Source organism: Natrarchaeobius versutus (genome assembly GCF_041205745.1).
GTDB classification, from domain to species: Archaea; Halobacteriota; Halobacteria; order Halobacteriales; family Natrialbaceae; genus Natrarchaeobius; species Natrarchaeobius versutus.
The window spans coordinates 671448-728024 of record NZ_JBGFCC010000001.1; the positions used below are offsets into that span (position 1 = coordinate 671448).

Here is a 56577-nt window from a genome sequence, read left to right on the forward strand (position 1 = left end):
AGCACGAGCCTGCAGGTGAGACCGCGGCCGAACCGGAGGTGGAGACATGATCGCTCCAGCGACGCTCACCACCGCGCTCTCGTACGTCCTCTATCACGGCTACGAGGGAACCGAAGGACTCACCGGCTTCCCGAACATCGGAACCTACCTCATCTTCGGTGTCATCCTGGTGCCGGTCTACGTCATGATCGTTGCGTGGTTCGTCGGTGAACCGCGTGACTCCAAAACCGGCCTGATGGGCGTCGGCTACCTCGTTGGGATCACCGCGCAGATGTGGATCGGCATGTTCATCCTGACGATGATCATCGGCGTCGTCTTCTACGGCGGCCTCCCCGAACCGTTCGGCTCGGTCGGACCGCCGTAATTCGACTTCCGACCGTCTTCTTCCGTTCGTCTGCGTTCGACTCGAGTCGCAACACCCCCTCGGACCCCGGTGTTCCCATCGGCTTCCTCGCAGGCAGTCTCCTGACACCGACCCGAACCATGCGAGTGCAGGCAGTACCACGACCGTGGTCGGTGGTGTCACTGGTCGTAGACGCATGTTTCCGTCGTCCGCGCTCGCGACCGTCCTGTACCACGGGTACGAGGTTTCCGAAGGAGTCACCGGCTTTCCCAACACCGGCTCCTGGCTCATCTTCGGCGTCGTTCTCGTGCCGATCTACGTCATGGTCATCGCGTGGTTCGTCGGAACGCCTCGCGACACGAAAACCGGGTTACTCGGCGTCACGTACCTCGTCGGGCTGACGACGACGATGTGGGTCTCGATGCTCCTCATGACGCTCGTCATCGGCCTGCTATTCTTCGGCCGACTGCCCGAACCCATCGGTTCGCCCGGGCTGTAGCCGCGCGCGAATCGTGCACGCTCCTCGAGTCGCACCGATCGTCCGTCCTCGAACGCATCGAAACCGCCCGACGTGGGTGGCTAGCGGCCCGAACCATCACACGTATCCCGTTCGACACCGTTCGTTCCGATAGGATTACCGACGTACTATGAGCATTACAGAACACGAACTCAAGATCGAACTCGAGGGGATCGAGGACCCGGATATCGGCGAGGACATCGTCTCGCTCGGGCTCGTCAACGACGTCACCATCGAGGACGAGACCGCACGGATCTCGCTCGCGTTCAACGCTCCGTACGCACCCTCCGAGATGGAGATCGGCAACCAGATCCGGGAGGTCGTCGGCGATGCGGGTCTCGAGGCGGACCTGCGAGCACACGTCGGCGCCGAACACGGGTTCGACGACGAGGTGCTCCCGCGGGTGCGCAACGTGATCGCCGTCGCCTCCGGCAAGGGTGGCGTCGGCAAGACGACCGTCGCGGCCAACCTCGCGGCTGGACTCGAAAAGCGTGGCGCGATGGTCGGCATTCTCGATGCGGACATTCACGGGCCGAACATCCCGCGAATTCTTCCGGTCGAGAGCGACCCCGGCGTCACGCCGAACGAAGAGATCGTCCCGCCGCGGTCCGACGGCGTCCGCGTCATCAGTATGGGTATCATGATGGAAGAAGAAGACGACCCAGCGATCCTCCGCGGGCCGATGGTCAACAAGTTCATGATGAAGTTCTTAGAGGGCGTCGAGTGGGGTCGACTCGACTACCTCATCGTCGACCTACCGCCGGGCACCGGCGACGCGACGTTGAACCTCCTGCAATCGATGCCTGTCACGGGTGCGGTCGTCGTTACGACGCCCCAGGAGATGGCGCTCGACGACACCCGAAAGGGGATCCAGATGTTCAACAAACACAACACGCCGGTGTTGGGAATCGTCGAGAACATGAGCACGTTCATCGCGCCGGACACCGGCAAGGAGTACAGCCTGTTCGGCACCGACGGCGCCCAGCAGATCGTCGACAAGTACGACGTGTCGCTTCTCGGCCAGATTCCGATCCACCCGGACTTCGGCGCCGATGGTAGCGAGGGCGCGATCGTCAAGAACGACGAGAGCGCGGCTCAGGAGCCCGTCGAAGACCTCGTCGCCGAGATCTCGAACCGCATCGGCGAGGTCAATCGCCGGACCGTCGACGAGAACACCGCCGACACGCCCGACGACGCGCTCCCGACCGAACTCGAGGACTGATCGCCCTCGTTTCCTCGAGCGGCCTCGGTACCTGTTCATCTCCCTCGAGCAACTCTCTCTCGAGTACCCCTCGTTATTCGCCCGTCGTCCTCGAGCAATCCCCGATACCGACCCGGCTCCCTCGAGCAGTACGCTTTATCCGTTCGTCGTCGAACCATCGACCATGTCCGCGTCACTCGATCGGTACGCCGGTGCGCTCGCCGACCTCGAACCGGACGACGGCGAGGTCGAAACCGCCGAACTGGTCGTCACCGACGACGTGCTCGTCAAAGCCTTCGCGCTCGGGCCCGGTGCGGAACTCGAACCCCACGAGCACGGCGAGAGCACGAACGTGTTCCACGTCCTCGAGGGGACGGTGACGGTGCTCCAGGGCGAGGAAAGCGAGGCAATCGAGGCACCCGGCGTCGTGCTCCACGATCGCGGCCTCGAGCACGGTGCGCGAAACGAGACTGACGACACGGTCATTTTTACGGCGAGTTTGTGTCCGCTGCCGTCGTGACCGGACGAACCGTATAACGAATAACGATTTCAGTAACTTCTAGAACGTAAAGAACTAAGAAACAACGATGAGTATTGCCTATGACGATCGAAATGAAACACACGCGGATCGCCGACGACCCGGACGATCCGGCTGATCTCCTTCCCAACGAGAGCGTCCTCTCTCTGGACGGCTATCTCGAGATGCAGGCCGCGGTCGGTGATCGAACCCGGTTCGAAATCGTCTATCGACTCGCACACGCCGGCGATATGACGCCCACCGAGCTAAACGAGGCAATAGAGATCGACGACAGCACGCTCCATTACCACTTCAACAAACTTCGAGACGTCGGCCTCGTCGAGAAACGCGTTCGGACGGAACGAGACAGCGATGGCCTCTATGCATACTACAGCGCGACGGTTCTCGGCGAGGTCATTCTCGAGCACGGCGTCGAGGAACTCCTTCACCGCGAGTGGGACTTCAGTGAGGCATACGACAGCAGTACGTGACTCGAGGATTACGAATCCGATGTCGTCACGTTGTGAACGAAGCAAACGCGTCGTCTACTCCCTGATCAGCGATCTCGAAGCCGAGTACGGCGAGTTCGAAGTCCTCGAGAAAACGTGGCACCAGCCACCGGCACGCTGTCAGCGACTCGTCGACCAATTCGAGGACGCGGCGCTTGGCGGTGCGGGCGTCTGGCTGACCAACGATGCCGGCGACGTGCTCCTGGTCCAAAACGTGGGCGATGAGGGGTGGTCCGATCCGGGCGGGTCGGTCGAGGTCGGCGAGCCGTACGAGGACGCCGCGATCCGCGAAGTCCGGGAGGAGACCGGCATCGAGTGCGAACTGACAGGGCTTCGTGAGGTGCACGTCGTCGAACACCGAAATACCGAGACCGACGAGCCGGTCGCGTTCGAAGCGATCGCCATCTTCCACGGCGAGTACGTCGAGGGGGAGCCACGTCCTCGGGAGGGCGAAATCGCCGACGTCGACTGGTTCTCGCGGCCGCCGGAGACGGTTCTGTACGAGGAAGTGCGGACGCGGCCGTATCCTGGACGCGACTAAGGCGCTACTCGCCCTGCTCGTCCTCGAGCAACGACGCGATATACTTCGAGACGTGATCGTCCATCCGTCGCTTGTACCCAGCCTGTCGAGCGAGCCGGTCGAGTTCGCGGGCGACCAGACTGCCGTACTGGACGGCCTTCTTGTCCCGGGTCGCGACGTCCTCGGGGAGATACCGCGACGCCACCCGCCGGAACCCACGCTTTCGCGTCTCCTCGTCGGCCAGCAGATCGTCGGGAAGCCGAAGCGCGGCCTCTACGACGGCGTCGTGTAACAGTGGTGCAACCGGCTCGAGTCCGGCCGCCTCGATCGTGAGGACGTCCCGCGGAAGCTGATCGGACAGGCTTCGGATCTGTTCCCGGACAGCGCCGCGAGTGGTTTCTGCCTCGACGCGGTGGTCCAGGCGGACGACCTTCTCGTAGCCGCCGAACAGTTCGTCGGCACCCTGGCCGACCGCCAGCGCGTCGAAGCCGTCGGCGGCGACGCGCTCGGCGACGAGAGACAGCGGGAGGGCGATCTGGACGTCCATCGCGTTCGTCCGCCCGGTTGCCCGCGCGATTTCGGGGACGGCTCGCTCGAGGTCGGCCGGCTCGAGTTCGACGACCCGCAGTTCGCGGTCCATGGCGGCCGCGGCCGTCCGCGCCGCCTCGACGTCGTGACTGTCCGAAAAGCCGACCACGTAACACGGCGCGTCGAGCAACGTCGCGACGAGCGCCGAGTCCACCCCACCGGAGAACGCAACCGCGACGTCGATATCCGACGATCGAACGTCGTCCGTCGACGCCAGAATCGACGTTTCGAGTTCCTCGAGAGCGACGTCCCGGTCCGACTCCCGCTCAGGATCCGGCACCGTCCACCGCGGCTCGAGGGCGCCGGTCTCGAGATCGATCCTGGACGCGTCCTCGATCTCGCGTTCAGTCCCGGATGCCAGGCCCGTCTCCGGATCGACTTCGGACACGACGCCGGTCTCGCGCTCGAGGATCGAAGCGAGCGTCGAAACCTCGACGGCCGTCCCCGCCGGTACCGGAATCGGCGACTCGAGTCGGGTGGGCTCGAACGCCCAGTCGATACCGGATTCGGCGTCCGTTTGGTGGGACGGCAACTCCGGACGTTCTCGAGTGGCGTCGACGAACAGCGGAACCCGTCCGAGTACGTCCCTGACGAGCGTTCCGTCGATCTCCCCGGCGAAACCGCGGGTTCCCGGGAACGGGTTACCCGTCTCCAGCGCGTCTCGGATCGTTTCCGGACCCGCGCCGCGCAGTCTCATCGAAACAACCCCAGGATGCCGTTTCTGAACCGGCGTTTCGCACCGCCTGCGGCCTGGCGAACGCTGATGTGCCACGGAGTCCGTTTTCCCTCGACGGACGTCCGCCCGTCGCGGATCGCCTCGAGGATCGCGTCGACCGATCGCTCGTCCGCGTCGACCCTGGTCACCGCCTGGCCGACCATCTCGCTGATGTGGGCGTCGCTTCCGGCGGTCATCGGTAGATCCCGCGAGCGAGCGAAGCGCTCGGCCTGGCGGTTCGCTCGCCCCGTCAGGAGCCGAGAGTTGTACACCTCGATCGCATCGCCCTCGGCAAGTTCCTCGCGGGAAATACGACCCATCACGCCGTGGCGGGACTCCTGGAACGGATGCGGAATTACCGCCAGCCCGCCCTGGGCGTGGATCGCCGCAAGCGTCGACTCGAAGGACAGTCCCGGCGGCACCTCCTCTTCGAGGCCGAGCCCCAGGACGTGTCCGGCCTTGCTCGAGATTTCCATCCCGGGAATGCCGACGAGCCCGTACTCCGGAGCGCGCTCGGCGGCCTCGAGGCTGGCCTCGATCTCGTCGTGATCGGTGATCGCGATCGCATCGAGCCCGACACCCTCCGCCTGCTCTAAGATGAGATCGACCGGATCACGACCGTCGTAGGAAAGCTCCGAGTGGACGTGGAGTTCGACCGACAGCACACTCTGTTTTCGAACGGCTCGATCAAAAGCGCCTCGATACACTCGATGCGTTTTTGCGGTTCTGGCGAGCCGCTTCGACAACGTACTGTCGGCTTCGTTTTGCGGATCGTCTGAATCGATGTCGCTCGAGTCGACGATACACGAACGTGTACATGGAAACCCATTTACCGGCCACGGACCACCATTGACGTGAATGAGTTTAGCCGATTCGGATCGCGAACTCGTCGTTTCGGAACTCGAGCGAGAGCCGACTCCGGCCGAGGCGGCGCTGTTCGAGAACCTCTGGAGCGAGCACTGTGCGTATCGCTCCTCGAGACCCCTGCTGTCGGCGTTCGAGAGCGAGGGCGAGCAGGTCGTCATCGGGCCGGGCGACGACGCGGCGGTCGTGGCGTTGCCGGGAGGCGACGAGGGCGAGGGGGAGACCTACATCACGATGGGGATCGAGAGCCACAACCACCCCTCGTACGTCGATCCGTTCGACGGGGCGGCGACGGGCGTCGGTGGGATCGTTCGGGATACGCTCTCGATGGGTGCGTACCCGATCGCACTCGCCGACTCGCTTTACTTCGGCGCGTTCGACCGCGAGCACTCGCGGTACCTCCTCGATGGCGTCGTCGAGGGGATCAGCCACTACGGGAACTGCATCGGTGTGCCGACGGTGGCGGGGAGCGTCGACTTCCACCCCGACTACGAGGGCAACCCGCTCGTCAACGTCGCCTGTATCGGCCTCACGGACGAGGAACGGCTCGTCACCGCCGAAGCCCAGAAGCCCGGAAACAAGCTAGTGTTGGTCGGAAACGCCACGGGCCGCGACGGGCTTGGCGGTGCGAGTTTCGCCAGCGAGGACTTGGCGGAGGACGCCGAAACGGAGGACCGACCCGCGGTCCAGGTCGGCGATCCCTACGCCGAGAAGCTGTTGATCGAGGCCAACGAGGTGTTGATCGATGAGGGGCTGATCGAATCCGCACGCGACCTCGGCGCGGCCGGCCTCGGCGGCGCCTCGAGTGAACTGGTCGCGAAAGGGGGACTCGGCGCACACATCGAACTCGAGCGGGTCCACCAGCGCGAACCCAACATGTCGGCACTCGAGATCCTGCTCGCGGAGTCCCAAGAGCGGATGTGTTACGAGGTCGAACCCGAAAACGTCGAGCGGGTCGAAGAGATCGCAGAGCGCTTCGACCTCGGGTGTTCGGTCATCGGCGACGTCACGGACGGCAACTACGTCTGTACCTTCGAAGATAGCGAGGCACAAAGCGCCTCGGACGGTGAGCGAAGCGAGCCGGGAGAGCGCGAGACCGTCGTCGACGTCGACGCGTCCTTCCTCGGCGAGGGGGCACCGATGAACGACCTCGCACACGAGGAGCCCTCGGAGCCCGAGACCGACCTCCCCGAGGTCGATCTCGAGGAGGCATTCGACGCCGTCGTCTCGAGTCCGAACACGGCCTCGAAGCGGTGGGTCTACCGCCAGTACGATCACGAGGTCGGCGTTCGGACGAGCGTCGGTCCCGGCGATGACGCGGCGATCGTCGCGATCCGGGACGCCGAAACTGGGCTGGCACTCTCTTCGGGAGCCGCACCCAACTGGACCGACGCCACACCGTACGACGGAGCTCGCGCGGTCGCCCTCGAGAACGCGACGAACGTGGCGGCCAAGGGCGCGACCCCGCTCGCCGCGGTCGACTGTCTCAACGGTGGTAACCCCGAAAAGCCCGATGTCTACGGCGGATTCAGGGGAATCGTCGACGGGCTCGCCGACATGTGCGAGACGCTGTCGACGCCGGTCGTCGGCGGGAACGTCTCGTTGTACAACGACTCCGCGACGGGGCCGATCCCGCCGACGCCGACGCTCGCGCTCGTGGGAACCAAAGACGGCTACGACGCGCCGCCGCTGTCGGTCGAGCCCGCCGGCGAACTGTTGGTGATCGGCGACGTCGGTCTCGACGCCGGCGGGCCGAGACTCGGCGGCTCGGAGTACCTCGCGCAGTTCGGCGGGAGCGACGGATTCCCGTCTTTGCCCGACGATCCCGCGGCCGTCGTCGAGACGCTCGCGGCGGTCGCCAACGACGATGCGACGCTCGCGGTCCACGACGTCAGCCACGGCGGACTCGCGGTCGCGCTGGCGGAGATGGTGAGCGAGGACGCCGGACTCGAGGTATCGCTCCCCGCAAGCGACGAACCCGCGGCCGCACTCTTCTCCGAACAGCCGGGTCGCGCGCTGATACAGACCGACGACCCCGAGGCCGTCCGCGAGGCGTTCGACGGCGTCGCGCCGGTCGTCACCCTCGGCGAAGCGACCGACCGCGGAACGCTCGAGTTGTCGGTCGACGATCGGACGGTCGAGCGGTCTGTGGATACGATTCGATCGCTTCGGGACACGCTCGAGGCGGAACTCGAGTAGTCTCGAGGAGCCTCTCGCCGGACGTCGGCGACGGCGGTGGTCGTTGCACCCGTCTCTCCTCTCGACGTCGATTCCGCCGGAGTTATCCGCGTTTTGGGATCGAAACGGCGGACGACGGTCCGGTATCTTGATGTGCGTACGGTACGCAGACCCTACCGATAGGGTGGAGGGGACTCGTTCGATGGTAACCGATCGACCGTCCGTACTGATCGCCGAAGACGAGCCGGATCTCGCGAATCTCTACACTTCCCGGCTCGAGGAGCGATACGACGTCCGGACGGCCTACGACGGAAATGAAGCGCTCGAGTCCATCGACGAGGGGATAGACGTCGTCCTCCTCGACCGACGGATGCCCGGCCTCTCGGGTGATCTAGTCCTCGAGACGATTCGAGAGCGCGGCCTGGACTGTCGGGTCGCGATGGTGACGGCGATCGAACCCGACTTCGATATCGTCGAGATGGGGTTCGACGACTATCTCGTCAAGCCGGTTTCGAAGGCGGAATTGATCGCGGTGATCGATCAACTGTTGCTCAGATCGACGTACGACGAACAGCTTCAGGAGTTTTTCGCGCTCGCGTCGAAAAAAGTGTTGTTAGATAGGCAGAAAACCGAGGCGGAACGGCGAACCAGCGAGGAGTACGCCCGACTCGAGGACCGGCTGGCGGTGTTGCGCGTCCGTCTCGACGAGACGGTTTCGAACCTGCTGAAGAGCGAAGACAGCCAACAGCTGTGTCGGAACCTGATCCGGGAATCGATCGCCGACGAGTGAGAGGGATCGTTGGAACGATTTACCGGTACACCACAGATGGATCGCGGTTGTACGGGCGATGATCTATAATGGCCTAATGGGATCGAACCGTCGTCTCGATCGTCGACTACTCCGAACGCACGCTCCATCACCGCGGATCTCGACTACTCCGAACGCACGCTCCGTCACTGGGAAGGCAAACCCGTCTACGACCGCGGCTCGAGGGTCATTACGCCGTCGACGACGATTCGCGTTCCGCTTTGCTCTTCGGTGTCGATCGAGAGGCGCCAGTCGTGGGCTTCGGCGATCGCTCGAACGAGCGTCAGGCCGAGCCCGTCGATGGCCGCTCGATACTCGGTCGTGGGATCGAGCAGTCGGTCGGTCGCCGTCGGCGGAACCTCGGTGGCGTCGTCCTCGATGAAGAATCCGCGAGTAGCGTTGGGGTTGTCGATTCCGATCAGCCCGATACGAACCGTTACGGACTCGCCGGAGGTCCGGGCGGCGATGTCGTCGAACGCCGTCTCGAGGAGGTAGATGAGACGGTCGGGATCGGCCCGAAGCGTCGCCGCTCGCTCGACGAACACCGCACTCGCCTCGAGGCGTGACGCCGTGGCGGCCTCCTCGATTACGCGGTCGAGACGGATCCGGGTTCGGGTGCGGACCGTCGACGCGTTACGTGCGAACTCCCGAACGTCGTCGATGAGTCGCTCCGCACGGTCGAGGGTCGCTTCGACCGTGTCGTCCGCGAGCGGGAACTCCCACTCGTCGGAGTTCGATTCGGGTTCGCCGTCGGCGCCAGCCGTCTCCCGGCGCTCGTCTCTCGGATTCGAGTCACGTTCCTCGGAGCCCGGCTCCGACTCGAGTGGAAACTCCCACTCGTCGGAATCCGAATCGGGTTCGCCAGCGCCCGCGCGTCCAGTCTCGAGTCCGTCGTCGCTCGCGTTCGTCGTGGCGAACCCTTCGTCCGCTGGCACTCGCTTGGATTCGACGTCGGTCGCCTCCGACGCCAGTTCGTCGGCGACGGCCTTTAGCTGGCGTTTCAGGTCGTTCGAGAGGACGTTCGCGACGCCCTCGAGACGTTCGGTCTGGCGCTCGAGTTCGGCGGTGCGTTCCCGAAGGACGCGCTCGCGGGCGGCCCGATCGAGTGCCGCGCGGGTGTTTTCGGCGAGCGTCGACACCAGTTCGACGTCCGTCTCGTCGAACTGATGGGAGTCGAGCGAGCCGGTCATGATCACACCGTGAGTGCCGATCGGCGCGATGATCTCCGATCGAACCGGCGTCTCCGGATTGTAGAGTCCCTCGACGCTCTCGAGGTCGTCGAATCGTTCGACGGTGCCGGATTCGAACACCTCCCAGACGAGCCCCTCGTTGGGGTGAAATCGCGGGAGACCGCCGAACTCGTCGTGAGCGCCGGCGGTTCCGGCGACGGGTTCGAGATACCCCTGTTCTTGCTCGAGGAGCCAGATGCCGCTGATCGGGAGATCGAGCAGGTCACTCCCGGCGTGGACGGCGATGGCACAGATCTCCTCGGGTTCGTCGGATTCGAGCAACCAGCGAGTGATCTCGTGGAGCGAGGCGGCGACGCGTTCGTACTCGTACTGGTCGGTGACGTCCCGAACGACGACTGCAACGGTTGCGGTGTCGTCTTCGATCGGGACGAATCGAAACTCGCCCATTCGATCCGTTCCGTCGGCGTCGGTAAACGGCATCTCGACCTGTCGCCTGTCGGCGGTGCCGATGTCGACGTCGGTGATCGCGTGCCCGATCTCGATGGCGTCCTCGTCGGCGATCGAGGCGAGTTCGGGGACGATCTCGACGTGCTCGCCGACCAGCTCGTCGCGACCGGCACCGAGGAACTCTTCCATCGCCGCGTTGACCGTGACGATTCGGCGATTGCGATCGAGCGTCACGATCCCGTCGTGGACCGCCTCGACGACGGCCGCGTGTTGGGCGATCGTCGTCTCTTGGCGCTTTCGCTCGGTGACGTCGCGCATGTACACCGAGAGCCCGTCTTCGGAGGGAGAGGCCTGCGCTTCGAACCAGGTTTCGAGTTGGGCGTGGTAGATCTCGAAGGAAACGGGGACCTGTTCGTCCATCGCGCGGTGGAAGCCGTCCGGAAACTGGGTTTCGACGGTCTGGGGGAACTCGTCCCACATCACCCGGCCGATGAGGTCGTTGCGCGAACGCTTGAGCAACGTCTCGGCGCGGTCGTTTACGTACGTGAATCGAAAGTCCGTATCGAGCGCGAAGAACGCGTCCGTGACCCGATCGACGATCGGAACGGATCGAGGCGTCACTGTTGCTGGCCCACCCCCAGTGGCGCGTTCTGCATCTCGTCGCCTCCGACGGAGGCCGCCTTCGTGTTGAGCATCGACGGACAGTCAGGAATTACTTGGCGAAGCCCGTATTTCAGTGTCGTGGCCGAAAATTCGGCCGCGATCGGTGCCGTTCGAGTGCTCGTTCCATACTGAGCGTGTTATAATAAAACCGTCGTTCCGGCCCCCTCCTCGCTCGCGCGCTCGAAGACGTACTCGGCGGTCGCCGCGTCGAGAACCGCAGTCCCGACCGACTCGAGGACGAGGATCTCCTCGTCCGAGCGCCGGCCAACCTCGCCAGCGAGGACGGCACCGAACGCCACCACATCGAGGTCGGGATACTCGCGCAGATCGCCCGTTTCTACGGCCTCGTCGGGAACGTCTCCGAAGACGCGACCCGCTCGCTCGATCGTCGTCGCGTCGAGTTCCTGCATCTCCGCAGTGTACGCGCCGACGGCGATCACGAGTGTCCCCGCGGCGAGTGTGTCGCCGGGGAACACCGGCTCCGTGCTGGTCGTCGCCGTGACGATCACCGATGCGCCGTCGACAGCCTCGCGGGGACTCGAGACCGGCTCGACGGGGGCCTCGATCTCGGCCGACAGGTCAGCCGCACACTCGGTCCGTGAATCACTCGGGGAGTAGATCCGAACGGACTCGAGTTCGGAGCCGACCGCGGCGTCGATCGCACGCGTTTGCCAGCGTGCCTGGGTGCCGGCGCCGATCACCGCCAGATCGATCGGCCCGTCGGCGGCGAGTTCACGGGCGGCCAGTCCGCCGATACAGCCCGTTCGGGCGCTCGTGATCCGGTTTCCGGCCAGATAGGCGGCCGGTTGTCCGGTCTCCGCGTCGGCGAGTGATATTTGGGCCGTGACGGTCGGCAACCCGCGTTCGGCGTTTCCCTCGCAGACGGTCACGAGCTTCGTCGCGGCGTAGCTCGCTCCGTGGACGTACGCGGGCATACAGAGGCCGGTTCCGGTCGGTTCCGTCGGTTCCTCCGGGTTCAGCCCGGTTCCGATCGGGTAGTGGGGGCGCTCGGGCCGGTCGACGGCTCCGGCGTATTGCTTCTCGAAGGCGTCGGCGACGACCGGAAGCACGGCCTCGAGGTCGAGTGCCGACGCGACGTCCGAATCCGACAGTACGCGAACCATACGCGAGTATTTCTGCCCGTCGACTTGAGTGTGATTGCAGGCTCGGTATGACTGCGGGCTCGGTGTGGTTGTGGGGTCCGGCGTAATTGTGAGAGCCGCCTCGACTCGAGGGCAGGTGGGAGATATAAGGGTGTTCGTGGTACGACGACCATGGAGATCGTCATCGTCGGCGGCGGTATCGTCGGTACCGCGATCGCCTCCCGGCTGGGTCCGACCGACCACGACGTAACGCTCGTCGAGCGCTCGAGCGTCGGCGGCGAGACGACCGCGGCCTCCGCGGGGATCGTCATGCGGAGTGCGGTCTCACCGGACCCGACGACCCTCTCGCTTCGCGAGCGATCGCGGTCGATCTACGACGAACTGTTCGACACCGGGGCGGTCGACTCGACTCGCACGGGGACGCTGTACGTCGCCGAGACCGAGGCGTTCGCCGATCGGCTGGCGGACGCCGCGAGGGTGCTCCCGGAACACGGCATCGAAGCGAGAGTCGTCGACGGGGAAGACCTCGAGCAACTTGGCATCGACCCCGGCGCACTCACACATCTGAAAGGCGATAGCAGGACGCTCGAGCAACCGGGAGACGACACCGGGACACCCGAGCAACCGGGAGACGACCCCGAGGCGACCGATCGGAACGCCGTCGATGCCGTTGGGGCCATCCGCGCGCTCTACACCCCCGACGATCAGCTCTGCGAGCCGGTCGATCTGTCGACCTGGTTCGCCGACCGCGCTCGCGAGTGCGGCGTCGGGATCAGAACGGGGGAGACGGTGACAGCTGTCGAGACGCGATCGAGTTCGGTCTCGAGCGTCGAAACCGATCACGATCGGCTCGAGGCCGACGCCGTGGTGAACGCCGCCGGACCGTGGGCGCCGGCACTCAACGCGATGGTCGGCGTCTCGCTCCCGCTCAGACACACGCTGGGACCGATGGTCGAACTCGAGGGAGACGGGTCGGTCGACCATCCGGTAACGATCCTCGAGTCGAAACGATACGTTCGACCGGTATCCGCCTCGATGGGAAGCAGATCGTCAGAGCCGGAATCGGAGATGGAACGATCCTCGGGGCGGTCGGACGCGGAACGATCCTCGAGCACAGAACGTTCCTCAGGACCGGACACGGGGCGCGTGTGGGTCGGGAAGTACGAGACGGCCTACGGCGACGGCCACCGCTACGATCCGGACGACGTCGCCGTCCCGGCGTCGTTTCGCGACTCCGCGCCGGCGATGGCGACGCTCGCCGGCCTCGAAGATCCCTCGATCGTCGACGAGTGGGTCGGCCTCCGGACCGTCACGCCGGACGGCCTCCCGCTCGTCGGCGAAACCGACGTCTCGGGGTTCGTGGTCGCCTGCGGGATGACCGGTCAGGGGATCACGGTCGCGCCTGCGGTCGCGGACGTCGTGAAAGCGGTGCTCGAGGAACCCGACGACGGAGACGACTTCGATCGCACGCTCCTCGAGGCGCTCTCTCCGGATCGATTCTGAGGGCGGCGCGAGATCGCACCTCGAGGCGGGGAGTTGACTCGATCTTTCCGGACCAATCCTTATCGGCACACCCCTCGTTAGCCATCGTATGCGAGTCGTCGTCATCGGCGGCGGCATCGTCGGCCTCGCGAGCGCCTACGAACTGGCCGACCGAGGCGCGGATGTCGTCGTCTGCGAGCGGGGCACGGTCGGCTCCGGGAGCACCGAGCGATCGGTTGGCGGCATCCGCGCGCAGTTTTCCTCGCCGGTAAACGTCGACCTCTCGCTCGAGAGTATCGACGTCTGGGAGACGTTCGACGAACGGTTCGGCGTCGACGTCCAGTACCGACGGACCGGCTACCTGTTTCTCGCCCGCTCGGCGGAGACCGCCGCGGCGTTCGACGATCGAGTCGCGATGCAAACCGACCGCGGCGTTCCGAGCGAGGTGCTCTCGCCCGAGGCCGCCCACGAGCGTAGTCCGGCGGTCGATCCCGAGACGGTCGTTGCGGCGACGTACTCGCCGACCGACGGCTTCGCCGACCCCCACCTCGCACTCCAGGGATACGCCCGGGCGGCGACGGACGCGGGCGTCGACGTGCGGACGAAGACGCCGGTCACTGACGTCCTCACCGAACGGGACTGGCGCTCGAGCGAGCAGGGTGGCGAACGCTCGGGCGCCGGCAGTGGCGAACGCTCGAGCGAATCCAGCACGCGAGTGGCCGGCGTCGAAACCCCCGACGGGCGACTCGAGGCCGAGTTCGTCGTGAACGCGGCGGGGCCGTGGGCGGGGCGGATCGCGGCGATGGCCGACGTCGACCTGCCGATCACGCCAAAGCGCCGGCAAGTCGCCGTCGCTCGGCCCGAGACGCCGATCTCGGAGGACGATCCGCTGATAGTCGACCTCGAGGGAGGGACGTACGTCCGCCCGGAGCGCGACGGCGACGCGCTGGTCGGGGGCCACGTCGGATCGTCGGACCCCGAGTGCGATTCCGACGGCTACCGGACCTCGATGGACTTCGAGTGGGCCGCGGACGCCCTCGAGGCGGTCGCCTCCTGGACGACCGCCTTCGGCCCGGAGTCGGCGATCAAACGCGGCTGGGCGGGGCTGTACGCCGTCACCCCAGACGACACCGCGATCGTCGAGGAGAGCGTTCCCGGGTTCGTCACCGCCGCCGGCTTCTCGGGTCACGGCTTTCAACACGCGCCCGCAACCGGAAAGCTGGTCGCCGAACTCGTCGTCGACGGCGAGCTATCGCTCGTCGACGCCGACGCCCTCTCGAGCGATCGGTTCGCGGACGAGCGCGAGAGAGGGGAACGGAACGTCGTGTAGCCTGTGGCGCCAGACGGGATCGATTCCACATGTCGTCCACCTCGGCGAATCGTCACGCCGATGTCGGTTGTCCGGAAGTCACGGCGTCGGTGCCGTTGGCCTGGATCAGAAGTGGTCTCCCAGATAGACGGTCGTCTCGGGAAACAATGTATCGAGCGCGTCGAGAATATCGGGAGTCGCGACCTCGAGTCGGCCCGTTCGCTCGAGGTCGGTCGCCGACCGGGCGCCGACGACGAGTTGGGAGAGCGCGGCGACGTCGATCGTCGCGTCCGGATCGATAGTCCCATTGAGATCGATCCGCTGTTCGGATCCCTCAGGTTCGGCGGCGTCGATCCGCTCGCAGATCGTTTCACCGTCCGACGCCTCGAGCCGAAACGCCCCGTCGTTCCAGTCGACGAGCGGATCGTCGACCGCGACCGAGAGCGATCGTCGCTCCCCGGAAGCGGCCAGGGTCGAAAGCGCCCGTTCGACGTCGACGATTCGAACCATCGGGCCGTCCGCGACCGTCGTTTCGATCCGATCGGGCTCCATCGCGGATTCTCGCAAGGGGAACCGTTCGGAAACCCGGAGTTCGATCCGTTCGATCTGGGAGTCGTGATCGGAACAAAACGCCAGTAACGCCAGCCGAGCCTCGCGGTCGACGGCGACGAGTTCCGAAATGGACATCGTCTTCTCGCCCCAGTCACCGTCGATCCGATAGATCAAGTAGCCCGCCACCGTCCCGTCGCGTTCGTACGCGTAGACGAAGGGGTCGGTTCCGTGGTTCTCGAAGACTCTGTGGCGCCACCACCGCTCGCTCCGATCGATCGCGAGCGTCGGCGGCGAAGCGGCGTACGCGTCCTCGAGGGCGTCGAACTCGTCGGCCGAGACGCGAACGAACGACCCCGCCGATCCGGCGTTCCGGGCGAACGAGAGGATCTCCGGGTCGAACTCGTGGGTGACGATTCGGTTCGCGGTGTCCCAGCCGTATCGTCGGTAGAACCGATACCGGAACGGCCAGAGCGCCGCGAGGGAAGTCCCCCGGTCGCGGTACTCCTCGAGCGAGCGCTCGAGGAGTTGTCCGACGTAGCCGTTGCGGCGATACTCCGGCGGCGTGGCGACCGCGGCCAGTCCGGCCATCGGGTGGCGGTCACCGCGGACGAAGGCCTCGAGCCAGTAGTGTTTGCAGACGGCCCGCGGTCGGTCGTCGTCCGCGTCCGGTTCGAAGAGCCCCCTGCGAGCGCCGGTGGTCGCCCGCGGCGTGTCGTGTTCCTCGGGATCGTAGGCGGGAACGCCGTCTTCGGGACCGAACGCGTAGCTCGTGTACTCGTAAAAGACCTCCGACCGGTCGGGAAGGGGTCGATACGTCGTCATACGAACGGGAGCGAGGTCGAACGGGAAAACGGTTCGTGAGGGGCGGTGACACGCCCCTGGGTCAGGCGTGTTCCTCGACGAACGCCTCGATGCGGGTCAGCGCCTCCCGAAGCTCGTCGAGCCCGGTCGCGTACGAGACCCGAAGGTGGCCCTCGCCGCCGTCGCCGAAAACGTCCCCTGGGACGACGGCGACGCCCTGTTCGCGGAGAACGCCCTCAGCGAACTCCTCGGACGTAAAGCCCGCCGGCACTTCGGGGAAACAGTAGAACGCACCCTTCGCCTCGAAGACGTCCATCCCGATCTCGCGAAACCGCGAGAGGACGAACCGTCGCCTGCGGTCGTACTGGTCGACCATCTCGCGAACCTCGTCGTCACAGGACTCGAGCGCCTCGAGCGCGGCGTACTGTGCCGTCGTCGGCGCCGAGAGCATCGTGTACTGGTGGATTCGGTTCATCGCGCCGACGACGTCCGCGGGGGCGAGTGCGTACCCCAGCCGGAGGCCGGTCATCGCGTGGGCCTTCGAGAAGCCGTTGAAGACGACGGTTCGTTCGCGCATTCCCGGTAGCGTCGCGATCGACGTGTGCCCGCCACCGGAAGACGACGTCTTTCCTGTTCCGGAGTTCGACTCGTCGACGTCGTACGTGAGCTCGGCGTAGATCTCGTCCGAGAGGACCGTCAGGTCGTGCTCGCGGGCGAACTCGGCGACCGGCTCGAGATCCTCCTCGCGCATGATCGCCCCCGTCGGATTGTTGGGATAACAGATGACGAGCAGATCCGCGTCCGCGGCGCCGGCCTCCTCGAGTCCCTCGACGGTGAGTCGGAACTCGTCTTCCTCTCGCGTCGGAACCCGGAGGACTTCGCCGCCGGCGAAGATCACGCCGGGCTCGTAGGAGATGTACGACGGCTGGGCGATCGCGACCGTATCGCCGGGATCGACGAGCGCGCGGAACGCGACGTCGACGGCCTCGCTCGCACCCGCCGTGACGATGATCTCCTCGTCGGGATCGTAGCCGAGGCCGAACCGGTCGTCAACGTAGTCGGCGATCGCCTCCCGAAGGTCGCGACGACCGCGATTTGCCGTGTACGAGGTCTTTCCCTGCTCGAGGGAGGCGATCGCGGCGTCTCGAGCGGCCCACGGCGTCGAGAAATCCGGCTCGCCGACCCCCAACGAGATAACTTCGTCGCGCTCCTCGGCGATTTCGAAAAAGCGCCTGATCCCCGACGGTGGGACCGCTTTCACGCGGTCAGAGAGTTCGATTGGCATGGTTGGGAATCAGGGGGAATACGAGAGGCGGTCGTCCTCCTCGCCGTCGCCGAGTTCGATTCCGTTTTCCTTGTAGGAAGTCATCACGTAGTGAGTAACCGTCTGGGTGATCTCGGGGACGGGCGCGACCTTCTCGCTGATGAATTGGGAAACCTCCCGGATCGAGTCGCCTTCGACCTCCATGTCGAAGTCGTAGTCGCCGCTGACAAGGCGCAACGCCGTGACCTGCGGGAACTGGACGAGACGCTCGGCAATATCGCCGTACCCCGTCTCGCGGTCGAGGCGGACGTTCAACTCGACCTCGGCTCGAACGCGTTCGTCCTCCAGTTTGTCCCAGTCGACGACTACCTGGTAGCCACGAACCACGCCCGCCGCCTCGAGTTCCTCGATGACTGCCTCGACCTCGCCTTCCTCGAGGTCGGTCATTCGCGCGATGTCGGCCGTCGAGTACCGCGCGTTCTCACGAAGAGACTCGAGCACGTCGCGTTCGCTCATACCACTGCGAAGCGCGAGCGTGAGTAAAAACGTTGTTCTTCGTTCGTTCGCGAAGGCTCGAGTGTGAAAGCGGTGTCGCGGGTACGACTATCGCACGAACGACGAGAGTCGAACTACCGGTAGTTCTTGAACAACAACGCCCGCACGTCGTCTTTCGTCTGGGCGTCCTCGCTCGAGCCGTCCGGAAGCGCCACGGTGTAGCGGTAATCCGCCGAGGAAGACTCCTCCCACTTGTCGTCGTGGGTCTCGAGTAAACTCATCATCTCGTTTAGCATATCGTCGTCGTCCGCTTCGCCGCTCTCGCTCGAGACGTCGCCGGCCCCGTCCTCGTCTCCGTCGCTCGCATCCGCGTCCTGGTCGTCGTCCGCATCGCCCTCGCGTTCCGATTCCTCGTCGATCTCTCCTTCTTCCGGGGAAACCTCGTCGACCGACACTTCGTCGTCGGTCGTCGAGTCCTCGCCGTCGGACTCGGACGACTCGTCGTAGGAAACTTCCTCGAGTTCGTGGGGGTCGGGCCCGCCTTCGATGGCGGCGTCGACCGACGCCGTGACGTCGTCGGTCGCCGACGAGTCGAACTCGACGTCGATCTCGAGATCCTCGTCGGCGTTGTCGATCAGAAACTGCACGGCGTCTCGTTCGCGCACGAACCCGTACTTGCCGACGACCGACTCCGAAATCTCCTCGCGGAGGTGTTGGATGTAGGCGTACTGTTCGTCGGTAACCTCGAGCGTCTTCATATTTCCTCGATAACGTGGGAGGTACAAATATGTAGGCCGTCCCGAGGGTCGCTCGAGCGAACGGATGCTCACGGAGGTCCACCGTCACAGGCGACGATATAGTAGCCACTGAAAGTCAATGCACACCCGATCGCCAGATGGATCGGCGGTCGGTGTGTACATCGTTTCAGTTGTTACTATAGAGGTGTGGGTCCGGAAACATTTTTTCGAGGGACGTACAATCGTATCCACATGGTCCAACGAGATTCGGAGTCAGAACTGGCCGCCGGCGACTCGGCGCCCGCGTTCGAACTGCCCGGTGCAGACGGCGAAACGTACGTACTCGAGCAGTTCGCCGAGGACGAGGCGCTCTTGGTCGTGTTCACCTGTAACCACTGTCCGTACGCCCAAGCGAAATTCGACCTGCTGAACGAACTGGCCGAAGCGCACGACGACGTCTCAGTCGTCGGAATCAACCCGAACGACGCCGAAGAGTATCCCGAAGATTCCTTCGAGAAGATGGAAGCGTACGTCGAGGAGGGGGCGATCCGTTACGACGCCTACCTCCGGGACGAATCCCAGTCGGTCGCCCGCGAGTACGGGGCGGCGTGTACGCCGGACCCGTTTCTTTTTGCCCGACGCGACGGCGAGTTCCGACTCGTTTACCAAGGTCGACTCGACGACGCGCCGAACCCCGACGACGACCCATCCCGGTACTACGTCCGCGAAGCCATCGAGGCCGTCAAAGACGGCGAAGACGTCGACCTCGAGTGGCGCCCGTCACGTGGCTGTTCGATCAAGTGGTCTGATAATTGAAACGACCCGACTCGGGCCGCGGCGAAAGACCACCGTTCGCGACGTGACGTCCGCTCGAGGGTATGTGGGTGGGAAAATCGAACGCGTCGTTTCGAGCGACGACTCCGGTTCGGATCGGACTCGTTACTCGACCTGAATGTCTCCGACCATGGTCGTCTCGTGTGGGTCACACACGTACTGGGCCATATCGGAGCTGGCTTCGAACTCGAGGATCTGGTCGTCACCGGGGTCGTCGGTTTCGCTGGTCTCGAGCCCGTCGACGACCTCACCGCCGTCGTCCCAGATTTCGATGTTGTGGAGCGAGCCGTCGCCTTCAGTCCAGCCGATGGTGTAGTCGCCGCCCTCCTCCAGAACGAGCGTCGGGTTCTGTTCGCCGTCGATCTCCGAGGGCTCGAGGCCCTCCCAGCCGGCGGTCTGACCGTCGAATCGGATGTCCGTTCCGGCGTCGATCGCAACTTCACCGTCCCCGTTTCCGTTCCCGCTGTCGTCGCCGTTTCCGTTACCGTTTCCGTCGCTACTACATCCTGCGACGACCGCGGTGGCGGCCGTCGCACCCGCTACCTTCAGGAACGTTCGTCGGGAGCCGTGGTGCATACTCATAGTTCACCGTGATCTTACGGGTGGATATCATTGAAGCGCGCGTCTATTCCCATCGGCTGGGACACATGTTGAACATGTTCGCCCATATTTAATTGGGGCGGGAAACAGTATATATCACTCGAGACATCACGGGAAGTATGGAGATACGGGACCGATTCGGAGTCGAGCGCCCGATCGTCGGCATGATTCACCTGCCGGCACTTCCCGGCGCGCCGGGGTATGCCGGCGACCGAACCCACGTCCACGATCGCATGCTCGAGGACGCGAAACGCCTGGAGGCGGGCGGGATCGACGGAATCGTACTGGAGAACTTCGGCGATACGCCGTTTTACCCGGAGAGCGTTCCGAACCACGTCGTCGCGGAGATGTCCGCGCTGGCGTCAACGCTTTCGGCCGCCGTCGACGTCCCGGTCGGGATCAACGTCCTCAGAAACGATGCCGATGCCGCCCTCTCGATCGCCGCCGCGACCGGTGGCGCGTTCGTCCGCGTCAACGTTCACATCGGCTCGGCCGCGACCGATCAGGGAGTACTCGAGGGATCGGCCCACGAGACGCTCCGACTCCGTGATCGGATCGACGCCGACGTTGCGATCCTCGCGGACGTCCACGTCAAACACGCGACGCCGCTCGGCGACGCCGGTATCGAGCGCTCGGCCCTGGAGGCGGTCGAACGCGGGAACGCCGACGGCGTGATCGTCTCGGGATCGGGAACCGGCGCCGAAGCCACTCTCGAGGAGGTCGAGCGCGTAAGCGACGCACTTTCGGGACGAGCGCCGGTGTTCGTCGGGAGCGGTGTGACGAGCGACAGCGTCGTCGACTGTCTCGAGGCGGGTGCATCCGGTGTCATCGTTGGAACCGCGCTCAAACGCGACGGCGTGACGACGAATCCGGTCTCGAGCGAGCGCGTCGAGAAGGTCGTCACGGCGGCTCGCCGTTTTGGCTCGGTCGACGACAGCGACTCGACTGACAGATGACGACAGCGACCCACGACGTCCGCTCGAGTCGATCGACGGATCCGTCGTCACTCCCAGTTGTGGAGGGCGTCACGGAAGATCTCGACGGCGTCTTCTTTCGTCACCGGGCGCGGATTGCATCGCAACAGCCGTTGTTGGGTATCGACGGTCTGGGTCGCGAGCCAGTCGACGTCGTCGTCTTCGATTCCCGCGAGATCCGACAAGCCACTCGGGATGACGTTTAGGTCCTGCTGGAGCCGAACGTACTCCGCTCTCGCTCGATCCGCGGCCTCACGGGTTCCCAGGTCGTCCGTCTCTGCGCCGAGCATCTCGGCGACCCTGACGAAGCGCTCCGGATCGCTCGCGACGTTGTAACCGAGCGTCGTCGCGGGCGTGAGTACGGCGATCGTCTCGCCGTGGTAGGTGTGATACCGGTTGCCGACCGGATAGGCCATCGCGTGACAGAGACTCGCACCAGCGGTGAGGCCGGCGATCGCACCGAACAGCGCGCCCTTCAGCATGGCCGAGCGGGCCTCGACGTCGTCCCCGTTGTGGACCGCGGTACGGACATTTCCGGAGAGTAGCTCGATCGCGTTCTCCGAGAACATCTCCGTCAGTTCGGTTCGTCCCGCATAGACCGGCCGTTCGGCCGGGTCCGACGCACGAAGGAGGCCGTCGAAGGGGTGCGTGGTGTAGCCCTCGATCGCGTGTCCCAGCGCGTCCATCGCCGTCTTGCCGGTTTGCTCCGCCGGAAGCGTCGTCGTGAACGTCGGATCGAGGACCGCCGCGTCCGCCCGGATGTGATTGCTCGAGACGCCCTCCTTGATTTCTTTCTCCTCGACGGAGAAGATCGCGACGGGCGAGATTTCGGCCCCGGTCCCCGCCGTCGTCGGCATCAACACCAGGGGCGGGCCGGACTCCGTGAGCGACTCGCCCTCGCCGGTCGGTTCGGCGATGTAATCGAGTACCTCACCGCCGTTGGCGATCACCGCGCGGGTCCCCTTCGCGACGTCGATACAGCTCCCGCCGCCGAAACCGACGTAGAAGTCGTATCCGTCCTCGCCCTCGTTCTCGCGGACGAACGAGATGCAGTCGTCGACGTTCTCGATCGACGGCTCGCGCTCCGTACCGTCCCAGACGGTGACGTCGTATCCCGCGTCCTCGAGGTGGTCCGTGACGCGGTCGACGTGGCCGATATCGACCAGGTTCTCGTCGGTGACCACGAGACCGTGGGCGGAGTCGTCCGCGTCGACCCCGAGATCCGCCAACTGAACGCCGAGTTCTTCGACGCTGTCCCGACCGAACCTGATCTGGGGCATCTGGAGGTGCCAGACGGTCTCCGGCCCAAGTTCGTGTTCCGGCGCCGAGACGGATCGGTCGTAGCTCATCGCCCCCACCCCTCCCTGATCTCCTCGAACTGGTCTTTGTCGTGGCCGTAGACGACCGCCGCATCGTGGCGGCGCTCGATCTCCTTGATGTGCTGGAGGGTGTCGAACCACTCCGTCTTCCCCCAGAGGAGGCCGGCCCCCAGCGGCGCCTCCGCCTCGTAGTTCGGCGCCTGATACACCTGATCCCCGGTGAAGACGAGCGTTCCATCGTCGTCGAGGTGAATTACGGTCCCCGTCAACCCCGGCGTGTGCCCCGGGAAGCGGACGAACTCGACGTCCTCGAAGTGCTCCTCGCGGTCACGGTGGATCACCTGCCAGTTCAGATCGTGATCGAAGTCCTCGAGAATGTACGCCGAACTCCCTTTGTCCGTCTTCGCGCTGTAGTAGGCGAACTTGATCTCGCGTTCGTGAACGTAGATCGGGACATCGGTTCCATCGAAGAACTCGAGTCCACCCGCGTGATCCAGGTGCAGGTGCGTCTGGAAGACGGCGTCGATGTCGTCGAGGTCGTACCCTGCCTCCTCGAGGTCGTCGTCGAGCCGATGTTCGTGTGCGTCGTGTGGGTAAAACGCTTGCAAGAGGCCCTCGGGCCAGTGGCCCTCGAGCGCGTCGTGATGTGAGCCGGTGTCCCAGAGAATCGTCGCCTCCGGGTGGTCGATGACGAGGTTCCAGACCGGAATCTCGTCGTACGTGAGATCCGGATTCGGCTCGTCGTGCGTCCCGAGGGTCTCGCCCTCGATCATGTAGTTCTGGTCGCACTCGAGGCCGCCGCGGTGGATGACGTCGACTGTCGCGTCTACCATTGGTGAGCACCTTCGAGCCCTACATCGATCGTGTACAAAAAATTGTGTGGTATTTTCGGTGGCGACGGGAAGCGCAACCCTCAATCCGATCGCAGTCTTGGGGTGTCGGTGCAATCGAGGATGGCGTCCTAGCTCGACGCAGACGGGAAGGTCCACGGACCGAATCCGACCTCAAACGCCGAACATCAACGGACCGATGAGAACGCCCATCAGGTGGACGCGTCGGGCCCGCAACCGAACCGGAACCAATCCGACTGCGGTCGCGACGACGAACACCGCGATGCCGGGAACGCCGGTAAAGAGATACGAGAGCACGAGCAACAGACCCAAAACCGCACCTGAGATCTTCCAGTACGCGGTCCGGCCCACCAACTCGAGGTAGGCGTCGCCGACGACGATCACGAGGACGAATCCCACCGCACCGGCGACGACGACCGCGAGGATCAAGACGGGAAGCTCGAGCGGCGCGTTCGCGTGCTCGAAGGCGACCATCACGCCCGTCCGCGGCTGGCCGATGGCGACCAGCGCGAACAGCGCGAATATCGTGTTTGCCGTGTCGACGCCGCTGGTTGCGACGATGTAACCCCGGTCGCCCGAGCCGCCGGGGACGAGCACTAACACCGCGACGGCGGCGATCGCGGCCGAGATACCGGGGATGTAACCAACGACCGCACCAGCGAGCGTGCCCGCGACGGCGGTCGCGGCGACCAGCCACCGAGGGAGCGCAATCCGATCGTCGTCCTGGCGCGGAATCCCACCGCCGAAGATCGCATCGATCAACACCGGCGCGCCGAACAACCCGGCAAACAAGGGTGCGAGCATGCCGCCCGCCTCGAGCGGCGCGTCCGGCGAGAGATCGAGGGTCAACGCGCCGAGCGCCGCCGCGAGCGCGAACGAGAGTGTGCCGCCGGCGCGGCCGCGCCAGCTCCGTTCGGACGCGATCAACGCGACGACGACCGCCGCGAGGACGAGCGGAAGGTTCGCTCGAATCGTCGGATAAACGGCTGTCACCGCGTACGTGACGGGGATCGCGAGCGGAACCGCGGCCAGGACAGCGAGGATGCTCCCAACCGCGGAGAGGCGAATCGCCTCTGGGCCCCGTCCCTCGAGGACCATCCGGTGGCCGGGCAGTGCGGTAACGGCCATCTCGGCGTCGGGGACGCCGAGTGCCATCGCCGGAACGGCGTTGAGAAAGGTGTGGACGACTCCCGCCGCGAGCATCGCACAGCCGACGGAAAGCGGCGGTCCGGGGACGGCGACCGCAAAGCCGGCGAGCAAGAGTGCGAAGTTGTTGGCGTGAAGTCCGGGAACCAGCCCGCTCACACTGCCGAGGGCCGCTCCGGCGAGAATCCAGGCGAGCAACTGCATCGAGAGCGACGGATCGACGACGAGTTCGATCGGAACGGCGACCATCACACGGTCTGGCCGCCGCTTCGCTTGTAAACTCGAGGGCGACGCCCCGTCAGTCGCGACGTGGCTCGAACGGCCGCCGAATCGGCTCGGGGAAGCCGTCGGGCTCGAGCAGGTCGCCGACGCTCGAGACGACCGCATCCGCGGCGTCGGCTTCGTTGCGCCCACCGGGATCGTCGACCACGTAGATCGGTCGGAAGCCAGCCGATCGAGCGCCAACGATATCTTCCTCGTAGCTGTCGCCGACGTAGACCTGATCGTCGCCGGGAAGCGCCGCCATTGCGCGCTCGAAGATCCGTCGATTCGGCTTTCCGACACCGACGTCGCCGGAGACGATCACCGACTCGACGAGGTCCGCAAGCTCGTGACGCTCGAGTTTCGCGCGCTGTTGGTCGCCCGCGCCGTTGGTCAACACGCCGGTCGGATTCGTCGCCGCGACGCGTTCGACGACGCGGATCGCGTCGTCCGAAACGACGCTCGCCTCGAGTTCCGTCTCGCAGTGTTCGCGGGCGAGTGCGGCCGCCGTCGCGTCGAGATCAGTGATCTCGAGGACTGCCTCGAACGCCCTGCGGTAGGGCTCGGATTCACATCGATCGATCGCGTCGAACAACACCTCGAGGTAGGCCTCGTAGGCCGCGTCGGTCGGCTCGCCGTACGGCGAGACGGTCCTCACGAACTGCTCGTCGAACGGAACGTCGTAGGAACAAAGCGTCCCGTCCAGATCGAAGTGAACTGCGGTTGTCATAACTGGCCGTTCACACGGGTGAAAGAAGTAGCTACTGACGAGGTAACTCGAAAGAAATCGGGATCGATCGAAATCGTCGCGTCGCGACTTATCCGAAGAGCTCGCCGAGGCCCTCGCCACCGGCGTCGTCGTCTTCGTCGTCTTCGTCGTCGTCCGTCGTATCAGGGACGTCGCTGGTCTCTTCGGCCTCGTCGTCACCCTCGTCGCCACCGGCTGCGGCGGCGCCACCTGCGGCGGCTCCGGCTGCTGGCACGGCGGCGGCCTCGGCGACCGCGTCGTCGATGTCGACGTCCTCGAGTGCGGCGACGAGCGCCTTCACGCGGGACTCCTCGACGTCGACGCCAGCGGCGTCGAGCACGTCGGTCAGGTTGTCTTCGTTGATCTCTGCGTCCGTCTCGTTCAGGATGAGTGCGGCGTAAACGTATTCCATTGTAATCTCCTCTGGTTGTTATCCGAACATCGCACCGAGTCCTTCCGCGCCGTCGCCGTCGTCTTCGTCGTCATCGTCGGCGTCGTCGGCGTCGGCGTCAGCCTCGGCATCTTCCTGGTCGTCTGCCGATTCGTCTTCGTCCTCGCCCTCGTCGGCCGCCGGCTCCGCGGCCGGCGCCTCGACACCTTGGAGTTCCTCCGGCAGGGCCTCCTCGTCGTCGATCTGGGCGGCCAGCGCACGCAGCTGTGCGTCGGCCTTGGAGACGAGGTCGGGCATGAGCGCTTCGTCCTCGATGGCGGCCTGCAGGCCGAGGCTCTTGGCCTCGCCCGTCGCCTTCGCGATGAGCGTCGGCGCCGTCGTCGCGGTCGGGAAGCTCGCGTTGACCGAGAGGTTCCGTGCGCGAGCGGCGGCCGTCTGCACGTCGCTCTGGTAGGCCTCGACGTCGATGTCTAAGTCCTCGGGATCGAACAGGACGCCGTCGGCGACGACGGCACGAAGGTCGAGACCGACTTCCTTCGGTTCGATACCGAGTTCGTTGAGGACGTTCGAGAGGTCAGCAGAGACTTCCTCGCCGGCCGCTAAGACCGTCGAGTCCTCCATGACCTGAATCGAACCGTCCTCGATGCGCGCGTTCGCGCCGATACCCTGTAGTTCGCCGACGAACGGCCCCGGATCGACGCCCGTGTCCCCTTCGGGGATCACGATGTCGTTCGGGGCGACCTCTCCCTCGTTGATCGGTGCCGGCGTCTTCGACGCCTCGAGCTCCTTGTAGAGGGTAAAGGGGTTGTCGTTCGTCGCGACCAGACCGACCTGTCCCTCGACGTGAGAGACGAGGTCGTCGAGCTCGGCGTCTTCCAGGGCATGGACCTGCAGCGTGTTCCGGCTGACGCGGACCACGGCGGTGCCGTGGAGACCGCGGCGCATATCCTGGAGCTGTTTGCTCGGAATGCCGGTGATACCGACGATACCGATGCTCTCGTACTCGTCGATGAGCGACTCGAGCTCGTCGACTTCCTCTTTTTTCCACTGCGGAAGGTTCTCGGTCTTGCGTTCGGCTTCTGCGCTCACGTTAGACCACCTCCACGGACGGCCCCATCGTCGTCTTCACGAAGACGCCATCGATGTTCTGGGGCCCCTTCTCGAGGTCGGCGTGCAGGCGCCGAAGGATGACGTCGATGTTGTCGGCGATCTCCTCTGCGTCCATATCCTCGGCGCCGACGAGCGTGTGGAACGTTCGTCGGTCGCCAGAACGGATCTGCACGGTATTTTTGAGCCGGTTGACGGTCTCGACGACGTCGTCGTCGGGTGCGAGCGGGTCCGGCATCTTCCCCCGGGGACCCAGGATGGTACCCAGGTGCCGGGCGATGTCTTGCATCATCGCCTCTTCGGCGATGAAGAAGTCCGTCTCGTCGGCCATATCCTTGGCTTCGTCGTCGTCAAGGTCGGCCACGTCGTCCACCGAGAGGACCTCGTCCGCGGCCTCCTCGGCGCGGACGGCGGTCTCTCCTTCGGCGATGACGACGATACGCGTCTCCTGTCCGGTTCCGGACGGGAGCACGATGGACTCGTCAACACGGTTCGACGGTTCGTTCAAGTCAAGGTCGCGCAAGTTGATCGCGAGGTCGACCGTCTCGGTAAAGTTCCGGTCCGGCGAATCCTCGAGTGCGCGAGCCACTGCGGTTTCGATATCCTCTGCCATCGTTCACCTCCGTAGTACGCAGGAGTGCTCCTACGGGTCAGTGAAACAGGCAACGCCTGTCTCCTTTGAGAGAAGTGGCATGCCGAACTTAAATCCGTCGAACTATCCGCCGCTCGTGGGGTTTCGACCACCCCCCTCGAGTTATTGCCGGCCCGTGCCAGCCGGAATTTTTCACTCGACGTTTCCGACCGAAAGTAATATCTTCGGTGACAGTGTATCGTTCGTGTATGTGGCCAACAGATTTATATCTTATCAGCGGAGTAACGGGTCTCGAGTCGACCGAGTACTTCGCCCACGGGTGGGTAATCGAGGTGTACCGGGTGCTCTTTCCTTACGAGCGTGTGGCCGTCCAGTTCGCCGCGATGGTCCTCGTCTCGATGGTGCTCCTTGGAATCCTGCAGGGGAGGGGATCCGATGCGATCGCAACGTCCCGGCGGAGCCCGATCATCTCGACGTGTATCGGACTGCCCTCGCTACTCGTCATCGCGGTGCTCGTCAGCGCGGGCTACTTCATCGTCGGCTCGAGTCTCGGGACGTTCTTCGGCGTCATCTTCGTCACCATCGGCGCCGCGGTCGTCCCGGCGTCGGCCGCGATCGGATTCGTCGCCGTCGGCCAGTCGATCGTCTCGCGACTCGGCCAGGACCGGCTCTGGCTCGGCGTCCTGGTTGGAAGTCTCGTCTTCGGCCTCACCGGCTTCTCGATTCCGGCGACGGTCGCCGTCGCCACGCTCGCCACGATGCTCGGGATGGGGACCATCGTTCGCATTCTGTTCGGCCCCGGCGGCGCGACCAACCCGGAGGAACGAACCGTCCCGCCCGCGAACAAGATCTGACGACACTCGTCCGATCTGCTGTAACGATCTCCGCATCGCCCGCTCCATCTTCCGATTGTGACGGAAACGACGTCCATCACCCCCTCGCGTTGACCCGTTGACCGGCCGTTCTCTCGTTCGTCGAACGCTTCTCTCTCACGCCGTGTCTCTTCCCCGAACGTGTTTCTCGATCGACGGTGACTCGCCCGTATGGCCCGCCTCGAGAACCGACTCGCGCTCGAGTCGCTATCTACGCTCCACTGGATCGCGATCGGTCTCGCGGTCCTCACCGCGGTCGTTCATCTCGTCCTCGGCCTCGAGTTCCTTCCACACTGGATGGGAGTGGCCTTTCTGCTCGCGACGGTCGGTTTCCTCCTCGGCATCGCGCTGGTGCTCGTCGACTACCGCCGCCGACTGGTGTACCTCCTCGGGATTCCTTTCACCGTCGGGCAGATCGTCCTCTGGTACGCCCTCAACCGTCCCGACGGTCTCGGCGCGATTCCCGCCGTCGAAGCCGTCGACAAACTCGCACAGCTCCTGTTGATCGTCGCCTTGATCGTCCTCTTTCGCCGTGAGTGACGGTTCGTTCGCCGGATTTCGGCCCGCCGCTCGGCGGCGTTGGGGGGTGGCGACCATTGGACTCTTGTGTGCCGTTTTTCTCACCACGGTCGCCCTCGAGCGCCTCTGGCCGGGGGGTCCGAGACTCGAGTTTCTCGTCTTCGTCGGGATCGCACTCGCACTCGAGTCGGCGCTCGTCCTGGTGACAGTCGACCGGGTCACGGGCTCCGGCGAAGCGACGTTTACACTCGCGACGGGGGTGACGCTCGCGCGCGCCGCCGCTGTCGCCGTTCTCGCCGGCTTCGTCGTCACACGCCCTCCATCCGGTCTCCTCGTCTGGGCCCCCGGCGCGCTGTTCGCGGTCGCGGCCGCCCTTGACGCTGTCGACGGCGCGATCGCTCGCTCGCGGGGGACAGAGACCGACCTTGGTGCCCGCCTCGACGTCGAAGTGGACGCGTTCGCCGTTCTCGTCGGCTCGATCGTCGCCGTCGGAAACGGCGCGGCCCCCGTCGCGTTCCTCGCCGTCGGCGCCGCGCGGTACCTCTTCGTCGGGACGCTCTGGTGGCGCCACCGTCGCGGCCGCGAGGTTCACGAACTGCCACAGAGTCGGGTTCGACGGCCGCTGGGTGCGCTCGCGATGCTCGCGATCTGGCTCGCGATCCTCCCGGTGGCGGACCACGGCGTCTCGAGACCGATCGCGACGATCGTCGCGATCCCGTTTCTCGCCAACTTCGCTCGAGACTGGCTCGTCGCCACCGGCCGCGGGCGAGTGACGTGAGGACCACCGACGCCGGTCACGCGTGGGTTCTCACGAACTGTCACACGAGCGAACGGTCAAGTGCTCCCTCGTCGACCGTTTCCACAGCGTGATCGATCATCCCCGTCGGCCCGTCTCGGCCCGTGATACTCGATGACGGACCGTGCGACAGTCGACGCCCGGACACTTTACTTCACGGCTCCCCACACCGTCGAGATTCGGTCGCGATCGGTTCCACAACCGGATTCCGGATCGGTCCGCGTCCGGACGCTCGTCTCGGCGATCAGCGCCGGCACCGAAGGGCTGATCTACCGGGGTGAAGCACCCTCGGCGCTCCCAGCCGACGAGGCGCTCGAGGCGCTCGACGGCGATCTCTCCTTTCCGCTGTCGTACGGCTACGCCGCGGTCGGCGAGGTCGTCGCGGTCGGCGAGAACGTCCCCGACCGCTGGCTCGGGCAACGCGTCTTCGCCTACAACCGACACGAGAGCACCTTCCTCGCCGACCCGGACGATCTGCTCGCCGTCCCGGAAGGTGTCCCCACGCGCGAGGCCGCCCTGTTCGCGAACCTCGAGACGGCCGTCACGCTCCTGCTCGACGGTGCGCCGTTGCTCGGCGAGCGCGTCGTCGTGATCGGCCAGGGCGTCGTCGGGCTGTTGACGACGGCGTTGCTCGCCGAAACGCCTCTCGAGACGCTCGTGACGGTCGAACCCTGCGAGAAGCGCCGACGTCTCTCCGAAGCGTTCGGCGCCGATCGGTCGATCGATCCGGACCGCGGAGGCGTTCGCGACCTGCTCGAGACGGTCCTCGGCGACGGCGCTCGCGCGGATCTGACGTACGAACTCTCGGGGAACCCGGACGCCTTCGAGGACGCGGTCGCGGCCACCGGGTTCGATGGCCGCGTGCTCGTCGGCTCCTGGTACGGGACCAAGCCGGTAACGGCCAACCTGGGCGGACGCTTTCACCGCGATCGGATCGAGGTCAGGAGTACGCAGGTGAGTACGATCGATCCGCGGCTCTCGGGGCGGTGGTCTCGTAAACGGCGTCATCGAACCACCTGGAACTGGCTTCGGCGGCTCGATCTCGAGTCGCTTTTCACTCACGACGTCCCGTTCGAAGACGCCAAAAAGGCGTACGAACTGCTCGAGGACCGTCCCGACGAGGCCATTCAAATGCTTTTGACCTACGACTGATCGCCTCGAGCGGATCACGATCGACGAGTCTCAGTGCGTGTGATCGGACCCAGTCGTTTAGCCGGCCCCTATCGTACCCGGTGACATGTACTCCGTCACCGTTTCGCGGACCCTCGTCGCCCAGCACTACCTGACGGTCCCAGACCCAGGTCCCGAAGGCGACGTTCACTCCCACCGATTCACCGTGACGGCGACCGTTCGTGGGCCCGAACTGGACGATCGCGGCTACCTCCTCGACATCGACGACGTCAGCGACGCGATGGACGCCGTCGCCGGGTTCTACGCCGATCGAACGCTCAACGACTGTCCCGAGTTCGAAGACGACAATCCGAGCGCCGAACGGTTCGCGCGACTGTTCGGCGACCGACTGCTCGAGCGCCTCGGGTGTTCCGGCGCGAGCGCGCTTCGGATCGAAGTCGCGGAGGACGACGTCGCCCGCGTGGCCCACGAGCGCTCGCTGTGACGATGCGGGTCGGACTCGTCGTCGACGACGACATCGCACGGACGTCCGGGGGCTACCGGTACGACCGGAAACTGGTATCGTTTCTCGAGCGACGAGGCGACGACGTCGACGTGATCTCGCTGTCCGAACACCCCGAACGTGTGGTTCGCGACCGCCTGAACCAGCCGTTCGACGTGCTCGTACAGGACGAACTCTGTTATCGGACCGTACTCGGGTACAATCCCACACTCGAGACACCGGATGCGATCGTCGCGCTCGTTCATCTCCTCGAATCGGCGGAGCCGACGGGGTGGACGCGACGGTCGACGGGCAGAGAGGCCAGCGACCCGGACCGAACCCGAGCGCTCGAGGCGCAGTACCTCTCGACGGTCGATGCGGCGGTCTGTACCAGCGAGTACACGCGCGACCGGACCGGGGATCTCGTCGCGCTTCCGACCCACGTCGCGCCGCCTGCCGGTCGCCGCGAGGGAGCCGCGCTCTCTCCCAACGCCGTCGAAGCCCGGGCGACCGCGTGCGCCGATCCGCTTTCCGTCACGTTCGTCGGAAACCTGGTCCCACGCAAGAACGTGACGTCGCTCGTCACCGCCCTCGAGCGCGCCGACCGGGACTGGACGCTGACGGTCGTCGGGAGCCACGACGCGGATCCGGCGTACGCACGAGCTGTCCGACAGCGGGCCGACGATCTCTCGGTCGACGACCGGATCGCGTTCGCGGGCGAGGTCGACGACCGAGCGCTATCGTCGATCCTCGAGCGATCCCACGTTCTCGCGGTCCCCTCGCACTACGAGGGGTTCGGGATGGCCTACCTCGAGGCGATGGAGTTCGGCGTCGTCCCGATCGCGAGCGCCGTCGGCGGTGCGGACGAGATCGTGACCGACGGCGTCGATGGCGTGCTGATCGATCCCGAAGAGACGGACCGTCTCGCCGCCGAAATCGATCGCCTCGCGGCCGACCGCGACCGACTGGCCAGACTCGCTCGCGGCGCCCTCGAGACGGCGGCCGACCACCCGACGTGGCCCGAAACGTTCACCGACCTCCGAGCGTTCCTGAAACGCCTCGAACCGGCGGCGTCCCGAAGCGGTCAGCCCGCCGACTCGAGTGGGTCCGAGTCGCGTGGTTGTGGGTCGGACGAGTCGCGGGGTGAAACCCCGTGAGTCCGTCCCTGCAGTCGTATCTCACGGCCAAGCGAACCGTCGACGATCGAGCATTGAACCGACGCGTTTTAGGGCGATGTTCCGACGAACTCGCGGGGATCGACGAGCCTGCTCGAGTCGTCGAGTTCGGGTTCGGCGTCGGAACGATGATCGAGCGCCTCGCCGAGTGGGGACGGCTCCCCGAGCGGACGAGCTACCGTGCGATCGACCGTGATCCGGAGAACGTCGCCGTTGCACGAGAGCGGATTCCCGATCGTCTCGAGGCGACGGACTACCGGATCGTGGATGAACCCGACACGGGCTGGGAAAATCCACGCGAGGGTGCGAGGGCGGACACGGCCGGAAGACGGGCGAGCGGTCGTTCCATCGATCTCACGCTCGAGGTGGCCGACGCGCTCTCGACGGAAGCGATCGCCGACCGCGACACCGCCTCGGAGGGGGATTCGCGTGCCGACGCCGTCATCGCCGCGGCGTTTCTCGATATCGTCGACCTCGAGCGGGCGCTCTCGACGATCGCGACGATCCTCGAGCCCGGCGGCCTCCTCTACGCACCGATTACGTTCGACGGAGCGACGGGGTTCGCGCCGCCCCATCCACTCGACGCTCGAATCGAACGACTCTACCACCGTCACATGGACGACATTCGCGACTCAGGCGGGAGCACGGCCGGCCGGAAACTCCTCTCGTCGCTTCCGGAAAACGGGTTCGAGACGCTCGCCGCAGGGGGGTCGGACTGGATCGTTCGGCCCCGGTCGGCCGACGAGGGACGGGAGTACCCCGCGGCCGAACGAACGTTTCTCGAGGCGATTCTCGAGACGATAGACGAGGCGCTCGTGGCCTATCCGGGCGACGTCCTCGATCCGGCCGACCGGCGGACGTGGGTCTCGACGCGACGACGTCAACTCGAGGAAAGCGAACTCTCGTTCGTCGGCCACCACGTCGACGTACTCGCCCGTCTCGAGAACGGTTGATCGACGCACTCACCCGTCTCGGGGATCGCTCGAGAGCGGTCGAAAACCCGACCGAATTCGGCCGGAGAGACCGTGAAAATCTCGCTTACGCGAGGGCGTCGTCGTACTCGCCGTCGTCGACTTTCTGCTTGAACTCGCGTGCGTCGACGCCTTCGATGGTGACGCCCATCGAGGCGCAGGTGCCGACGACTTCCTTCGCGGCGTTTTTCGTGTCGTAGGCGAGCAAGTCGGGGTGTTTCTGCTCGGCGATCGTTTTGACCTGATCGATCGAGAGGTCCGCGACGAAATCCTTCTGTGGTTCGCCGCTTCCGGTCTCGAATCCAGCTTCGTCCTTGACCAGCGCCGCCGTCGGCGGAACGCCGACGTCGATATCGAACGAGCCGTCCTCGTCGTACTCGACGGTTACCGGTACTTCGGTGCCGTCGAACGCCTCGGTCTGGTCGTTGATCTCCTGTACGACCGCCTGAACGTCGACGGGTGTCGGTCCGAGCTCGGGACCGAGCGGTGGGCCAGGGTTGGCCTGGCCACCCGGAACGAGCACTTCGATGGTTCCAGCCATACCCGTCACAACCCGTGCGCGAGTTTTAAGGGTTGCTTTTTCCTCGGCTCGAGGTCTGAGGTGGGCTATCGTACCACAGGTTCGCGATGGGAGTGTGCGTCTCGGTACGGTCGATCACTCGACGCTCTCGGCGCGCCACTCTGCGAAGGACTCGAGGGCGTGACTCTCGTCGAAGCGCTCGATACACGGGACCTCGTGGGGGTGTATCTCGAGGACGCGCTCTTCGAGGTCGACGTACGCGTCGTCGGTCGTCTTCGCCAGCAAAACGTGTTCCTCGTCGTGGTGGATCTCACCGTCCCATCGGTAGGTCGACGTCGTCGGCATCCGATTGACACAGGCCGCGAGTCGCTCGTCGACGAGCGTTTCGGCGATTCGATCGGCCGCGTCCGGCGGGGCCGTGATGTATACGGTCGTCATCGTCGGCTGGATGCTCCCGGCACAAAAAAAGATGCCCGTCGACAGCGTCGCGACTCGAGTCGAACCTGCCGACTCGAGACGCCGTGTCGCTACTGTTCGATGACGGGGTTGAACGTTCCGTTGATATCCCACTCGTGGAGACAGTGTGGGTTCCCGACTTGTTTTTCGCCATCCTCGCTGTCGATCTGCCAGGCGCCGAGTTCTTCGTCCCAGTACTCCATCCGCCCACATCGTTCACAGACGCGGGCAGTGGGAGTTCGTACCTGCGGACTCATTGCCGGTGATGAGAACTGCACTCATATAACAGTATCTTTGTCTCGCCGATTTCGACTCGAGGCCGCCATCGACGGCTGACGAGCCAGACGGGCTACTGTACCGATGTGCCGGCACAACCGCGGCCTAAAAACGGTTACACTGGAAGTGAGCCACAGCAGATCATACCAATTGAATGACTAGATCGAGTCACAGGCTCGGGAGACGATACCGCGACTAACTCGAATTCGAAACGTCATAGTACTCAGAACGATTATCCATTAAATGAGGTTTTCAACCCATCGCATACAGCCATAGTTAATCGATAATCGGATAAGAAACAAATATGTATAGATGGATTAGTAAGATTTATTGGCAGTTGCGAAGTGACGTAGGTAAACGTCACGTTCGTGTCCAGCGATCGGCCACAGCGTGTGGAAGGGTGACAGGGCAGGATGCAACACACAGCACACGGGTACAACGAAAATGAGCGATAACTCACAGACGACGGACGATTCGAATCAATCTGCGGGGACGTCGGGTGGCCGATCGGTCGGTTCACTCCTCGTGCCGGGAGTAATCAGACGACGACTCATCGCGAAGACACTGGTCGCTATCTTCGCGATTCTCCTGTTGACCGCCGCGATCAGTACGTTCTTTTATTTCGGAATCAGCGACGAACTCGACGGCCAGGTCGACAACCAAGTCGAACAGACGACGGAACTGCACACCAACGTGGTCGAACGGTGGATGAACGAGCGAGAGCACGAGCTCCAGGACATCGAACGATCCCAGGAGTTGAACAGCGAGGATCCGGATCGCGTCTCGAACTTCCTCACGGGAGAGGCGTACGGAAGTGGGTTCTCTGACGTCCACATGATCGACGAGGAGACGGGCGAGGTGATCGGGAGCTCCAGCGAGAGTGCGGTCGGCGAGAACATGTACGATCTGATCGACGAGGAGTTGGCCCAGCAACGAACGTTCGTGACACCGGAACGGTACACGAACGTCGACGACGAAGAGGTCATCGCGATGGGGCATCGACGGTCGCTGTTGACCGGCCACGTCGTCATCGGAGAGATTCCCGCCGAACACGCCGGTCCGGACCTCCCACAGGCGATCGAAGGCGCCGATACCGCGGTCGTCAACGAAGACGGAGGGGTCGTCATCGGCACCGACAGTGTCGATCCGTCGGTCGTCGACTCCGACGTCGAGGGGATCGGAAAGAGCGAGGACAGCCAGTCGATCTACACGTACTCGTCGGTCGACGGTGAGGACCTGTACGTCGTTACGACGACGCCACAGGAGACCGCGTTCGCGGTCAGAGACGAGGTCCAGCTGAGCTTCGTCGTAACCATCGTCCTGACAGGCCTCGTCTTCGTCGCCGTGGGACTCGTCGGCGGACGAAGCGTCTCGAAGGAACTGAACCAGTTGCGAGATCGCGCACAGACGATGGAAGAGGGCAACCTCTCGGTCGACCTCCAGACCGGCCGCGTCGACGAGATCGGATCGCTCTACCGAAGTTTCGATTCCATGCGTAATTCGCTACGTGACCAGATACACAACGCCCAAACCGCACGACAGGAAGCTGAAACGGAGCGTGAACGCGTCCAGCGGCTCAACGACCAACTCGAGGACGCCGCCCAGGAGTACTGTACGGTGATGGGCGCCGCCGCCGACGGCGACCTCGCCGTGCGTGCCGACGTCGATACCGACAACGAGGCGATGCAGACGGTCGGCGAGGACTTCAACGAGATGCTCGACGACATCGAGGCGACCATCGCCGACCTCCAGACGTTCGCGACCGAAGTCGCGATCGCCAGCGAGCAGGTGACCGCCTCGAGCGAGGAGGTTCGCTCCGCGAGCGAGCAGATCAGCGAGTCGGTCCAGGAGATCTCCACCGGCTCGGAGCGCCAGAACCGCTCGCTCCAGGAGGCGACCGGCGAGATGTCGAATCTCTCGACGACGACCGAGCAGATCGCCGCCTCGTCGAACGAGGTCGCCGACCTCGCCGCTCGAACCGCGAACACGGGCCAGGCCGGACACGAGGCCGCCCAGGACGCGATCGAGAGCATGACGGATACCGAAACCGAAGCGGAACGCGCCGTCGAAGAGATCCGCGCGCTCGAGGCAGAAGTGGGCCAGATCGACGAGTTGATCGAACGTATCCAGCAGATCGCCGAGCAGACGAATATGCTCGCGCTCAACGCCAACATCGAAGCCTCCCGCTCGGCGAGCGGTGACGACGGCGAAGGGTTCGGCGTCGTCGCACAGGAGATCAAGGAGCTCTCCGGTGATGCCAAGTCGGCCGCCGCAGAGATCGAAGCGCGTCTCGAGAGCATCCGAGAACAGACCGTTACCTCCGCCGAAGAAGTCGAGGAGACGAGCGAGCGACTCGAGTCCGCGAGCGACCAGGTCGAAGAGGCGGTCGACGCCTTAGAGGAGATCGCCGAGTACGCCGCCGAGACGAACACCGGCGTCCAGGAGATCTCTGCGGCGACCGAAGAGCAGGCCGCGACCACCCAGGAGGTCGTCGCAATCGTCGACGAAGCCGCGACGATCAGCGAGGAGACGACCGCCGAGGCCGAGAGCGTCGCCGCCGCCGCAGAAGAGCAGACGACGGCGATGACCGAGGTCTCCGGCTCCGCCTCCCAGCTCTCACAGCAGGCGACACAGCTTTCGGAAGCGCTGGATCACTTCGAAACCGACATCGGTGACGACACCGGCGGAATCGCGACGCTCGAGATCGACGAGGACGATCCGTCGGAGGGCGACGATGACGACGTGAGCGACGATGAGGCCGACACGAGTTCCGAACAGCCAGACGTCGACGCAAGCGAGCCGGATCAGTCCGTCGTCGAGGAGCCCCCGGTGGCGTCCCCCGACGACCCGACCGCCACGCCGGGCGCCGAAGATCGTCCTGGCGATAGTGAGCCCACCCTGTCCGAGGATGGATCGACCGAATCAGACGTGTCGGACGATGGGTCCGACGGATCCGCGCGAACGGACACCGACGACGCGGCGGACGTCTTCCAGTTCGAGGAGTCGGACTCGAGCGAAGACACCTAACCACGGGCGCAGAACACCCGTTTTCGGCCGCGGCGTGGATTAATTTTCACGACTGGTATTCGAGGGCAAAGAACCATTACGGTGGTCCGACTTACCGCCGACATGGAACTCGGTCTCGACATCGGGCGGGGAACAATTCGGGTCGCTGTCGGCGATTCCGACAGCGACGGTATCGAGTCGGTGAGACCGATCGTGTATCCGACCGACGCCGCGACGCTCGAGGAGGCGTCCGTCTCGCCGTCGGCGGTCCAAACCGTCGAGCGAGGCGAGACGACGTACGTCGTCAGCTCGGACGCTGAAGCCGTCGCACGAGCGGTCGACGACGAGGTGGTGTCGACGTTTTCGGAGGACGGCGAGGGGATCGGCGACCACCGAGACGACCTCCTCGAGGCACTCGTCCGCTCGGCCCTCGACGAGAAGTCGACCGAACACCTCTGTTACACCGTTCCCGGTCCGACTCGTGACGGCGGCCGGCCGCTCGAGACCTACCGGGACGTCGTCGAATCGGCGCTCCCGCCCGGCGACCTCGAGCCGACGCCGATCGACCGCGGGTTCGCGGTCGTCTACGATCAACTCGCGGCGGACAACTACACCGGCCTCGGCATCTACGTCGGACGGGAGGCGACGAGCGTGACGCTTTCGTACTACGGTGTGCCGACGATGTCCGTCTCGGTCGACTACGGTGCCGATAGCGTGATCGAAGAGGCGAGCGCGGAGACGGGGACGGACGAAGGCCGCGTCCGCGAGGTGCTCACGGCGTTCGTGCTCGACCCCGAAGAAGCGACCAGCGACGTCGAGAGCGCGATCGCCCGCGCGTACGACGAGCTAATCGGCGTGATGGCCGAGACGATCGCGGAGCGAGCCGACGAACGGGATCACCAGGGTGCGGTTTCGGTTCCCGTCGCGATCGCGGGCGAGGGCGCGGTCGAGGGGCTCGAGTACCTCGTCGGCGGCCGTTTCGACGCGGCCGCCCTCCCGGTGTCGGTCCGCGGCGTCCGACTCGCCGACGACCCGGCCGCAAGCGCCGCCAGGGGAGCGCTCTCGGCCGCTCGGGACGGCCTGCGTGGAGACGACGGAATCGTTCGAGCAGTCGGCGATACGAGCGGTGCCGGCGACGGTGGGTCGGGTGGAAACGATTCGACCTCGGCCGGAACGAAATCCGTGGCTTCGCTGGCCGACGATCCCGAGAGTGTGGAATCGCTCGCGTTCGACGAATTCTCGCTCGAGGACGAACCCGCCGATCGTTCGGAGGGCGCGATCGACGAACTGTTTTCGCGACTCGCAAACCGGGACGACGAGGTCGAGTCGGTTCGCGTCGACCTCGAGTCGACGGTCGAAACGCTCGCGGAACTCGAAGCGGAGAGCGCCTCGGCCGACGCGGTCGCCGATCTCAGAGATCGACTCGAGGTCGTCGACGACCGACTCTCGACGCTCGATCGGAGTCTCGAATCGGTGACCGTCGATCTCTCGACGGTCGAAGAACAAGCCACAGACGAACGGGCGTCGCTCTCGGACAGCATCTCGGAACTCGAGGACGACGTCTCGGCGGTCGCTGAGTCCACGGCGGTCGTTCGAGACGATCTCGACGCCCTCGAGGACGACTTCGAACGGGTCGAAACGAGAGGCGACGAAACTGCAGGGCGTCTCGAGGATCAGTCCGTCCGGATCGACGGCGTCTCCGGTCGCCTCGAGGAACTCACGGAGCAGGTCGCGGCGATCGAGTCGGCGCTTCGAGACGACCTCGAGTCGGTAACCGCTCGAGTCGCCGGGCTCGAGGACGACAGAGCGCGCGACGACGACCGACTCGAGGCGATCGAAGAGGACGTCACTGCCTGGGACGACCGACTCGAGGACGTCGACGCGGAGTTACGAACGGTCGACGACCGATTCGACGACGTCGATAACCGCCTGACGGACCACGGCGACCGGCTGGAGACCGACGGCGATCGACTGGACACCCACGACGACCGATTCGAAAATGTCCGTGCCGAACTCGAGTCCCACGGAGAGCGCTTCGAGGAACTCGACGAGGAGGTGACGGCCCACGACATCCGGTTCGGGACACTCGAGGATCGGGTGGGAGCCCACGACGACCGACTCGAGGCGATCGAGGAGGTAACCGACGATGACCGGGCGGGGAATGCGCTCGAGGACGGGCTCTCCGCGCTCGAGGAACGAACGACGGCCCTAAGCGACGGACTCGAGACGGCCGAGGAGGGTCTCGAAGCCGCCGACGAACGCCTGGCCGCGGTCGAATCGGAACTCGGGCGAATCGACGGTCACGACGAACGCCTGGACGCGGTCGAAACTGCCACAGACGACGCCGACAGTCGTCTCGACGAACTCGTAGACGAGATCGACGACAGTCGCGCCAACGCCGACCGTCTCGAACGGATCGAGGACCGTCTCGGAGATCGTGACGACCGTCTCGAGTGGATCGAATCCGACGTCGACGAACTGGGCGATTCGCTCGAGTCGGTACCCGAACGGTCGACCGTTGCGACGCTCGAGGAAGACGTTCGATCGCTCGTAGACGAAACAGGATCGCTTGAGACTCGCCTCTCTGCGGTCGACGACGACGTCTCGGCCGTCGAAACCCGACTAACCGATCTCGAGTCCAACGAGCGTTCCGAGGGGCGATCCAACGAGGACCTGACCGACGTTCGTGCGCAATTGGAGAGGACACAGTCGGAGCTCGAAGAAACACGGGCGGAACTCGAGGAGACACAGTCAGGACTCGAGATGATGTCGTCGGGATCCGAAGGAACGCGAGACGAGTCCGGTTCGACCGCGATCGGGACCCTCGCCGGAGGCGGTGGTGCTGGAATCGTCACGGGATTCGCGCTCGCTCTCGGGAGCGACCTGGCGGTCGGTCTGCTCGTCGTCCTCGTCGGAATCGCGTTGAGCGTAGCGGCTATCGCCGTCGACCGGTCGGTCCTGTAGTGCAACGACTGATACGGATTCCTGTCCCGGCGGTGAGTCGAACCGGATGAGACGAGTCTCGGTGGAGGAGTGCAAGTGAGTCCACCGTTACAACCGCGACCCGGGCGGCGGTTGCGCCAGAAATGACTTCTCGATCGACTCGACCGCGAACAATACATATGGTCATTAAACACATTCCATTAATTAGTCGCATTTGTCGAATAGGCTTATACGGGCGTTCGTGGTCGGGTTGAGATATGACAGCGACAACGACCATGGACTGGACGGATCCGGTAATCTGTCCGTTCTGCGGTGACGAACTTCCATCGCCAGGCGCAGGATTCGTCGATCACATCGACGAGAACGGAGACTGCGAGCGTGGCTTCGAACACTGGCGGGCGAATCTCGCCGGGGACCTCGCCGGCGAGTGGTCCGGCTGAATTCCACCGTTTCGTCCACCACCGGACGGTATCCGTCTACACCGGCCGCTCGAGGAGTGTGTGGATTATCACGTTCGTCGACTCAACCGCCGACGTCACCCTCGATGCGCGCGTCACCGGAGACGCCGTCGACGGTGACGCGGACGGGATCCGTCTCGGTCTCGAACGAGAAGAGCCAGGAGCCGCTGATACGATGCGGTCCGCCGTCGACGATCGATCGCTCGGGGTCGAGTGAGGCCTCGGTCAACGCCTCGCGAGCGAGTCGTTCGGCCGCTTCGGAATCGTCGATTCGAAGCTCGTCGGTCAGACGGACAGTCACGATCGGTACGTCGGCCATTCTGACGACCCGTTCCGTGACGCTCCCGACGAGAACTCGGTCGATCCCGGTCCGCCCCTGCGTCCCCATCACGACCATATCGACGTCGTGGTCGTCGACGTAGGCGAGTATCTCCTCGTGGGGAACGCCGTGTTCGACCGCTGTGACGACCTCGAGGCCCGCCTCGGCCGCCTCCGATTCGACGTGTTCGACGGCGCGATGAGCCGCGGGCGTCGCCTCCTCGCTCTCGAGCGTTCCGAGCGGTCCCTCGGGGACGACCGAGAGGGCGTGTACTCGAGCGTCGAAGCGCTCGGCGATCGTCAGTCCGTGTGTGATCGACCGGCGGGTGCCGTCGCTTCCGTCGGTCGGGACGAGGACGTCCTGATACATCGTCAGTTCGTAGGGGCGCGGTCTTCAATAGACTGGCGGCCTCGGCTGTCCGCCGAATGTTCGAGGTGTGAGATTGCGTGCGGTCGACGGCCGCCGTGTGCGTCGAGACGCCCGCGGCCTCGAATCCCTGCCCATGTCACCGAAGATGAACACTCTTCGACTTATGTGGAGTGAGATAGCAGTTGTCGGTCGAATTGTGCGTTCTCGAGGACGCACTCGGCGGCGATCTCGCTGCCTTTCACGCAGGCGACCGTCCCCAGCCCGGGCCAGGTGGTGTCGCCCGCGAGGTAGAAGCCGTCCACGCCGATATCCTGCGGGACGGCCCGCTGGTTCGCATTCGACAGCGTCTGTCGGTAGCCGCCGACGGCGCCTCGAGGTCGGTTGGTAAACCGCTCGTAGGTGATCGGCGTGCCGACTTCGTACACCGCGGGGTCGGTCGCGAGATCGGGGTAAACGGTTCGGGCTCGAGCGATCAGCCGGTCCCCAATCTCTTCCGTTCGACGCTCGTGGGCGTCGGCCTCGAGGTTCTGCCAGGGACCGACGTCGCAGTGTGTCGAGAGCATCACCGCTCGATACCCCGGCGGCGCGCTGACGTCGTCCGACGGCTCGGAGACCGAGACGAACATGTTGTTCCCGTCGCCGAGTGGCTCGTCGTACGACGCCAGGATCTGGTGGTGCGTGATCTCCCGGCCGTCGACTTCCTGCTCGGGGACACCGAGGAAGACGACGACCGCACCGCCTTCGTGGTCGCGAACCATCTCGAGGTACCCATCTAGCGCGTCGCCGACGACGGTCGGAGCGATCCGCTTCGTGAGTTGGATCGGGACTGCGCTTACCACCTGGTCGGTGCGGTAGCACTCGCTCTCCGTGCGAACCCGGAAGTTCCCGCTCGAGCCGGTGACGTCAGTCACCGTTCGGTCCGTTTCGAGGGCCCCGCCGAGATCCTCGTAGTGGTCGGCGAACGCGGTCCAGAACCCGTACATTCCACCGCGCGCTCGGCCGATCCCGGCCCGCCTGATGGTGATTCCCAGAACCGCGTTGAGAAGCGGCGCCTCCTCGAGACTCGAGTGGACGGTGTCCTCGACCAGCATCGCGATCGCCCGCCGAAGCGCCTCGTCGTCGTAGACGCCGTAAGATCTCATCGCGTCGGCCATCGACCACCGGAGGTAGCGGACGAGCGGGAGGCCGTCGACGCCGACCACCCTGGCGTTTCGAACGAGGTCGTCGACGCTCTGGATCGGCAACTTGACGTCGTCCCTGGTGATCTCCCAGAGCCTCTCGGCGAGTTCGTCCACGAAGTCGTAGAACGCACGGTGGCGCTCGGAGTCGCCGAGGACGTTCCGACGTTCCGCTCGCCACCTGTCCTGATCGTGATAGAGGGTCACCGTCCGGTCGGGAAGCCACACCTGATAGGCATCCTGGAGCGCGACTTCGGGGGGCTCGAATCCGATTGCCTCGAGCAACTGGCCGCCGACGCCGCCGGGTTCGAAGTCGACAAGCGTCGTCGCGCCGACGTCGAAGGCGAAGCCGTCGGTCCGGTAGTAGCCGGCACAGCCGCCGATCGCGTCGTGTTGTTCGAGGACGACGGTGGAGAGCCCGGCGGATTGCAATCGGGCCGCGGTACTCATTCCCGCGACGCCGCCGCCAACGACGGCGACGTCGAACCGGTCACCGGTCATGGCGGTCGGTCGGGGAGGGCGTCGATTCGTCAGCGGAGACCATACCGATTCGTGGGGGATAAGCACCTTAGTGACACTCCCTGTCCGATCGGCGGAAAACGGACACCCCTCGTCCGAACGAAACCCAGGGGCGATCCTCGTCGACGGCGGGCGATCAGTCGGCGACGACCGTCGCGTTCCGCCGGTATCGCCGGAACGTCTCCCGGCCCGCGTCTCGAGCGGTCTCGGCGCTGGTTTCGAACGTCGCCTGTAGGACGCCGTCCTCGTAGGCGCCGAAGACGGTTTGGGCGTCACACTCGAGGAGCCCGAACGGGACGTCCTCGTGGACGGTGAGGGTTACGTCCGTGAGTTTCGAGGCCAGTCGAACGCCGGTTCTGAGGCGCGTACAGAACTCGTCGTACGCGCGCTCGTCGACGACGGCCTCGACGGTCGCACCGGCACCGATTCGAGCGACGAGCGGGCGGACGTAAAGCGGCGAGGCGACGGGTGCGAGCACGCGCACCCTGTCCGAACCCGAGAGCGTCTCGATGATCCGAGACACCGGTGCGTGAGGGTGAGACTCCCGGCGGAGAGTCGTCGTTCCGTCGATGGATTCGAACGAGACGTCGACGGCGTCGGTCGGGAACGCGTCGAGAAAGGCCGCGAACTCGCGGTGGGCGTGGGCGCCGTCCAGAACCGCGAACAGTTCGTCGGCGAACAACTCGCCGTACGTCGTCGCTCGATACGTCCGGCCGTCGACCGCAACGAGGCCCTCCTCCTCGAGCGCCGTGAGCGTCCGGGAAACCGTCCGACGCGAGGCGTCGACGTGTTCGACCAGTTCGGCGGTTTCGGCGGGCCCTCGCTCGAGTAAGCACCGGAGGACGCGGGGGCGAACCGGCGACCGGGTGATCACCGAGAGCGTATCGAATCCGTTCATCGTCCGTTCTATCCGCCGTGTCAACAAATAGGAATTACTCTTCGGATCGTGTGGAACCGGAGTCGATCGCCCGGTCTCACCCGCAGTTGCGGGAGGCCATCGCGGCGATCTTTCGTCGTTCGTCGAAACTTCGAACGACAATACCATATGGCTCCTCCCACACTGTTCGGGCATGACCGCAGTCGGTATCGACGCGATCGAAATCTGGACCGGGAACCTCAAACTCGACTTACCCGGGACGTTCGCCCCCGAGAAGGGCGAGGACCCGGAGAAGTACACGAAAGGTCTCGGCCTCAACGCGAGTTCGTTCCCAGACAGCTACGAGGATATCGTCACGATGGGGGCAAACGCCGCCCACCGACTGATGGAACGGAAGGGACTCGAACCGGACGACATCGGTCGGATCGACGTCGCGACGGAGAGTTCGTTCGACAACTCGAAGCCGGTTTCGACGTACGTCGCCGGCTGTCTCGAGCAGGTGTTCGACGGCGACTTCCACCACGCGAACAAAGGTGAGCGCAAGTTCGCCTGTATCGCGGGAACCCAGAGTTTAGACGACGCCTACAACTGGATTCGTGCGGGTCGCAATCGCGGTCGGTCGGCGCTCGTGATCGCGACGGACACGGCGCTGTACGCCCGCGGCGACGCCGGTGAAGCGACTCAGGGGGCGGGTGCCGTCGCCATGCTCATCAGCGAGGAACCGGACCTCGTCGAACTCTCGACCGAACAGGGCTACGGCTCGGCCGACGAGACCGACTTCCTCAAGCCAAACCAGCAGTTCCCCTCCGTCGACGGCAAACGCTCCGTGCAGGTGTATCTCGCTCGCATGCGCGAGGCGCTCGAGGATTACGAGAGCGTCGCCGGCGACGTCCACCCCGAGGACATCGCTTACATTCCGTTTCACACGCCGTTTCCGGGGATGGTCCGCAAGGCCGGATTGCTCGGCTACCGTCACATCACCCGCGACACGTCGATCGAGGACGAGTTAGCCGACGAGATCGGGAGACAGCCCCGACGGGAGGCGTTCGACGACGAGGCGGCGTTTCGCGACGCCGTCCGCGAGTACATGGACTCGCTCAAGGAAACCGAACGGTACCGGGAGTGGTACGACGCGACCATCGATCCGACGCTGTCGATCTCGCGTGAGGTCGGCAACTGGTACACCGGTTCAGTCCACGTCGCGCGCGCGAGCGCACTAAAAACCGCGCTCGAGCAGGGCCGTGATCTGACCGGCAAGACGATGATCGTCGGCTCCTACGGAAGCGGCGCACAGGCCGAGATTCACGCCGAAACGGTCGGGGACGGCTGGGAGGCGGAGATCGAGGCACTAAGCGTCGACGACCAACTCGACGCCCGGTACGATCTCTCCTGGGAGGACTACGAGAAGGTCCACGACGTCCACAATCACGAGATGGACGTCGACGTCGAGGAGTTCACCGCGCCCGACTCGGAGTTCGTTTTCGACGGTTGGGGCCGCATGGGAGAACGGCAGTACCGCTACGTCGAGTAGTTTTTTGGCACAGATTTTTGCGAGCGAGCGCTGAGCGAGCGAGGAAAAAGGTGCGTCGGTATGGAAGAACGGCAGTTCCGCTACGTCGAGTAGTTTTTTGGCACAGGTTTTTGCGATCGACCGATAAACGAGGAAAAAGGTGCATCGGTATGGGTGCACGGCAATACAGGTACGTCGAGTAGCCCCGGCCGGCGCTCGAGCGTCCTCGAGTCCCCGCCGGTTTGAAGAGCCGGTTCTCTGCTCGAGGGCGGCGCCACGTATCCGTTGGTAGAGTTGTCGAAACCGATTCGAAAGGCGAAACGCACTACACTGCTGGGCGGCTAGGTCGGCTAACGATCGAACTTGGGGCCTGACTCATGGATCCGCTCACACTGCTCGGCGTCGACGTCGTTCTCTTCTTCGTCATCGGCCTGCTTGCCGGTGCACACTGCGTTGGAATGTGTGGCCCACTCGTGACGATGTACTCGAGTCGGATGACCGACGGGGGGACGACGTCGGGATCGACGGCGAGCGGGCGGGGCGGCCACCTGACGACCTACGAAGTTCGCCAGCACGCGCTGTTCAACCTCGGCCGGACGGCGAGTTACACCCTGATCGGGGCCGCGTTCGGGGCGCTCGGTGGCGTCTTGTTCCTGACGGCGGCGGAACTCACGCCGGTCGTCGACCTCGCCCGGGGCGGCGTCGGCCTCCTCATCGGCGGCTTCGTCATCGCCACCGGAATATACTACGTACTCGGGCGGACGACCGGCGGCGTCTCGATTCCGGGACTCGAGCGAGTGACGGGCTGGCTGGTCGCTCGCGTCGACCGGTTGGCGAACGGCCCCGGGATTATCGGACTGGGAGCGCTTCACGGATTGCTCCCGTGTCCCGTCCTCTACCCGGCGTTTCTCTACGCGTTCGCGACGGGGTCGCCGACCGGCGGCGCGCTCGCACTGGTGGCACTCGGGATCGGGACGGTCCCGGCGGTTTTCGCCTACGGGACCGTGATCGACACCGTCGACGTCGTCCACCGACGCCGTGTCCACCGCCTGCTCGGCGTCGCGTTCGTCGTGCTGGGGTACGTCCTGTTCGCCCACGGGTTGATGGCCCTGGGCGTTCACGTTCCACATCCCGAATTGCCGTTCTACGACGCAATCGACGCCCCCGGCGCCGACGGCCACCACCACTGACAGACACCGATGACCGAGCGCAAATCGAACTGACCACACGATGACCGACGACCGATCCGACACCGGCTGTACGCTCTGTGACCTGCCCGTCGAGGGGAGCGACGTCGCCGTCGACGGGAAGCCATTTTGCTGTATCGGCTGTCGAGACGTCTACGACGCACTCGGCGACGTCGAGGGGGTCGGTGCCGAGGACGTTCGCGACGCTCGAGCGAGCGAGGTGGCGGGCGAGGGAGAACCGTCCTCGAGCGCCGATCCCGACCACGAGACCACCTATCTCGAGGTTAGCGGGATGTACTGTGTGACCTGCGAGGCGTTCATCGAGTCCGTCGCGACGTCGACCGACGGCGTCAGCGACGCGAGCGCCAGCTACGTCACCGACACCGTCCGGGTCGACCACGACCCAGACCGGGCCTCGATCGAGGAGCTCACAGCAGAGATCAGCCAACTCGGCTACAGCGCGTACGGCCGCGAAGACGCCGTCAGCCGTCGCCGGGCGGAGAACTGGGAGATGGGACGGATCGCCGTCGGCGTCCTCATGGGGATGATGGTGATGCTCCAGTACGTCGTCTTCATCTACCCCGTTTATTTCGGCGGGCTCTTCTACAACGAGCAGACGGTGGCGTTTTTCGAACAGACGCTCGCGAGCGAGCGGGCGACGCCGTTTTACTTGATGATCGCGGCACTGACGACGATCGTCCTCGGCGTCACTGGCAAGCCGATCTTACAGGGAGCGTACGTTGGGATCAAGACCCGGTCGCCGAACATGGACCTGCTGGTCGCGATCGCCGCCGTCAGCGCCTACCTCTACAGCACCCTCTCGATCGCCGTCGGCGGACCGCACATCTACTACGACGTCACCGTCGCGATCGTCGTCATCGTCACCGTCGGTGGCTACTACGAGTCGACGCTCAAGCGGGAAGCGACGGAGCGCCTCTCGGATCTCACCTCCGTCCAAGTCGACGAGGCTCGCCGCATCGGTCCCGACGGCGAACACGAGGAAGTCGCCCTCGAGGCGCTCGAGCCCGGCGACCGAGTGCTCGTCCGGGCGGGTGAACGGGTGCCGATCGACGGCGACGTCATCGACGGCGAGGCCGCGGTCGACGAGGCGGTCGTCACCGGCGAATCCCTTCCCGTCACGAAGGCGGTCGGTGACGACGTGGTCGGCGGCTCGCTGGTCGCCGACGGTGCGGTGACGGTCCGCGTCGGCGAGGACGCGACGAGCACGCTCGATCGCATCACCGAACTCGTCTGGGATCTCCAGAGCGGAACCCACGGCATCCAGAAACTCGCGGACAAATTAGCGACGATCTTCGTGCCGCTCGTGCTCGTCCTCGCGGTCGTCGTTACCGCGGTCTACCTCGCGACAGGCGCCGGCGTCGCCGCCGCGTTGCTCGTCGGCCTCACCGTCCTCATCGTCTCCTGTCCGTGCGCACTCGGACTCGCGACGCCGCTCGCGGTCGCCGCCGGCATCCGCGACGCCCTCGAGCGCTCGATCGTCGTCTTCGACGACAGCGTCTTCGAGCGCATCCGCGACGCCGACACCGTCGTCTTCGACAAGACCGGTACGCTGACGACCGGACAGATGACCGTCGTCGATGCGGACTGTGAGGAGAAACTGCTCGAGCGGGCGGCGATCCTCGAGCGTCGATCCGCCCACCCGGTCGGCCAGGCCATCGCCGCTATGGAGACGAGCGACGGCTCCGCCGAACCGGTCGCGGACGGCGGCGCGCTCGAAGGTGATCAATCTGCCGAGGGGGGGTCGGAGACCCCAGACGACGAGCGACTCGAGTCCTTCGAGAGTCACCGAAATGGTGTCTCAGGCGTCGTCGACGGCGGAGACGTCGTCGTCGGCCACCCCGACCTGTTTCGCGACCGCGGCTGGGCGGTTCCGGCTGACATCCAGAAGCGAATCGACGGCGAGCGGGCGGCCGGACGGGTGCCGGTCGCCGTCGGTCAGGACGGAACCGCCGAAGGGGTCGTCGTGGTCGGGGACGACCTCCGCGAAGGGTGGGCGGAGACGCTGACGGCGATCTCGGACGCCGGCTCCGAGGTCGTCGTTCTCACCGGCGACGACGCGCGTGCGGCGGAACAGTTCCGCGAGCATGCGGCGATCGATCGGGTGTTCGCGGGCGTTCCGCCGGAGGGGAAAGCCGAAACGGTCGCCCGTCTCGGCGAACGCGGACGGACCGTCATGATCGGCGACGGAACGAACGACGCGCCCGCGCTCGCGGCCGCCGATCTCGGGATCGCACTCGGCGGCGGCACCGCGATGGCGGCCGACGCCGCCGACGTCGCGCTCGTCGACGACGACCTCTCCTCGGTCGACACCGTCTTCGAACTCGCTCGAGCGACCGATCGTCGCGTCAAGGGTAACATCGGCTGGGCGTTTTGCTACAACGGGATCGCCATCCCGCTTGCCGTCACGGGACTGCTCAACCCGCTTTTCGCCGCGATCGCGATGGGTGCGAGCAGTCTCCTCGTGGTCACGAACTCCTCGCGAGCGCTCCTCGAGGACTGAGATCCGCGCCTCGAGGAAACTCGCGGTATCGTCATCGATCCTCTTTCGTCGTCGATTCTCGTGAGATGGTCATCGATCGTCCTCGGAATCGAGCTCTCGCTGAGCGCGCAGTAACATCCCTTTCCACGTCAATCCGTGGCGCTCTTTCGTCTCCTGTAGCCGTTCGTACGCCGATTCGTCGTCGAACGTAATCTCGAGGGACCTCACGAATTCCCACACACTGTCCTTAAACTTATCTATGATGGTCGTGTAACTATAATCCATTCGAGAGACGAGCCGGGTTATCGTACTATCGAGTCATCGCACTAATTGGTCAGGGGCGCGTACGGCGTCGCATGTCCGGCCCTCGAGAGACGGGAGCGTCGCAGTGGTTCACCGAACGGACCACGCTGACGGTGGTTGCGCTGGTGAGCGTCGCACTCGCCGCGCTCGTCGTTCTCCCCTACCTGCAGTACGTCCTGTTGAGTGCGGTCCTCGCGTACATTTTGATGCCGGCCCAGCGCCGCCTCGAGCCCTACGTGGGGTCGATGATCGCCGCGTTGACGCTGGTCGCCGTCGCCGTGCTCGCGATCTTGCTTCCGCTCGCGTACGTGCTCGCGATCGCACTCGGCGAGGCGGTCGAGATCGTCAACGCCGCACAGGACGGGAACCTCGACGCCGAGATGATCGAGTCACGGCTCGAGGAGACGGGGTACGCCGTCGACCTCGGTGAGCTGTGGCAGACGTATCAGGAACCGATCGGGACCGGGTTACAGGGGCTCGCGACCAGCGGCATCGAAATCGTCACCGGCCTTCCGAGCCTGCTGATCGGGCTGACGGTGACGCTGTTCGTCCTCTTTGCGCTGTTGCGAGACGGCGACGCCCTCGTCGCGTGGACCCAGCGGGTGTCGCCACTCGACGACGACGTCCAGCGTGAGCTGTACGACGACCTCGATCAGTTGATGTGGGCCTCAGTGGTCGGCAACGTCGCCGTCGCGGGAATTCAGGCAATCTTGCTCGGTGCCGGCCTCGCGGTGATCGGGATCCCGATGGTCATCTTCCTCACCGTCGCCACGTTCGTCCTCGCGTTGCTCCCGCTGATCGGCGCCTTCGGAGTCTGGGTTCCGGTATCGATCTATCTGCTCGCGGTCGGTCGCCCCCTCGAGGCCGCGGTTCTCGTCGGCTACGGCTCGCTCGTCAGCGCCTCCGACAACTATCTGCGGCCGGCACTGATCGGTCGGACGAGCGCCTTCAACTCCGCGATCGTCGTCGTCGGTATCTTCGGCGGTCTCGTCGTCTTCGGCGCCGTCGGCCTCTTTATCGGCCCCGTGATCCTGGGCGGTGCGAAGGTCACTCTCGACGTATTCGCTCGAGAGCGAGCGGACGGTGGAGCCGACGAACCGGCGGCGGACCCTGCAGTCGACACCGATCCGGACACCGGCGTTACAGCGGACGACGAACCGGATTCGGACCTCGAGTCCGAAGCCGGATCGGCGGATGCGGCCGGTTCGGCCCAGCCCGGAACCGAAGCGGCGGATGCGGCCGGTTCGGCCCAGCCCGGAACCGAAGCGGCGGCCGAGACATCGGAGCGGACTGAAAACGACGATTCGGCCGGCCCGCCGTCCGACACGTAGTTTGTGAAATAGGCCATCGCGGGTACTTTGGGAAACGGCGCCGTATGGGGTATCTCGGCGCTCGATCCGGAGGGAGACGTCCGCACGTGTCGACGGCGGCCGGCTCCTCGCCCACCGGAGACACTCCGGGCGGGTTCGTCGAGCGGACGTTCGCGACCGCATGCGTTAATTAGCCACACAAACTACGCTCTGGTATCGTGTCTCGAATCGATACCCGCGTTCCAGGCGGGTGGGGGCGGGCCGTATCGTCCGCCCGACGGGTCCAGTAACTATGCACGGGTCACAGCTCACGGGGAGCCCGTACGCTCCCCACACGGACGACGAACGGGCGGCGATGCTCGAGGCGGTCGGCGCCGAGACGGTCGAAGAACTGTTCGACATCCCACCGGACGTCGGGTTCGAGGGATCGTACGGGATCGACGCCCGGACAGAACGGGAGACGCGCCGGCTCGTTCGTTCGATACTGGGTCGAAACGACGACCTGACGGAACTGCTCGGCCGGGGCCACTACGGCTACTACGTCCCCTCCGTCGTCGATCACCTCGCCGACCGCTCGGAGTTTCTGACCTCCTACACCCAGTACCAACCAGAAGTCTCGCAGGGATTCTTGCAGGCGCTGTTCGAGTACCAGTCGCTTCTGGTCGAACTCACGGGTCTCGCGGTCGCGAACTGCTCGATGTACGACGCCGCCACCGCCCTCGGCGAGGCCGCCACGCTGGCCGATCGGGTTCGCGATACGAGCGGCCACCGCGTCCTCGTTCCCGACCGCTTACTCGAGGGCCGACGCTCGACGCTCGAGAACTACGTCGCCGGCACGGACCTCGTCGTCGAGGAGTACCCGACCGATGACGCCAACGTCGACCTCGACGCACTCGAGAAAATCGTCGACGACGACGTCGTGATGATCTACGCGGAGAATCCGACGGTTCGCGGAACGATCGAGGAACGCCTCGAGGCGGTGGGCGACGTCGCCGAGGTGACGGACGCGCTGTTCGTCCTCGGCTCCGATCCGGTCGCACTCTCGTTGCTCCAGCGGCCCGTGGACGTCGGTGTGGACGTCGTCGTCGGCGACGCGAGCGTCCTCGGTCTCCCGACGAGTTACGGGATGGGCCTCGGGCTGTTCGCCACGAGCGAAGACTACCTCCGGCAGGTACCCGGCCGACTGGTCGGCGCGAGCGAGGACGCGACCGACCGGCGGGCGTACACCCTCACCCTCCAGACCAGAGAACAACACATTCGACGCGAGCGGGCGACGAGTAACATCTGTACGAACCAGGCCTGGGTCGCCTTACGGACCGCGATGCACGTCGCGGTCCTCGGCCCCGAAGGGATGGTCGACCTCGCGAAACGCGGTGTCACCCGCACGGAGGGACTCGCCGAGCGCGTCGACGGCCTCGTCGGCGCGAGCGCACCCGTCCACGATCGGCGACACTTCCGGGAGTTCGTCGCACACGTCGACCAACCCGCTCGAGCCGTCGCCGACGACCTCGAGCATCTGGGCTTTGCGGTCCACGTCGTTGATGACCACCAGATTCAGGTCTGTGTCGCCGGCGTCCCCGACGATCGGCTGGATTCGTTCGTCACGGCGCTCTCGGAGGTGGTCCGATGACGGACGACCGCGACGCGAAGCCGGCAGATCGCGAGGACGATCACGTCCGGTACGATCAGGCACGCTACGTCGAGGACGGCCAGTACGAACCCCTCCTCTCGGAGAAGGACCTGACGCGGGTCGTGATCGGCCCCGAGGGAACCAGTAGAGGGGACGAGAGGGATGGGAGCGATGCGGCCGACGAGGGCGAGACCGACACAACTGGCGGAAACCGGGCCGACGCAACTGGCGGAAACCGGGCCGACGCAACCAGCGAGGGCGTCGACTCGCCGCTTCCTGACGATCTCACGCGTGATACCCTCGAGCTTCCGAGCCTCTCGGAGCCCGAACTCGCGCGCCACTACACCCGGCTCTCCCAGATGGTCTACGGGATCGACAGCGGCCCCTATCCCCTCGGCTCGTGTACCATGAAGTACAACCCCGCGTTCACCGAGGACGTGGCCGCGCTCCCGTCTGCGAGCGTCCACCCCGACCGCTCGGAGTCGTCGATTCAGGGCACCCTCGAGTTACTCTACCGCCTGCAGGACTACCTCGGCCGGATCGGCGGGATGGACGCCGTCACGCTCCAGCCGCCCGCCGGCGCGGCGGGGGAGTTCGTCGGCATCCGTGTCGCGGCGGCCTATCACGATCACCGGGGTGAACATCACCGAGACGAGGTGATCGTCCCCGAGAGCGCCCACGGAACGAACTTCGCGACCGCCGCCCTCGGCGGCTACGACGTGGTTTCGTTACCCAGCGACGACGGTGGCCGGGTCGACCTCGAGGCGCTCGAGGCCGCCCTCTCCGAGAACACGGCGGCGCTCATGCTCACGAACCCGAACACGCTGGGGCTGTTCGAACGCGACATCGCCGAAATCGCCGAGATGGTCCACGACGCGGGCGGATTGCTCTACTACGACGGAGCGAACTTGAACGCATTGCTCGGTCGCGCCCGCCCCGGCGATATGGGATTCGACGTGATGCACTACAACGTCCACAAGACGTTCGCGACGCCCCACGGCGGCGGCGGCCCCGGCGCCGGACCGGTCGGCGTCGTCTCCGGGCTTGCGCCGTTCCTGCCCTCGCCTCGAGTGCGCGAGTCGGGGGAGACGGCGTCCGGCGAACCGACCTACGAACTGTTCGATCCCGAGCACACGATCGGCAAGGTCCACGGTTTCCAGGGTAACTGGCTCGTTCTCGTGAAGGCGTTTGCCTACATCGCCCGGCTGGGTGATGTGGGGCTCGCGGACGCCAGCGCGAAAGCGATCCTGAACGCGAACTACCTCGCGAGTCAGATTCCCTACGACGTCCCCTACGAACCGTTCCACCACGAGTTCGTCGCCAGTGCGGGTGAACAGGACGCCGCCGACGTCGCCAAACGAATGCTCGACCACGGCGTTCACCCGCCGACGACCAAGTGGCCCGAGATCGTCCCCGAGGCACTGATGACCGAACCAACGGAGATCGAGAGCAAGGCCACACTGGATCGCCTCGCCGCCGCGTTCGACGCCGTCGCCGCCGAGGACGACGCGACGATCGAGAGCGCTCCAGAACGGACGACAGCCCGCCGAATCGACCAGACGAGCGCCGCGCGGAATCCGCGGTTGTCGTGGCAGGCGCTCGAGGACGAGCCCTGAGCTAACGCGGCCCTCACCGAAAACTGGACACCGGACACTCCACAATAGTCGTATTTTCGTCGAAAAACGCCGAGTTACGCACTCGAGTCGACGGCCGTGCCGTTGCCCTCGATGCGGACGAATCCGTAGTCACAGTCGGGGCAGTGCCACTTGACCTTCTCGCCGAGATGGAGCGTCGTGCTCGCGGCGCGGTAGAACGTCCGCTCGCCGTCACAATCCGGACAGTAGTGATCGAGTTCCATCGCCATAGCCGAGGGTAACGAACGCATCGAGTTTAACCTACTGATTTTCCGGGGTCCGTCTGGAAGCCGTGATGGGGGGCACTTACCTCGCGGTAACGTATGCGACTACTTTCAGTTCACGTAACTGTTAACTCCTGAAAATTCACTCTATGAGTGTAGAAGCAACGGCCGAATCGAATCGAGTGAGGCTCTTTCAGATGATCGAGGGCCGACGTCGATTCGATAGCTGATGCGTACTAAACATATCGATCCTACTCATGACCACAGAACACGCGAATACGGACGGCGAACTACCTGACGAACAGATCGACGCGGAACCGCCAGGAGAGTCGGAGGTCGTCGGCGGATTAGACGAAAACGTCGCGGGAGCCGTCGCGTATCTCTTCGGCCCCATCTCCGGAATCCTGTTTTTCGTCCTCGAGGACAAAAACGAGTTCGTCCGGTTTCACGCCGCACAGAGTATGGTCGTCTTCGGCACGGTGATCGCGATCCAGATCGGGATTACGATCGCGCAGATGGTACTCGAGACCATTCCGTTCGTCGGATGGGTTCTCTCGTTCATCGTCGGCCTCTTTACGCTGTTGTTGATGCCGATCGCGTTCATCCTGTGGGTCGTCTTGCTGTTGAAGGCGTACAAAGGCGAGCGGTTCAGCCTCCCCCTTCTCGGGGGCGTCGCCGATGGTCTCGCCTGAGACGATCTGCGCTCCGTCGACTCCGGTACGACCGTGACCCGTCCCGTGAGGCCACCGGTAGATCGGGACAGCTGTTCGTCTGAGACGACCGCGGCCTCGATCGATTACGATCCCGGGCTGTCGCGGCCGACTGGACCCGACTGACCTGATTCCGTGTCGAATCGCCGAACGAACTCCCCGTCGACAACGATTTTGACCCCGCCCACGTTCTTCGAGCTAGTGATGACGATCTACACCGGCCGCGGCGACGACGGGAAGACCGATCTCCGAGACATGACCCGCGTCTCGAAGACCGATCCGCGGATCGAGGCCTACGGTACCGTCGACGAACTCAACGCGTTGATCGGCACGGTCCGTCCGACCGGTCACGACGACGTCGACGATCGTCTCCGGACGGTTCAGAACCACCTCCACGTCATCCAGGCGGAGTTCGCGACTCCCGATCCCGACGAGGACGACCCCACGATCCGGACGAAACACGTCGATCGGATCGAAGGATGGATCGACGAGTACGATGACGAACTTGAGCCGCTGACCTCGTTTATCCTGCCCACCGGGAGCGATCACGGTGCTCGCCTGCACCACGCCCGGACCGTCTGTCGGCGGGCCGAGCGACGAGCCGTCGATCTCGCCTCCGCGGAACCGATCGGCGAAGACACCGTCCAGTACTTGAACCGGCTCTCGGACGGACTGTTTACGTTTGCCCGAGTCGTCAACGCCCGGGACGGTGAACCCGAAGAACAGCCACGGTACTAACGCAAAATACCAGAGTCGTCGACGTCGACGGAAAACGCCGATATCAGACCGCTTCGAGTGGTTCTGTAGGAGTGACCTCGAGTATCGTTCCGGCGACCGGGAGATTGTGCCCTGGTTCGATTTGGTCGGTTGCTCGAGTGTACTCGAAGCGCTGTCGGGGACGGCTATCGACGAGTCTCCGGATAGTTCGCTGAGCGATGAAAGGAAGTCTTAAGTCGAACGCACGGATACGACAGCCTGCGGGTTGGTGATCTAGTCCGGTTATGATACCTCCTTCACACGGAGGAAGTCGGCAGTTCAAATCTGCCCCAACCCATTTTGTCGACACATAACGACGAG

The 56577-nt window shown here is 65.0% G+C and carries 55 protein-coding genes and 1 tRNA gene (1 of these 56 cut by a window edge); 32 read left to right on the forward strand and 24 right to left on the reverse strand.

The features are described 5' to 3' along the window. The 7 genes from nrfD to AB7C87_RS03425 all read left to right on the forward strand — a co-directional run. Positions 1–50: the end of an NrfD/PsrC family molybdoenzyme membrane anchor subunit gene (nrfD, locus tag AB7C87_RS03395; RefSeq protein ID WP_369727983.1), read on the forward strand. 1357 nt of this gene lie to the left of the window's left edge; only the last 50 of its 1407 coding nucleotides appear in the window; its start codon lies off the left edge, out of view; the stop codon is at positions 48–50. After that, positions 47–364 (forward strand): hypothetical protein, encoded by a 318-nt coding sequence (locus tag AB7C87_RS03400; protein WP_369727984.1) that lies wholly within the window; start codon positions 47–49, stop codon positions 362–364. Before nrfD ends, AB7C87_RS03400 begins: the two co-directional genes overlap by 4 nt. A gap of 175 nt (positions 365–539) precedes the next feature. Continuing rightward, entirely contained in the window at positions 540–842 is a 303-nt protein-coding gene (locus AB7C87_RS03405; protein WP_369727985.1) for a hypothetical protein, read from the forward strand. Positions 843–990: 148 nt separating this feature from the next. Further along, complete coding sequence (locus AB7C87_RS03410) at positions 991–2082, forward strand: Mrp/NBP35 family ATP-binding protein (RefSeq protein ID WP_369727986.1); 1092 nt, start codon at positions 991–993, stop codon at positions 2080–2082. A gap of 163 nt (positions 2083–2245) precedes the next feature. Further along, positions 2246–2581 carry a cupin domain-containing protein gene (locus AB7C87_RS03415; RefSeq protein WP_369727987.1) on the forward strand — a complete coding sequence of 112 codons (336 nt, stop codon included), beginning with the start codon at positions 2246–2248 and terminating at the stop codon, positions 2579–2581. Between the two features lie 86 nt (positions 2582–2667). Beyond that, positions 2668–3069 (forward strand): winged helix-turn-helix domain-containing protein, encoded by a 402-nt coding sequence (locus tag AB7C87_RS03420; RefSeq protein ID WP_369728380.1) that lies wholly within the window; start codon positions 2668–2670, stop codon positions 3067–3069. A gap of 19 nt (positions 3070–3088) precedes the next feature. After that, positions 3089–3628: an NUDIX hydrolase gene (locus AB7C87_RS03425; protein ID WP_369727988.1), complete on the forward strand. Its 540-nt coding sequence runs from the start codon at positions 3089–3091 to the stop codon at positions 3626–3628. Positions 3629–3632: 4 nt separating this feature from the next. Here the strand turns inward: AB7C87_RS03425 and AB7C87_RS03430 are convergent, their stop codons facing one another. Next, complete coding sequence (locus AB7C87_RS03430; protein WP_369727989.1) at positions 3633–4892, reverse strand: asparagine synthase C-terminal domain-containing protein; 1260 nt, start codon at positions 4890–4892, stop codon at positions 3633–3635. After that, complete coding sequence (locus AB7C87_RS03435) at positions 4889–5575, reverse strand: PHP domain-containing protein (RefSeq protein WP_369727990.1); 687 nt, start codon at positions 5573–5575, stop codon at positions 4889–4891. The genes AB7C87_RS03430 and AB7C87_RS03435 overlap by 4 nt, the downstream gene beginning before the upstream one ends. Positions 5576–5768: 193 nt before the next feature. On the opposite strand from AB7C87_RS03435, the gene purL reads away from it, so the two are divergent. Further along, entirely contained in the window at positions 5769–7973 is a 2205-nt protein-coding gene (gene purL, locus AB7C87_RS03440; RefSeq protein WP_369727991.1) for a phosphoribosylformylglycinamidine synthase subunit PurL, read from the forward strand. A gap of 181 nt (positions 7974–8154) precedes the next feature. Further along, the gene (locus AB7C87_RS03445; protein WP_369727992.1) at positions 8155–8742 is read left to right on the forward strand and encodes a response regulator transcription factor; all 588 of its coding nucleotides are present in this window, start codon (positions 8155–8157) and stop codon (positions 8740–8742) included. Between the two features lie 185 nt (positions 8743–8927). Here AB7C87_RS03445 and AB7C87_RS03450 read toward each other — a convergent pair whose 3' ends face one another. Both AB7C87_RS03450 and AB7C87_RS03455 read right to left on the reverse strand, forming a co-directional pair. Next, positions 8928–11018 (reverse strand): PAS domain-containing protein, encoded by a 2091-nt coding sequence (locus tag AB7C87_RS03450; protein ID WP_369727993.1) that lies wholly within the window; start codon positions 11016–11018, stop codon positions 8928–8930. Between the two features lie 179 nt (positions 11019–11197). Further along, a complete protein-coding gene (locus AB7C87_RS03455; RefSeq protein ID WP_369727994.1) occupies positions 11198–12184 on the reverse strand; it encodes an ornithine cyclodeaminase family protein in 987 nt (328 codons plus the stop codon). A 150-nt stretch (positions 12185–12334) separates the two neighbouring features. On the opposite strand from AB7C87_RS03455, the gene AB7C87_RS03460 reads away from it, so the two are divergent. Together AB7C87_RS03460 and AB7C87_RS03465 are read left to right on the forward strand one after the other, a co-directional pair. Continuing rightward, a complete protein-coding gene (locus AB7C87_RS03460) occupies positions 12335–13666 on the forward strand; it encodes an NAD(P)/FAD-dependent oxidoreductase (protein ID WP_369727995.1) in 1332 nt (443 codons plus the stop codon). An 88-nt stretch (positions 13667–13754) separates the two neighbouring features. Then, entirely contained in the window at positions 13755–14975 is a 1221-nt protein-coding gene (locus tag AB7C87_RS03465; protein WP_369727996.1) for an NAD(P)/FAD-dependent oxidoreductase, read from the forward strand. A 105-nt stretch (positions 14976–15080) separates the two neighbouring features. Here AB7C87_RS03465 and AB7C87_RS03470 read toward each other — a convergent pair whose 3' ends face one another. From AB7C87_RS03470 to AB7C87_RS03485, 4 genes are all read right to left on the reverse strand, one after another. Continuing rightward, positions 15081–16328 carry a GNAT family N-acetyltransferase gene (locus AB7C87_RS03470; RefSeq protein WP_369727997.1) on the reverse strand — a complete coding sequence of 416 codons (1248 nt, stop codon included), beginning with the start codon at positions 16326–16328 and terminating at the stop codon, positions 15081–15083. A gap of 61 nt (positions 16329–16389) precedes the next feature. Then, entirely contained in the window at positions 16390–17592 is a 1203-nt protein-coding gene (locus AB7C87_RS03475; RefSeq protein WP_369727998.1) for a pyridoxal phosphate-dependent aminotransferase, read from the reverse strand. Between the two features lie 9 nt (positions 17593–17601). After that, positions 17602–18087: an Lrp/AsnC family transcriptional regulator gene (locus AB7C87_RS03480; RefSeq protein WP_369727999.1), complete on the reverse strand. Its 486-nt coding sequence runs from the start codon at positions 18085–18087 to the stop codon at positions 17602–17604. Positions 18088–18200: 113 nt separating this feature from the next. Then, positions 18201–18824: a hypothetical protein gene (locus tag AB7C87_RS03485; protein WP_369728000.1), complete on the reverse strand. Its 624-nt coding sequence runs from the start codon at positions 18822–18824 to the stop codon at positions 18201–18203. Positions 18825–19055: 231 nt separating this feature from the next. Here AB7C87_RS03485 and AB7C87_RS03490 point away from each other — a divergent pair, with 231 nt between their 5' ends. Then, complete coding sequence (locus AB7C87_RS03490; RefSeq protein WP_369728001.1) at positions 19056–19619, forward strand: thioredoxin family protein; 564 nt, start codon at positions 19056–19058, stop codon at positions 19617–19619. A gap of 123 nt (positions 19620–19742) precedes the next feature. Here AB7C87_RS03490 and AB7C87_RS03495 read toward each other — a convergent pair whose 3' ends face one another. Further along, positions 19743–20213: a plastocyanin/azurin family copper-binding protein gene (locus tag AB7C87_RS03495; protein WP_369728002.1), complete on the reverse strand. Its 471-nt coding sequence runs from the start codon at positions 20211–20213 to the stop codon at positions 19743–19745. Positions 20214–20356: 143 nt separating this feature from the next. Between AB7C87_RS03495 and AB7C87_RS03500 the strand changes: the two genes are divergently transcribed. Continuing rightward, on the forward strand, positions 20357–21193 hold the full coding sequence (locus AB7C87_RS03500) for a BtpA/SgcQ family protein (RefSeq protein WP_369728003.1): 837 nt from the start codon (positions 20357–20359) through the stop codon (positions 21191–21193). A gap of 47 nt (positions 21194–21240) precedes the next feature. Here AB7C87_RS03500 and AB7C87_RS03505 read toward each other — a convergent pair whose 3' ends face one another. The 7 genes from AB7C87_RS03505 to AB7C87_RS03535 all read right to left on the reverse strand — a co-directional run bounded on the left by AB7C87_RS03505 (position 21241) and on the right by AB7C87_RS03535 (position 27647). Then, positions 21241–22560 (reverse strand): hydroxyacid-oxoacid transhydrogenase, encoded by a 1320-nt coding sequence (locus tag AB7C87_RS03505; protein ID WP_369728004.1) that lies wholly within the window; start codon positions 22558–22560, stop codon positions 21241–21243. Next, entirely contained in the window at positions 22557–23363 is an 807-nt protein-coding gene (locus tag AB7C87_RS03510; protein ID WP_369728005.1) for an N-acyl homoserine lactonase family protein, read from the reverse strand. The genes AB7C87_RS03505 and AB7C87_RS03510 overlap by 4 nt, the downstream gene beginning before the upstream one ends. 171 nt (positions 23364–23534) lie before the next feature. Next, positions 23535–24776 carry a tripartite tricarboxylate transporter permease gene (locus AB7C87_RS03515; RefSeq protein WP_369728006.1) on the reverse strand — a complete coding sequence of 414 codons (1242 nt, stop codon included), beginning with the start codon at positions 24774–24776 and terminating at the stop codon, positions 23535–23537. Positions 24777–24825: 49 nt separating this feature from the next. Then, positions 24826–25518: an HAD family hydrolase gene (locus tag AB7C87_RS03520; protein ID WP_369728007.1), complete on the reverse strand. Its 693-nt coding sequence runs from the start codon at positions 25516–25518 to the stop codon at positions 24826–24828. Between the two features lie 88 nt (positions 25519–25606). Continuing rightward, positions 25607–25948 (reverse strand): 50S ribosomal protein P1, encoded by a 342-nt coding sequence (gene rpl12p, locus AB7C87_RS03525; RefSeq protein ID WP_369728008.1) that lies wholly within the window; start codon positions 25946–25948, stop codon positions 25607–25609. An 18-nt stretch (positions 25949–25966) separates the two neighbouring features. Next, on the reverse strand, positions 25967–27016 hold the full coding sequence (locus AB7C87_RS03530) for a 50S ribosomal protein L10 (RefSeq protein WP_369728009.1): 1050 nt from the start codon (positions 27014–27016) through the stop codon (positions 25967–25969). A gap of 1 nt (position 27017) precedes the next feature. After that, on the reverse strand, positions 27018–27647 hold the full coding sequence (locus AB7C87_RS03535; RefSeq protein ID WP_369728010.1) for a 50S ribosomal protein L1: 630 nt from the start codon (positions 27645–27647) through the stop codon (positions 27018–27020). 227 nt (positions 27648–27874) lie between these two features. On the opposite strand from AB7C87_RS03535, the gene AB7C87_RS03540 reads away from it, so the two are divergent. From AB7C87_RS03540 to AB7C87_RS03570, 7 genes are all read left to right on the forward strand, one after another. After that, positions 27875–28480 (forward strand): hypothetical protein, encoded by a 606-nt coding sequence (locus AB7C87_RS03540; protein ID WP_369728011.1) that lies wholly within the window; start codon positions 27875–27877, stop codon positions 28478–28480. Between the two features lie 189 nt (positions 28481–28669). Next, positions 28670–29038, forward strand: coding sequence for a DUF7475 family protein (locus AB7C87_RS03545; protein WP_369728012.1), 369 nt, complete (start codon positions 28670–28672; stop codon positions 29036–29038). A gap of 46 nt (positions 29039–29084) precedes the next feature. After that, positions 29085–29795 carry a CDP-alcohol phosphatidyltransferase family protein gene (locus AB7C87_RS03550; protein WP_369728013.1) on the forward strand — a complete coding sequence of 237 codons (711 nt, stop codon included), beginning with the start codon at positions 29085–29087 and terminating at the stop codon, positions 29793–29795. A gap of 132 nt (positions 29796–29927) precedes the next feature. Beyond that, entirely contained in the window at positions 29928–30965 is a 1038-nt protein-coding gene (locus tag AB7C87_RS03555) for a zinc-binding dehydrogenase (RefSeq protein WP_369728014.1), read from the forward strand. 85 nt (positions 30966–31050) lie between these two features. Further along, positions 31051–31428 (forward strand): 6-pyruvoyl trahydropterin synthase family protein, encoded by a 378-nt coding sequence (locus tag AB7C87_RS03560; RefSeq protein ID WP_369728015.1) that lies wholly within the window; start codon positions 31051–31053, stop codon positions 31426–31428. A 2-nt stretch (positions 31429–31430) separates the two neighbouring features. Next, complete coding sequence (locus AB7C87_RS03565) at positions 31431–32582, forward strand: glycosyltransferase family 4 protein (RefSeq protein ID WP_369728016.1); 1152 nt, start codon at positions 31431–31433, stop codon at positions 32580–32582. Beyond that, positions 32579–33553: a methyltransferase domain-containing protein gene (locus AB7C87_RS03570; protein WP_369728017.1), complete on the forward strand. Its 975-nt coding sequence runs from the start codon at positions 32579–32581 to the stop codon at positions 33551–33553. Before AB7C87_RS03565 ends, AB7C87_RS03570 begins: the two co-directional genes overlap by 4 nt. Positions 33554–33638: 85 nt before the next feature. Here AB7C87_RS03570 and AB7C87_RS03575 read toward each other — a convergent pair whose 3' ends face one another. The 3 genes from AB7C87_RS03575 to AB7C87_RS03585 all read right to left on the reverse strand — a co-directional run bounded on the left by AB7C87_RS03575 (position 33639) and on the right by AB7C87_RS03585 (position 34804). Further along, a complete protein-coding gene (locus AB7C87_RS03575) occupies positions 33639–34112 on the reverse strand; it encodes a 50S ribosomal protein L11 (protein WP_369728018.1) in 474 nt (157 codons plus the stop codon). Positions 34113–34226: 114 nt separating this feature from the next. Continuing rightward, entirely contained in the window at positions 34227–34529 is a 303-nt protein-coding gene (gene cutA, locus AB7C87_RS03580; protein WP_369728019.1) for a divalent-cation tolerance protein CutA, read from the reverse strand. Positions 34530–34618: 89 nt separating this feature from the next. After that, the gene (locus AB7C87_RS03585) at positions 34619–34804 is read right to left on the reverse strand and encodes an HEWD family protein (protein ID WP_369728020.1); all 186 of its coding nucleotides are present in this window, start codon (positions 34802–34804) and stop codon (positions 34619–34621) included. A gap of 463 nt (positions 34805–35267) precedes the next feature. Between AB7C87_RS03585 and AB7C87_RS03590 the strand changes: the two genes are divergently transcribed. The 3 genes from AB7C87_RS03590 to AB7C87_RS03600 all read left to right on the forward strand — a co-directional run bounded on the left by AB7C87_RS03590 (position 35268) and on the right by AB7C87_RS03600 (position 41212). Continuing rightward, on the forward strand, positions 35268–37850 hold the full coding sequence (locus AB7C87_RS03590; RefSeq protein ID WP_369728021.1) for a methyl-accepting chemotaxis protein: 2583 nt from the start codon (positions 35268–35270) through the stop codon (positions 37848–37850). 102 nt (positions 37851–37952) lie between these two features. Beyond that, entirely contained in the window at positions 37953–40793 is a 2841-nt protein-coding gene (locus AB7C87_RS03595) for a disk-shape morphogenesis protein volactin (protein ID WP_369728022.1), read from the forward strand. 236 nt (positions 40794–41029) lie between these two features. Then, entirely contained in the window at positions 41030–41212 is a 183-nt protein-coding gene (locus tag AB7C87_RS03600) for a DUF7501 family protein (RefSeq protein ID WP_369728023.1), read from the forward strand. Between the two features lie 82 nt (positions 41213–41294). Here the strand turns inward: AB7C87_RS03600 and AB7C87_RS03605 are convergent, their stop codons facing one another. The 3 genes from AB7C87_RS03605 to AB7C87_RS03615 all read right to left on the reverse strand — a co-directional run bounded on the left by AB7C87_RS03605 (position 41295) and on the right by AB7C87_RS03615 (position 44513). Continuing rightward, complete coding sequence (locus AB7C87_RS03605) at positions 41295–41918, reverse strand: universal stress protein (RefSeq protein ID WP_369728024.1); 624 nt, start codon at positions 41916–41918, stop codon at positions 41295–41297. A gap of 161 nt (positions 41919–42079) precedes the next feature. Further along, positions 42080–43597 (reverse strand): phytoene desaturase family protein, encoded by a 1518-nt coding sequence (locus tag AB7C87_RS03610; protein ID WP_369728025.1) that lies wholly within the window; start codon positions 43595–43597, stop codon positions 42080–42082. Positions 43598–43751: 154 nt separating this feature from the next. Then, positions 43752–44513: a helix-turn-helix transcriptional regulator gene (locus AB7C87_RS03615; protein WP_369728026.1), complete on the reverse strand. Its 762-nt coding sequence runs from the start codon at positions 44511–44513 to the stop codon at positions 43752–43754. A gap of 172 nt (positions 44514–44685) precedes the next feature. On the opposite strand from AB7C87_RS03615, the gene hmgB reads away from it, so the two are divergent. The 3 genes from hmgB to AB7C87_RS03630 all read left to right on the forward strand — a co-directional run bounded on the left by hmgB (position 44686) and on the right by AB7C87_RS03630 (position 49710). After that, positions 44686–46023, forward strand: coding sequence for a hydroxymethylglutaryl-CoA synthase (hmgB, locus tag AB7C87_RS03620; RefSeq protein WP_369728027.1), 1338 nt, complete (start codon positions 44686–44688; stop codon positions 46021–46023). Positions 46024–46379: 356 nt separating this feature from the next. Next, positions 46380–47192 carry a sulfite exporter TauE/SafE family protein gene (locus tag AB7C87_RS03625; RefSeq protein ID WP_369728028.1) on the forward strand — a complete coding sequence of 271 codons (813 nt, stop codon included), beginning with the start codon at positions 46380–46382 and terminating at the stop codon, positions 47190–47192. A 40-nt stretch (positions 47193–47232) separates the two neighbouring features. Next, positions 47233–49710 carry a heavy metal translocating P-type ATPase gene (locus AB7C87_RS03630; RefSeq protein ID WP_369728029.1) on the forward strand — a complete coding sequence of 826 codons (2478 nt, stop codon included), beginning with the start codon at positions 47233–47235 and terminating at the stop codon, positions 49708–49710. 69 nt (positions 49711–49779) lie between these two features. Here AB7C87_RS03630 and AB7C87_RS03635 read toward each other — a convergent pair whose 3' ends face one another. Further along, a complete protein-coding gene (locus tag AB7C87_RS03635; protein ID WP_369728030.1) occupies positions 49780–49917 on the reverse strand; it encodes a hypothetical protein in 138 nt (45 codons plus the stop codon). A 128-nt stretch (positions 49918–50045) separates the two neighbouring features. Here AB7C87_RS03635 and AB7C87_RS03640 point away from each other — a divergent pair, with 128 nt between their 5' ends. The 3 genes from AB7C87_RS03640 (at position 50046) to gcvPB (ending at position 54548) form a co-directional block, all read left to right on the forward strand. After that, positions 50046–51323, forward strand: a complete 1278-nt coding sequence (locus AB7C87_RS03640) for an AI-2E family transporter (RefSeq protein ID WP_369728031.1) — start codon at positions 50046–50048, stop codon at positions 51321–51323. Between the two features lie 271 nt (positions 51324–51594). Continuing rightward, the gene (gcvPA, locus tag AB7C87_RS03645; RefSeq protein ID WP_369728032.1) at positions 51595–52932 is read left to right on the forward strand and encodes an aminomethyl-transferring glycine dehydrogenase subunit GcvPA; all 1338 of its coding nucleotides are present in this window, start codon (positions 51595–51597) and stop codon (positions 52930–52932) included. Continuing rightward, entirely contained in the window at positions 52929–54548 is a 1620-nt protein-coding gene (gene gcvPB, locus AB7C87_RS03650) for an aminomethyl-transferring glycine dehydrogenase subunit GcvPB (RefSeq protein ID WP_369728033.1), read from the forward strand. Before gcvPA ends, gcvPB begins: the two co-directional genes overlap by 4 nt. 74 nt (positions 54549–54622) lie before the next feature. On the opposite strand, the gene AB7C87_RS03655 is transcribed toward gcvPB, so the two are convergent. Then, positions 54623–54796: a DUF7838 family putative zinc beta-ribbon protein gene (locus tag AB7C87_RS03655; protein WP_369728034.1), complete on the reverse strand. Its 174-nt coding sequence runs from the start codon at positions 54794–54796 to the stop codon at positions 54623–54625. A 251-nt stretch (positions 54797–55047) separates the two neighbouring features. Here AB7C87_RS03655 and AB7C87_RS03660 point away from each other — a divergent pair, with 251 nt between their 5' ends. From AB7C87_RS03660 to AB7C87_RS03670, 3 genes are all read left to right on the forward strand, one after another. After that, positions 55048–55482, forward strand: coding sequence for a DUF4870 domain-containing protein (locus tag AB7C87_RS03660; RefSeq protein WP_369728035.1), 435 nt, complete (start codon positions 55048–55050; stop codon positions 55480–55482). 222 nt (positions 55483–55704) lie between these two features. After that, on the forward strand, positions 55705–56238 hold the full coding sequence (locus AB7C87_RS03665; RefSeq protein ID WP_369728036.1) for a cob(I)yrinic acid a,c-diamide adenosyltransferase: 534 nt from the start codon (positions 55705–55707) through the stop codon (positions 56236–56238). Positions 56239–56479: 241 nt separating this feature from the next. Then, positions 56480–56554: transfer RNA gene (locus tag AB7C87_RS03670), tRNA-Val, on the forward strand. Positions 56555–56577: the final 23 nt, after the last annotated feature.

Bases quoted from the DNA above. Each gene is read 5' to 3' on its own strand.
- AB7C87_RS03510 (WP_369728005.1), bottom strand. From the start codon at position 23,363: ATGGTAGACGCGACAGTCGACGTCATCCACCGCGGCGGCCTCGAGTGC.
- AB7C87_RS03625 (WP_369728028.1), top strand. From the start codon at position 46,380: ATGGATCCGCTCACACTGCTCGGCGTCGACGTCGTTCTCTTCTTCGTC.
- AB7C87_RS03505 (WP_369728004.1), bottom strand. From the start codon at position 22,560: ATGAGCTACGACCGATCCGTCTCGGCGCCGGAACACGAACTTGGGCCG.
- AB7C87_RS03600 (WP_369728023.1), top strand. From the start codon at position 41,030: ATGACAGCGACAACGACCATGGACTGGACGGATCCGGTAATCTGTCCG.
- AB7C87_RS03490 (WP_369728001.1), top strand. From the start codon at position 19,056: ATGGTCCAACGAGATTCGGAGTCAGAACTGGCCGCCGGCGACTCGGCG.
- AB7C87_RS03610 (WP_369728025.1), bottom strand. From the start codon at position 43,597: ATGACCGGTGACCGGTTCGACGTCGCCGTCGTTGGCGGCGGCGTCGCG.
- AB7C87_RS03485 (WP_369728000.1), bottom strand. From the start codon at position 18,824: ATGAAGACGCTCGAGGTTACCGACGAACAGTACGCCTACATCCAACAC.
- AB7C87_RS03520 (WP_369728007.1), bottom strand. From the start codon at position 25,518: ATGACAACCGCAGTTCACTTCGATCTGGACGGGACGCTTTGTTCCTAC.
- rpl12p (WP_369728008.1), bottom strand. From the start codon at position 25,948: ATGGAATACGTTTACGCCGCACTCATCCTGAACGAGACGGACGCAGAG.
- AB7C87_RS03415 (WP_369727987.1), top strand. From the start codon at position 2,246: ATGTCCGCGTCACTCGATCGGTACGCCGGTGCGCTCGCCGACCTCGAA.
- AB7C87_RS03535 (WP_369728010.1), bottom strand. From the start codon at position 27,647: ATGGCAGAGGATATCGAAACCGCAGTGGCTCGCGCACTCGAGGATTCG.
- AB7C87_RS03470 (WP_369727997.1), bottom strand. From the start codon at position 16,328: ATGACGACGTATCGACCCCTTCCCGACCGGTCGGAGGTCTTTTACGAG.
- gcvPB (WP_369728033.1), top strand. From the start codon at position 52,929: ATGACGGACGACCGCGACGCGAAGCCGGCAGATCGCGAGGACGATCAC.
- AB7C87_RS03545 (WP_369728012.1), top strand. From the start codon at position 28,670: ATGGCCCGCCTCGAGAACCGACTCGCGCTCGAGTCGCTATCTACGCTC.
- AB7C87_RS03515 (WP_369728006.1), bottom strand. From the start codon at position 24,776: ATGGTCGCCGTTCCGATCGAACTCGTCGTCGATCCGTCGCTCTCGATG.
- AB7C87_RS03540 (WP_369728011.1), top strand. From the start codon at position 27,875: ATGTGGCCAACAGATTTATATCTTATCAGCGGAGTAACGGGTCTCGAG.
- AB7C87_RS03595 (WP_369728022.1), top strand. From the start codon at position 37,953: ATGGAACTCGGTCTCGACATCGGGCGGGGAACAATTCGGGTCGCTGTC.
- AB7C87_RS03500 (WP_369728003.1), top strand. From the start codon at position 20,357: ATGGAGATACGGGACCGATTCGGAGTCGAGCGCCCGATCGTCGGCATG.
- AB7C87_RS03575 (WP_369728018.1), bottom strand. From the start codon at position 34,112: ATGGCTGGAACCATCGAAGTGCTCGTTCCGGGTGGCCAGGCCAACCCT.
- AB7C87_RS03640 (WP_369728031.1), top strand. From the start codon at position 50,046: ATGTCCGGCCCTCGAGAGACGGGAGCGTCGCAGTGGTTCACCGAACGG.
- gcvPA (WP_369728032.1), top strand. From the start codon at position 51,595: ATGCACGGGTCACAGCTCACGGGGAGCCCGTACGCTCCCCACACGGAC.
- AB7C87_RS03665 (WP_369728036.1), top strand. From the start codon at position 55,705: ATGACGATCTACACCGGCCGCGGCGACGACGGGAAGACCGATCTCCGA.
- AB7C87_RS03555 (WP_369728014.1), top strand. From the start codon at position 29,928: ATGACGGACCGTGCGACAGTCGACGCCCGGACACTTTACTTCACGGCT.
- AB7C87_RS03465 (WP_369727996.1), top strand. From the start codon at position 13,755: ATGCGAGTCGTCGTCATCGGCGGCGGCATCGTCGGCCTCGCGAGCGCC.
- AB7C87_RS03590 (WP_369728021.1), top strand. From the start codon at position 35,268: ATGAGCGATAACTCACAGACGACGGACGATTCGAATCAATCTGCGGGG.
- AB7C87_RS03560 (WP_369728015.1), top strand. From the start codon at position 31,051: ATGTACTCCGTCACCGTTTCGCGGACCCTCGTCGCCCAGCACTACCTG.
- AB7C87_RS03445 (WP_369727992.1), top strand. From the start codon at position 8,155: ATGGTAACCGATCGACCGTCCGTACTGATCGCCGAAGACGAGCCGGAT.
- AB7C87_RS03480 (WP_369727999.1), bottom strand. From the start codon at position 18,087: ATGAGCGAACGCGACGTGCTCGAGTCTCTTCGTGAGAACGCGCGGTAC.
- cutA (WP_369728019.1), bottom strand. From the start codon at position 34,529: ATGACGACCGTATACATCACGGCCCCGCCGGACGCGGCCGATCGAATC.
- AB7C87_RS03400 (WP_369727984.1), top strand. From the start codon at position 47: ATGATCGCTCCAGCGACGCTCACCACCGCGCTCTCGTACGTCCTCTAT.
- purL (WP_369727991.1), top strand. From the start codon at position 5,769: ATGAGTTTAGCCGATTCGGATCGCGAACTCGTCGTTTCGGAACTCGAG.
- AB7C87_RS03425 (WP_369727988.1), top strand. From the start codon at position 3,089: ATGTCGTCACGTTGTGAACGAAGCAAACGCGTCGTCTACTCCCTGATC.
- AB7C87_RS03585 (WP_369728020.1), bottom strand. From the start codon at position 34,804: ATGAGTCCGCAGGTACGAACTCCCACTGCCCGCGTCTGTGAACGATGT.
- AB7C87_RS03410 (WP_369727986.1), top strand. From the start codon at position 991: ATGAGCATTACAGAACACGAACTCAAGATCGAACTCGAGGGGATCGAG.
- AB7C87_RS03455 (WP_369727994.1), bottom strand. From the start codon at position 12,184: ATGGTTCGCGTACTGTCGGATTCGGACGTCGCGTCGGCACTCGACCTC.
- AB7C87_RS03655 (WP_369728034.1), bottom strand. From the start codon at position 54,796: ATGGCGATGGAACTCGATCACTACTGTCCGGATTGTGACGGCGAGCGG.
- AB7C87_RS03605 (WP_369728024.1), bottom strand. From the start codon at position 41,918: ATGTATCAGGACGTCCTCGTCCCGACCGACGGAAGCGACGGCACCCGC.
- AB7C87_RS03660 (WP_369728035.1), top strand. From the start codon at position 55,048: ATGACCACAGAACACGCGAATACGGACGGCGAACTACCTGACGAACAG.
- AB7C87_RS03405 (WP_369727985.1), top strand. From the start codon at position 540: ATGTTTCCGTCGTCCGCGCTCGCGACCGTCCTGTACCACGGGTACGAG.
- AB7C87_RS03630 (WP_369728029.1), top strand. From the start codon at position 47,233: ATGACCGACGACCGATCCGACACCGGCTGTACGCTCTGTGACCTGCCC.
- AB7C87_RS03615 (WP_369728026.1), bottom strand. From the start codon at position 44,513: ATGAACGGATTCGATACGCTCTCGGTGATCACCCGGTCGCCGGTTCGC.
- AB7C87_RS03475 (WP_369727998.1), bottom strand. From the start codon at position 17,592: ATGCCAATCGAACTCTCTGACCGCGTGAAAGCGGTCCCACCGTCGGGG.
- hmgB (WP_369728027.1), top strand. From the start codon at position 44,686: ATGACCGCAGTCGGTATCGACGCGATCGAAATCTGGACCGGGAACCTC.
- AB7C87_RS03495 (WP_369728002.1), bottom strand. From the start codon at position 20,213: ATGCACCACGGCTCCCGACGAACGTTCCTGAAGGTAGCGGGTGCGACG.
- AB7C87_RS03460 (WP_369727995.1), top strand. From the start codon at position 12,335: ATGGAGATCGTCATCGTCGGCGGCGGTATCGTCGGTACCGCGATCGCC.
- AB7C87_RS03430 (WP_369727989.1), bottom strand. From the start codon at position 4,892: ATGAGACTGCGCGGCGCGGGTCCGGAAACGATCCGAGACGCGCTGGAG.
- AB7C87_RS03565 (WP_369728016.1), top strand. From the start codon at position 31,431: ATGCGGGTCGGACTCGTCGTCGACGACGACATCGCACGGACGTCCGGG.